This is a genomic window from Legionella drancourtii LLAP12 (genome assembly GCF_000162755.2).
Lineage (GTDB): Bacteria > Pseudomonadota > Gammaproteobacteria > Legionellales > Legionellaceae > Legionella > Legionella drancourtii.
Genome location: NZ_JH413798.1, coordinates 1 through 57,671, shown reverse-complemented (window position 1 = coordinate 57,671; position 57,671 = coordinate 1). Strand labels below are relative to the sequence as shown.

The following is a 57,671-nucleotide window of genomic DNA, read 5'->3' as shown; positions in this document are numbered from 1 at the left end:
GAGCAACCTGTTGTTTTATCCGTATTATTTGTTCTTCAATTTGTTCTGCGGTCATTTCAATCCCCAGTTATGCGCACCATCCATACTTAAAGTATAGAATATAATCATTGTTTGGTTGGTGTATTAGGGCTGGCTGATTAGAGCAAATAAATAGCCAGAATAATTCCTAGCTCATAAAGTAAGCAAAGTGGTACGGCCAGAGTGATTTGTGAAAAGACATCCGGGGGGGTGAGGAGCATGCCAAGGATAAATGCGCTGACGATGACATAAGGACGTATTTTTTTAAGGGTGGCAAGCTCAACAACCTTTAGACGAACGAGCATAAAACAGAGCAAGGGTACCTGAAAACACAAGCCAAATAACAACAGCATATGGGTGATAAAGTCTATGGCATAGGTTATATCCGGCATATAACGTACCCCTTTAGGCAGGGCATGAGCAAAAAATTGAAACATGAATGGCAGCACGAGATAGAAACAAAATGATATTCCAATAACAAATAAGATGAGGCTGAATATGAGCGCGCGACGGAGCACACTTTGTTCGTCTTGATAAAGTCCGGGGCTAATAAAACGCCAAAAGTGAAATAAAGCCACGGGGGCACTGAGCAACATTGCCGCATCAGCAGCAAGTTTAAGCGGCGTAAAAACAGGAGAGGTAATTTGGGTGGCAATTAATCCTTCTTGAGTGGGAAGGCTGTGGAGCAATGGGCTGACCAGGGCTTGAAATAGATTGTTGGCCAGGAAGAAAAATAATAAGAAGAGAGTGGCAAAGCAAAATAAGGTTTGTATGCTGCGTCGGCGTAGTTCAAGAAGGTGGATTAACATAATATTGGGAAACTCATTGGTTGGGCTGGGACAAGTTAAGTCCTATTCCTCTGTTCTGCGAAATCCGGCGATCTCAATTTTTGCGCAAGATCCCTGGCTTCCGTGGACACGTCGCGTGAAGTAGACAGAGGATTTTCCCCTGGCTTGACGCCTATGCCCATCAAAGGGGGCGCGGCGTTTTGACAGTAGTACTCTAATTCTCTGTACTAAATCAAGCCTCGGAAAATTCCTCACTCTTTATCCCAACACGTTCAGGGCGCGTTTCTTTGATGCGATTAAATTGATCAACAAAAACCACAGTTGGGTTTATATGGGCGCAATTTTCTTCTTGCACTTGGCTAAAGGTGGCAATAATTACTAAATCGCCAGGCGTTACCAAATGTGCGGCGGCGCCATTAACGCAGAGTTCAGTAGAACCTGGTTCGCCAGTAATGGCATAGGTTTCAAAACGAGTGCCGGCTGTCACATTCCATACATTGACGGCCTCATAAGGAAGTATATTTGCGGCTTTTAAAAGCTCTGGAGAAATGGTGATACTTCCCTCATAATTCAAATCTGCCTCAGTAACCCGGGCACGATGAATTTTTGATTTTAACATTCTTCTATAGGTCATTGTTCATTCCAACCTTGTTCATAGTGGGCGAATTTTACCCCATGTTAAGAAATTTATGCTAGCTAAATTTTGTTATGTTGCCGTACAGCGCTAAAGCAGGCTCTGGACCTGGTTGACGCACGAAGCTGTTTTGCGCCAGCGGCATTTATTTTTTTGAAATTAGTATTCAGTTCATAAGCAGGATATAATTCATTTTTATTTTTTCTGGATGACATCAAGTGAGGCACAGCCCACGTAAGCGTTTTGGTCAAAATTTTCTGCAGAGCCGTCATGTAATTGACGATATTCTGCGTTCTATTAATCCACAGCTCGAAGATAATCTCTTAGAAATTGGTCCGGGTTTAGGGGCATTAACAGAACCTTTACTCCGTCGCTTAAAGCGGATGACGGCAATTGAAATTGATACGGATTTACAAAAATATTTGTCTGAATTACCGATTGCGCAAGGAAAATTAAATCTAATTGCCGCCGATGCGTTAACGGTCGATTACAGTCAATTTGGTGCGAAATTAAGGGTTATTGGTAATTTGCCGTATAATATTTCCACGCCCTTATTGATCCATTTGCTACGCTTTGCGCCTTTTATAGAAGACATGCATTTTATGTTACAAAAAGAGGTTGTAGAGCGTATGGCCGCACAACCGGGTACTAAAGACTATGGGCGTTTAACCGTGATGTTGCAATATCACTGTGATGTGGATTATTTATTTGCGGTTCCACCAGAAGCATTCGAGCCGCGGCCTAAAGTTGATTCGGCCGTGGTGCGTTTGGTGCCTTATGAGAAATCTCCCTTTGAATCAGTTGCCGTGGAGCAGTTGGAGCGCTTGGTGGCAAGCGCCTTTGCTATGCGACGTAAGACCTTGAATAATAATTTAAAAGGGATCATATCTGCAGAGCAACTTCTTGATTTAGGGATTGATGGTGGTAGACGGCCTGAGCAAATTTCGGTCGCTGAATATGTTCAACTAGCGAAATTTGTTTCCAATTAGTGTAAAATTAAACAATCAGGGATTGATTGGTAATTATTCACCATATTTGATATTGCGCTAAGCTGAATAGTTACTTTAATTTTAGTTTGGAGTTATTAATCATTATGGAGATGGCTTTGTTTCATCGTGAGCGTAAAAATTCTTTGTCAACGCAAAGAAAATCGATAAAAGATTTAACCCGCATAATACCTGCGAGTCATTTCTTGATTGAGGACAGACGACAGGCATTACTCATAAAGATGCACGCGTTGACTCAGTTGGAACCATCGCGCTATGAGCGTTTATGTCTGGCTCTTATCGATAACCTGGTTCTTTATTGTCAAAATTTACCAGAGACTGCAAACAGTTATTATTCACAACCTGGCGGTCTTGTCGACCATGCCTTGAATCGTACGGAAGCTGCGTTAAGTTTATTTCAGGAATATATGGTGCATGAACCGGGCGATTCCTTATCCGAAGAACAATTATTGTGGCAATATACCTTGTATTCTGCGGCCCTTTTACAAGGGCTCGGCAAATTATTTGTCGATTATCAGGTGAGCCTATTTGATGTCAATCGCAAGCCATTAAAAGAATGGAATCCTTTGCTTGAAAGCTTGGGTAGTATTGGTCAGTATTATGCGTATGAGTTTCAAAAAGAACCTGAGGTTGAATTTCGCCGCCGCATCAATTTGTTGCTTGCTAAGGCATTAATTCCGGCTAGTGGGTTTGCCTGGATTGCGTCACATGGCGAGGTGCTTGCCGTTTGGCTGGCCTTACTCAATGAAGATGAGCGTTCAGCGGGTACTTTGGGTGCCATTTTAATTCGTGCAGATGCGATTGCCATTCAGCGTTACTTCACCGAGTTTATGCATCGCCATGGTAGCAATCATCCGGCGGGACGTTATGGTAGCATCGGGACCTTTGCTGGCGGTACACCAGAAACTTTATTAGAAAAAGAACAACATGCGGGTCTTGATTTCATTCAATGGATGATAAAATCTTTGGACGAAGGGCGAATTATGATTAATAAAGCACCTTTATTCATGGTTCCTGGTGGTATGTTGATGTGTCAAGAAATGTTTCAATTATTCGTGCGTGAACATCCAGAATATAAAAATTGGCAAGCGGTACAAAATGGCTTTTTGGCTTTAGGTTTACACAGTCGCGGAGCCGATGGTAGTGCGACGGTCCGTTTTGAACAAATGCAAAATCAGCAGATGCAAAGTGGCGTCGTATTTTCCAAGTATGCTATTGCACTGCCCGCGTCGGTTAAAGTACAACATCTATCGGGTAGAGTGGAGTTGATGTCCGCCATGGAGTTGACCAATAGAGCAAGTAGTCATACTCAATTGAGCCAATCCCATACAGCCGCCGTTTCTTCTTTGCAAAAATTAAATGCTGCCGGGCAATGGTTAGTTGTTGATAACAGTAGTAATGCCATACGGCCAGGAGCAAAAAACAGTGTCTGACTATGCGATTGGTGATGTGCAAGGATGTTATGAACCCTTACAAAGGCTGTTGGCATTAATTAAGTTTGATGATACTGTGGACCGCTTATGGTTTGTTGGTGATTTAGTGAATCGCGGCCCCGAGTCGCTTGCGGTGTTACGCTTGGTAAGTTCTTTAGCACTGACACCAAGAGTGACCTTAGGCAATCATGATTTGCATTTATTAGGTTCATTATTTGGTGATAAACCGTGGAAAGGCCATGATGATACCCTCAAAGACATCCTTAATGCACCGGATCGTGAGGTCTTAGGGCAATGGTTAAGAAAACAATCTATTTTGTATCATGCCCCTGAATTTAATGTGGTGATGTGCCATGCGGGTATTGCACCAGTCTGGGATTTAGCCCAGGCAAAGCAGTTTGCTAAAGAGCTTGAGGTGGTGCTTTCTGGGAAGTATTACCGCAATTTTCTTTCGCATATGTATGGTAATAAACCCGATCTGTGGGCAGATGAATTACAGGGCATGGACCGTTTACGGATTATCACTAATTATTTTACTCGTATGCGTCTTTGTGATGCCGAAGGCCGGCTGCATTTAAGTTATAAAGGGACACTTGCTGCCGCACCTGCTAATCTTTATCCGTGGTATGCCGTGCCCCAACGTAAACACATTGACGCCGAGATTGTTTTTGGGCATTGGGCGGCATTAAAGGGCGTATGTCCTAATCCTAAAATTCATGCCATTGATACCGGCTGTTTATGGGGCGGACAATTAACAGCGCTACGTTTGCAAGACAAACAACGCTTTGCGGTCTGGAACAAAGTTAAATGAATAGGTTTATGAAAAAAAGCTTCTGGTTTTTGTTGTTCAGTGTACTTAGTTGCCATGTTGGGGCTACGGCAAGCACGGAAGATTTACAAGTGCAGCGGGCTGAAGAGCGGCTCCAAAAAGCAATTGCTAATCCTGAATTTATGCTTAAAGGCTGGATAGAATTACCTACATCACCTGCGGCACGCAAGAAAAGTGTGCATCGCATGGGATTGCGCGAAGCGATTTTATTGGCTTTGCGGTATAACCCTAATATCCAAAATGCGGAATTAGACCGGGTGGTGCAACGTTATCAATTGCGTCTGGCGCATAACGAATTTGAAGTGCAATATGCTTTGGGCGCATCGGGAGTCATCCAAAAAAGTAGATTTAACGGCATTGGTTCGGATACGACGCATACCCTTTTGGCAAGTCCTGAATTTGATGTGCAGACGAAGCTCGGTACTAAAGCAAATCTGAGTATCGATAATAATGTATCTGGTGATAACAATTTTAATCCCGTATTAAATTTTTCGTTAACTCAGCCGTTATTACGCGGCTTTGGCAAAAATGTGAATGAAGCAGCCTTATTAGATGCGGTTGATAATGAATGGTTAAATAAATTAAGTTTACGGCAATCGGTTGCCGATCAAATTACGCAAGTGATCATGGCTTACCGTACTTTAATTTTAAGCGGTAATAATCTACAAAATCAGCGCTTGCAGTTAAAGGAAGCGCAAAAATCCTATGAAATTAACCAGAAAAAAATAGAAGCAGGGCAATTAGAACCTACAGGCAATATTCAGCAATCGTACCAAATTGAGTCGCTCAGTTTAATGGTGGAGCAGGGTGAAAATGAGTTTCAAACGGCAACCCAAGACTTATTGCAAACCATAGGTCTCGACCCGGATACCCATTTGTCTGTACCCAGTGATGTGACGGTGGAAGAAATTATCGTCCCTGATTTACAGCAAACAATTGAACAGGCCCTAAATCATAATACCCTTTATCTGGCACAAAAAATGGCCTTACGCGCGGATGAGCGTGCTTATAAAATTGCTAAAAACCAACAATTATGGCAAGTGGATTTAGGTGCCTCGGTACAAAGCGGTACCCAAAATGATGTAACTGGAGGCAATAATGGGGTCCGCGGTATTTATAATGGTAATAACTTGACCCAGGCGGCACGCTTGACCGTAACCGTACCCTTACATGATGTCAGTCGCCGTAGTCAATTAATTAACGCGAAGATCCGTTTAGAAAAAGATCGCTTAAATTTGATTGCTGCTAAAAGAGCATTGATTACCAGTATTACGAACACCATTAATAATATCCGTAGTTTGGCCAAACGCTATCAATTGGCACAAAAGCAGGTGAAGTTGGCCGAACAGTCTTATGCCTTGGAAAAGAAAAAGCAACAAGCCGGCATAGCCACTGCTTTGGACGTGAATAATACTCAAGATCGGTTGATTCAAGCGCAATCCGGATTAATCGGAGCAAAAATTGCGTATCTTAATCAGATCTCAGCGCTGCAAAGAACGTTAGGCAGCACGCTGGAGCATTGGAAAATTAAACTAAGGTATGGCGGATGACAAGGTATTTAAAAAAACTGCTCAGCATCTGGCTGCGGCGTATGGTTACGTTGTTTTTCACGAGTCTGCTCTTGTCGGCCTGTGGTGGACACGAATCGCAAAAAGCGCAGGATTTGCATCGTTTTGCAGTGGAAGCACAAGTGGCGCATAAAAATTTGCATTTTACCGGGACGATTCAACCTTTACATGAAAGTACTTTAACCAGCCCTATGGAAGCAGTGGTTGAGACGATGAATTTTCATTATGGGCAATTGGTTAAAGCCGGTGAGGTGATTTTAACGCTAAATTCGAATGAGTTACAAAAACAATTTAATGATACCTTAACAGAATATCTAAAGGCTAAAGACAGTTATACTGTTGCTAAAGCTAAATTTGCCGGGACCCAGGAATTATGGAATTCCGGCTTATTGGCGAAAAATAACTATTTAAGCGAAAAATCCAACATGGATACAGTACGGGTGACCTTGATGCAATCCACGCGTAAACTCAGTGAAATGTTGGAAAAAGTAGATGAAAAAAATGCAAAAAAAATGTCGACATTGAGTTTGGCTGATTTTGATAAAGTACGTACTATCTTAGCGGCAAAGCATAATTTAATTCAGTTAAAGGCACCACGCGCTGGCATCTTACTGTATCCGCCCAAAGCCGGTGAAGATAAAAGCGCACGCATTACGGTCGGTTCTTCGGTTAAATCAGGTCAGGTGATTGCATTAATTGGTGATTTATCTGGAATTAGTATTGAAATTGAAGTTCCAGAAATTGATATTTCCCAGATACATAGCGGTATGCAGGCAACGATTAGCGGTATTGCCTTTGGTAAACACCCCTTGCAAGGAAAATTGGTGGCTGTGAATGCGCAAGCATCTTCTACTAGTAATGGTCTGCCATTTTTTACCGCTGTAGTTGAAGTGAAGTCGTTAACCCCAGAACAACAACAGTGGATCAAAGTGGGGATGAGCGCGGCGATTGAATTAAGCGTGGACAGTGGTAAGCAGCTGGCAATTCCCATTGCCGCCATTAAGCGCGAAAAAGGACAAAGTGTGGTTCAGGTGCAAAATGCTGCGGGTACTATTGAAAAAAGGATTATTACTACCGGCGCCGCAAAAGCGGATTCAGTCGTGGTCGAGACTGGTTTGCAAGAAGGTGATGTGGTGGTTTATGAGTGAAACCTTGTTGTCTTGCAGCGCTGAAAACGCAAACCCTGGTAGGCATCCATTAATGAGCCTCACTAATATTGTAAAAACCTATCATCTTGAAGGTATTAGTTCTACGGTATTAAAAGAAGTCTCACTCAAGGTCTATGAAGGCGACTTATTGGCCATTGTTGGTGCTTCGGGTTCAGGTAAATCCACCTTAATGAATATTATTGGCTTATTGGATAAAGCCGATGCCGGAACCTACCTACTCAAAGAGCGTAATGTGGCCGCGTTAACGGATGATGAATCAGCACAATTACGTAATCAAAATATAGGCTTTGTCTTTCAGCAATTTAATTTATTGCCGCGCTTTACCGCCCTGCAAAATGTGGCCTTACCTTTAGTCTACCGTGGCACCCCTGCTGCTGAAATGCATGAGCGGGTGCATGCGGCTTTAGAGCACGTCGGCATGCAGCGCTATGCCCAGCATCGCCCTACCCAATTGTCCGGCGGCCAGCAGCAACGTGTTGCCATTGCGCGAGCCCTTGTCAGCGAACCACAGGTACTATTAGCCGATGAACCTACGGGCGCCTTGGATTCACGTACTGGCAATGAAGTGATGAATTTATTTTTGACCTTACATGCCCAAGGACGCACTATTATTATGATCACTCATGATGATCATATTGCCTCTTTATGTAAGCGTCGCATTACCTTGGCGGATGGCGCGGTCATTGCGGAGGCCTCGTAATGAGTTTTTCCCTGCTATGCCAACAAGCCTTGGTGAATTTAACCGCTGCAAAGTTGCGTTCTTTTCTCGCTGTTTTAGGTATTTTGGTGGGAACCGCCGCGGTGGTGGCATTAATTAGTTGTGGCCAATTGGCTACGGAAAAGGCTTTGGAACAATTTAAAGCTCTGGGAACCGATTTATTGGCCATTGCGGTTTATCAGAAAAATCCCAGTAAATCACCAAGCAATAGTGATTCTGTTTCTATCGAACAATGGCGGCAAATACCGGAACGTATTTCCTATGTTGTCAATCTTGCTCCCTACAGTACAGCGTACCAACCACTAAGCTTTCAAGGAAAATTAATGCAAGGGGTAATTATTGGTGCAGACGAACATTTGGCCGAAATTGTGAAAATTAAATTAGTGCGAGGTCATTTTGTCTCCTTTGTTGAATCCTTTGAGCATTATTGTGTGATTGGTGATGGTTTGGCGCAGCAAATCAAACAAATTAGTTTTGATGACCCGATTGGCAAGCAATTACGCATAGGCCAATCTTTATATACCATTATCGGCGTTGCTGAACATTGGAAGGAAAATGGCTTTTTTAATGAAGATGTTAATCAGGCGGCCATTATTCCTTTGGCAGGTATCAGCTTGGTCAGTAAAGATGCCAAAATAAATAATGCTGTTTTAGAATTAAAACCGGATAGTCCCATCGATAACATCATTGATGAAATTAAACAATTTATTAGTTCCATCTCGCCGAAACTCAGTGTTTTTCCTCGTAGTGCGAAGCAAATTATCGCCAGCATGGAGAGTCAGGGGCATATTTTTACCTTATTGCTGGGGGTGATTGGCGGTATTTCCCTGCTGGTTGGTGGTATTGGGGTGATGAATGTCATGCTGGTTTCAGTGAGTGAGCGTAAAAAAGAAATTGGTATTCGTAAAGCAGTAGGGGCAAAAAATAGTGACATTCAAGCCTTATTTTTGGTTGAGTCGGTCATGTTGTCTTTAGTTGGCGGCATACTGGGTGTCATTTTAGGCTTAATTTTTACCTGGATTGTCGCCTACTTTAGCGCCTGGACTTTTACTATTTACATGCTTCCACCGCTGGCTGGATTTTTGGTCTCTGCGGCGACCGGCATCTTCTTTGGTTTTTATCCTGCTCGGCGCGCTGCGAAATTAACGCCTGTAGTTTCCTTGCGTAGTGAGTAATCCCCCTAACGCTTGGTTGCCATCAGTGTTTATCTAGTGCAAGTAGTGGTTTTTGCAAAGAGTATTTATTACATTTGAATTTATAAACTAAGTACTCTATGATAAAAAACTCTTTTTAAAATGGAATTTAATATGTTAAAGAAATCTCTGGGATTGGCGGTTTTAACATGCAGTATGGTTTCTTTCACCGCGTGCGCGGATGGGGCGGCGGCGACTCAATCAGTCCCTTCAAGTTATATGCCGGTGGATATTCATGAATCCTTCCAAAGTATTTTGCAACGCATGAGTGCGGCAAAAGAAGGTATTAATCAAAAGCAACAAGACCTGCTAAAACAGCGTTATGATTTAAGTAATAATCCATCTAAAGATGCCAAGATGAGTAATGGCAAGCCGGTGCAAGAAGGCGTGCGAGTGAAGCTACCTGATGGGATGACTTGGGAAAAGTTAAGTCAAATGACACCCGAAGAGATTAAACAACAAGGCCTTTTCCCACTGGGCTTTTTGCCTTTGTCGCATCCGAATCACCCAGAGGGGGGAATGGTATTTCCTAAATTTGCCATTGATGAAATTAACAAACAAGAAAATCGTGATTTAACTCGTTTTGATTTGGATTATGATATTCCTGACCATTTTTTACCGCCGTACCCCGCGCCTATTTATTTAACTACGCGACCTGATTTAGGTGATGTATCCAAAGGAAAGTTAGTAACCATTGATAACTATTATGAATTATTTAATGGCATATTAAACCCCAAGCAATTGGAAGGGCTGCGCCTATTAGTGACCCCCTTTCCACAACAACAGTTTAACCAAACGGAAGACCGCCGGACTATAAAAGCAAGTCGTGGTGTCGCCTGTCTTGATTGTCATGCTAATGGCCATACGAATAAAGCAACGCATTTGACTGGAGAGGCTCGGCCGCAAGAGTTTCGCCATCGCGTGGACACGCCAACATTGCGTGGCATGAATATCCAACGTTTATTTGGCTCGCAACGCGCCTTAAAAACAGTAGAAGATTTTACTGAATTTGAACAACGGGCCGCTTATTTTGATGGGGATCCGGTGATTGCGACTAAGAAAGGTGTGAATATCTTAGAACGTGGTAGCCAAGTACATTTTATGGCGGAATTCCAGGAAATTCTTGATTTCCCTCCCGCACCCAAGTTGAATTGGGAAGGTAAATTAGATCCGGCGAAGGCAACGCCTGCAGAGATGCGTGGTCAGGAACTCTTCTTTGGCAAGGCTAAATGTTCTGCTTGCCATGCTGCGCCTTATTATACAGACAATACCATGCACAATTTACAGACGGAGAAATTCTATCCACCACAAATGGTTAATGGGATGAAGGTTGTTGGTGATGGACCAATCAAAACCTTCCCCTTAAGAGGTATTAAAGATTCTCCTCCTTATTTGCATGATGGTCGTTTGTTGACATTGGCGGATACCGTCGAGTTTTTTAACCTGGTATTAGAGCTGAAATTAACTAAAGATGAAAAAGCAGATTTAACAGAATTTATGAAAGCACTGTAACACCTTAAAAACGTGCAGGGAATTCTCTTCCCAGCACGTTGCCCTATTTACGGAGCAAGTACTAACAGGACGTCATCTTCTTCCTCATGACTTGTGTCTTGGCTAACTGAGCTGGTCTTGCAGTGATTAAAAAAATGATATTTATCGTGTTTAAAATACTGTTGTAATTCTCTTAGTGTTTGCTCTTGGTTTTTATACTGCCCATCTGCTTCAAAGAAGGCTGCATGAATGTATCGCTGTGCAAATAAATTTGCTTCAGTAATCGTGATAAAGCATTGTGCAGGAAAGAGTGACTGCGTGACTGTTGTTCTAAGCTCGGGATTCGCATCATTGCAGGCAACATTCATTTCGGAATAAGAGCCACTTTTAAAATTCCAAAAAATAATCTTACCGTGGATGAATAAAATTTCACCACCATAAGCAGGTATTTGCCCATTAAATTTTTTCATCCGTTCTTGACGCTCAGGTATAAAAAATGAACTGTGCTTATTTTTAGCGTATTAAACGACAAGGCGATTCCTGCATGATAGCTTTTAAAATGACTAAAACGACTTAAAACAAAAATTCGATCATCTCTTGTTTCGTACATGATGTAAGCGTATAGCCCGTGGATTTCAGCAGGACATACCATTTTTGAGAAATCACCATAATAATAGGTGTGAGGTGCATCGGCGGCAATAAGAATTTTGGTTTTCCTAGTCATTGTTTTACTCCAGTACAGAATGAGTATCTTAGCCAAGAGAGTAAAGCTTATTTATAACGAATTAAATGTATTAGGGAGGCATTCTTTACAATTTGCCAACATAATTGAGGAAAATTATTCCTCGGTTTTCCACAAATGGTCTATCTTATAGAATACATTTCAGTTATAAATTTAAAATAGTAAAAAAATCAAGGGGAAAGGTTATGAGAAAATGGGGGCTAGCAATAATGGCATGTGTTTTAATACATCACGTTGCCTTTGCACAGCAAAACTGGAATCAATGGGTTGCTGATGTACGTACAGAAGCTCTGCGTCAGGGGATCTCGCCAGAGATTTTTGATAGTGCCTTTGCCGGTATTCATGAGCCTAGCCATCAAATTAAGGGACTTTTACGCTCGCAACCGGAACATCGCTTAACCTTTAGTAAATACCGTAGTACGCGGGTAGATAATTACCGCATTGCCATCGGCCGTAAGGAATTTAAAAAGAATCGGGCGGTATTGGAAGATGTTGCTAAAAAATATGGGGTTAACCCCTGTTTTATCGTTTCTTTCTGGGGAATGGAAACCAGTTATGGTACGTACATGGGGAATTTCCCGGTCATTAAGGCATTGGCTACCTTAGCTTATGACTCCAACCGTAAAGATTTTTTCCGTAAAGAGTTATTTATTGCCTTGCGCATTCTTAATGAAGGTCATGTCAGTTTGGCTGATTTCAAAGGCGAATGGGCTGGTGCTTCAGGACAGCCACAATTTTTACCTTCCAGCTGGGTGAAATACGCTGTTGATTATGATGGTGACGGGCATCGTGATATTTGGAGAAGCAAGCCTGATGTCTTTGCTTCCATTGCGAATTACATGAAGCAAAATGGTTGGCAAACGGGTGAACCTTGGGCCATTCAGGTCAAGTTACCGAAGAACTTTGATATGGCGATGGAAGGCAAAACCATTGTCAAGCCAGTTAGTGAATGGGGTTCCTTAGGCGTGCGCACCGAAGATGGTCAAGCACTTCCTTATCAAAATTTGCAGGCAAGTATTGTCCAACCTTTGGGGGGGCCAACCTTCATGACGTTTCCCAATTATAAGATGATCTTGCATTACAATAATTCCATTTATTATGCAGGTGCTGTAGGTTATTTAGCGGATAAAATTTGCCAGGGACAACAATGGTAATGCCTATGATTGCATATCTTGATAAGACAGCCAGCTTGACCCCGGTGGCAAAAAGGATAATCTGTGATAAGGCCACTGAATATCCGCATACGGGAGCTTACAATCAGGTTATGACACAAGGGACGTATTTATGTCGACGTTGTGGTTTGGCTCTGTTTCGCGGCTCTAGTCAATTTAATTCGGGCTGTGGCTGGCCAAGTTTTGATGAGGATATTGTGCAGGCGGTGAGGCAGCTATCAGATAGTGATGGCCAGCGCATGGAAATTTTATGTGCGCGCTGCGATGCACACTTGGGGCATGTCTTTACAGGTGAATATTTTACCCAGAGAAATTTACGCCATTGCGTGAATTCAGCCTCTATTGATTTTGTGGAAGATGGCCAAGTTATGGATACTGAAGAAGCCATTATGGCCGGAGGTTGTTTTTGGGGAGTGGATCATTTCTTAAAGCTAATTCCTGGGGTACTGCGCGTTGAGGTTGGCTACACTGGTGGTCGCATATCAGAACCCAGCTATGAGCAGGTTTGCCAGGGCGATACTGGTCACTATGAAGCCGTGCGGGTGCTTTATGATAAAGATAAAACGGATTATCATCAGATTTTAAAACGTTTTTTCGAAATCCATGATCCGACACAAAAAAATGGCCAAGGCCCTGATCTGGGGCAACAATACCAAAGCGCTGTGTTTTATTATAATCAGGAGCAATTAGCAGAGGCAGAAACCTTGGTGCAAATGTTGCGTAAGCGTGGTTATCAAGTGGCGACGAATTTGCTACCAGTACAGGCCTTTTGGCCTGCGGAAGATTGTCACCAGGATTATTATGGCAAACACCGCAAAGCGCCTTATTGCCATCAGCCAGTTAATCGCTTTGGTTAATATATATTTATTCTAATTGCTCGGGCAGTTGGAATCTTGCTTTGCTGCCCGAAAATACTCTGGTTCCAATTTACAATTCTTTATATTGTTGGTCTGCTTCTTCTGCTTTGCGCTTATTTTCTTGCAATTGATATTCATTAAGTTGTTGTTGCCAAAAGGTATTCGCCTGAGTTTTTAGTTGCTGGAGTTTGCGCACTAAGAGCCCCAGATGCGCGGCCAACATTGGTAATTTCGTCGGGCCAAATACCACTAAGGCAACAGTGAAGATCAGCAACAGTTCCATACTCATAACGATTTATTATCCTCTTTGGAACGGTCCTTTGCGGGCTCATCATGCAACGCCTTACGGAAATTTTTAATTGCCTCGCCCAGATCAGTACCTATAGTTTTTAATTTAGAGGTACCGAAAAGAGCGATAATAATGATCAGGATTAATAATAAAGAAAGGGGGCTAATACCACTGAGTCCCATGTTAATTCCTCGTGTTTCGGTTAAATAGAGCCAACAGTCCAGCAACTACGAAGCCACTTAAAGCCAGAACTGAAAGTTGTTTATGATTGATTAGATGCAGGTAATCAAGAGCAGCTACGAGCAGAAAAGACAGGCTGGCACCAATGGCAATACCGTTCCAGCTAATGCCTGATGTTTCCGGCTCTTGTTTGGTGGTCGCTAATTCTTTTGCGGTTATGAGTTGTTCCTTTTTCAGCTCGAGAAGATCAAAAATCAGTCGTGGCATATGCGGTAATTGCTCGGCAAAGAAGGGCATATTTTGTTTTAGCTGATTGAGAAATGCTTTTGGGCCTATTTGCTCTTTTACCCATTTCTCTAAGAAGGGCTTTGCGGTTGCCCACAGATCCAGTTCAGGATAAAGCTGGCGTCCTAAACCCTCTATTGCCAATAAAGTTTTTTGCAATAAAACCAGTTGTGGCTGAACTTCCATATGAAAACGGCGCGCTACTTGGAAGAGGCGTAATACGACCTGGGCAAAAGAAATGTCTTTTAAGGGCTTTTCAAAAATTGGTTCACAAACCGTACGAATCGCACTTTCAAACTCTTCAACTCGGGTATCACGGGCTACCCAGCCTGATTCAACGTGTAATTGCGCTACCCGCCGATAATCACGATTAAAAAAGGCCAGTAGGTTGTCTGCCAAATAACGTTTGTCATTGTCATTTAACGTACCCATAATGCCAAAATCGATGCAAATATATTGTGGATCGTTAGGATGCTGATAGGAAACAAAGATATTGCCTGGATGCATGTCGGCATGAAAAAAGCAATCACGAAAAACCTGGGTGAAAAAGATTTCTACCCCTCGTTCAGCCAATTTTTTTACATTCACACCCTGGGCTTGTAAGGTGCTTAAATCAGAAACGGGAATCCCATGGATGCGTTCCATGACCATTACATTATAACGGGTATAATCCCAATAAATTTCAGGGATATACAAGATGGGTGAACGGTCGAAATTACGCCGCAATTGTGCGGCATTCGCCGCTTCTCGTTGTAAATCAAGCTCATCAAGCAAGGTATATTCAAATTCTTTGACAATTTCCCTTGGTTTTAAGCGGCGGCTTTCCGGCCAATAGCGATCAGCCCATTTGGCGAGGGTATGCATGATGCTGAGATCACTCTCGATTACCCGGCGCATATTCGGCCGTAGCACTTTAATAATAACATCTTCACCCGTTTTTAAGGTCGCGGCATGTACTTGAGCCATGGAGGCTGAGGCCAAAGCCACGGGGTCAAATTCGGCAAAGACTTCATAAGGCGACGCGTCATAGGCTTGGGCGATAATTGCGGTGGCCTGGGCACTGGAAAACGGCGGCACTTTGTCTTGGAGTTTACTCAATTCTTGCGCAATTTCGGGCGGTAAAATATCCGGGCGGGTAGAAAGGGCTTGACCAAATTTAATGAAAATAGGTCCTAGCTCTTCCAGTGATTTACGCAAGGCTTCACCATGGCTTAAATGTTCTTTACGGAACCAATTCCACGGATTTAAATAGACAATAAACCTCAGCGGCGCAAAAAGTCTGAGGGAGACCACCACATTATCCAGTCCATTTTTAGCCAGAATGTAATTGATGTGGAGGATACGAAAGAGTTGTTTAATCGATTTCATGGCGACTTAGTAAATGATTTACATGGGCTTGTAAGCGTTCAACACTTAATGAGAGTTCGTCGACCCCGACCAAAAAATCCTCTAATTCATTTTTTGATGGGACGACACGTAGCTCTTCCTGGAGGTATTCAGACAAATTTTGCCGCATGGAGTCGTCAAAATGTTGCTTTAAGTTCATTCCTTTGCGGATAAACGAACCAATCTGATGGGCAATGACATCGCCGGTAAAGTGGGCCAGATGCCCTTCCCAGTCAATATCCATTTCATCAAATAGTTTTTTAACTTGTTGCCCTAATTCGATGTCACCGGACATCCGGATTTTATCATTGAATAAAGAACGGGCTTGTGATGCCGGCAACAAGCTTAAACGGATTAAGCCAAGGGGATTGCTGTGAATGATGGTGTCCGCACGTGTATCATAGTGATCAAGCAACTGGATTTCACCGTTTTTAAAATGGATAAAGAAATTGACATTTAGCGGCGTAATAATCATTTCCAGCGTTTTGTTTTCAAGTGCCTGTAGCTTGGCTGGCATATGCTCATCTAAGAGCATGGCCTTATTAATGGCTTTTTGTAGTGCTTTTAGGGAATATTTTTTAACATAATTGACTCAATATTTATAAGCAATGTGCAAGGCAACTATGCCACCACTTAGATTATGATAATGGCAATCTTCAAATCCGGCATCCTCAATCATTTTTTTCAGCATCTCTTGATTAGGATGCATGCGAATGGATTCAGCAAGGTATTGGTAACTGGCTTCATCTTGTGCAAAGAACTTGCCTATTTTTGGTAAAATAGTAAATGAATACCAGTCATAAACCGGTTTTAAGCCCGGGAGCGCCGGGGTTGAGAATTCCAGAATCATTAACTTTCCACCCGGTTTACAGACACGGTACATTGAACGTAGCGCTTCATCTTTATCGGTTACATTTCGTAGACCAAAACCCATGGTGATGCAATGAAAGCTATTATTGGCAAAAGGCAGGCATTGTGCGTTGCCTTGGACAAAATCAATGTTTTTATAAATGCCTTCATCCAGTAAACGATCACGTCCGACATTAAGCATGGCTGAATTTATATCCGCCAGGACGACTAGCCCTGTATCGCCAACCTTTTTTGCCAATAAGCGGGTGAGATCGCCACTCCCGCCGGCTAAATCAAGAACCACTTGTCCTGGTCGTACTTGGCTTAAATCGACCGTATAGCGTTTCCATAAGTGATGAATGCCCAGCGACATGAGATCGTTCATGATGTCATAGTTTTTTGCTACGGAATGAAAAACTTCAGCAACTTTTTTTTCTTTCTCATCCCAGGCTACCGAAGAATAGCCAAAATGAGTGGTTTTCTTTTGATCGGTCATAAATCACATGGCTTTTGTTATTAAATGCTACATGTTAACCGATCTTTGATGAGATACCCAGTTAAATTCTGTGTCTTAGTCGATAAATTAATCCAAGGTGGAGTCTGGATTGGACGTGGTCGTAATCTAGGTATTTTTGTCACTTACAGATTATCTAAGGCAGTTAAATAATGTTGCTCATCGGGCGGCAAGTTATTCTTTTGCGATAGCCATAAGCATTCTGCTAATTGCTCCATCATTAAATGCTCTACCGCCAAGGGGTTAGCATATTTTTCCAGCAGTTTTTTATAAGCCATACTAATTCCCTGAGGGCGGTCAGTAGCTACCTGTTCTCTAATTGCCAAATGCAACCCCATGTGCAAAAAGGGATTGGTTTCGCCCAACTCGGGATAATAAGTTTGTTGCTGAAACTTGTTATGATTTTCCACAGTGTTGTGGTACTCGGGATGCGCCAGTATGACCTGCACAATCTCGCTTTCTAAGGGTAGCAAGGGCTTTTGTTGTCGGTACTTTTCCCAACTGCTAAAGAACATTTGTCGGGTTTCTTGAATAGTATCGCCGTAAAACATGAGGACTCAATCGTTTAAAAAGCTTGAGTGTAACGGAATAGAATAAGAACAACAATGATTGGTGTGGTAGGTGATGTGCTAATTTATGAATGCTCCTTATGGTAAATAAGTTGACACTAAGGGGATAATTGTGAGATATTCATTCTGCGAGGTTGGACTTGCTATGTGTCATTCCACTGGGTTAATTGGCGACACACCGATTGGCCCTTTCTATCTTGAAAAATTCCCAATTTATATTACTATCATTTAGTTGTTAAGTGCGGTTTATTGCTGTTCAAGCGTAACTAAAACTAATCGTAAACAATCAGAACCTAATTTAATGCCGATAATCGTCATTAACAGCCCACTAATCAGTTCTATGCCTTTCCATGCTGATTAAAATAAACAAACATAGTTAAATAACATAAAATTAAAGGTTAAGATTGTGATTATAACATTGCAACTTAGTCGTTGTAGAGTATAAAATGCGGCGGTTATTCTGTCTCCTCAAGAGAATCGTGCAAAATAAGAACAAATAGGAGGGAGCGTGGGCTCTTTGTTAGTAAGAAAGCTGATTGTTGCTGCAACTATGGCAGTACTAGGCGTGATGGGTCAATTATTACAAGCTGAAACGGTTCCTGCACAACAGAAATTACAGCTGATTGATGGATATTATCCGGCTTATCCACCTACTGCCCCAGCTGAGGGTGCGCAACAGGAATTAATTCAACGCGGGGAATATCTGGCCAAAATGGGCGATTGTATTTCCTGTCATACCGACGTACATGCGGGAACACCTGCTTATGCAGGAGGTTTGCCAATAGAAACGCCTTTTGGCACATTCTATAGTCCTAATGTGACTCCCGACAAAGAAACCGGTATTGGTAACTGGAGCGAGCAGGATTTTATCCGTGCGCTAAAAGAAGGCCGTGATCCGCAGGGAAGAAACTATTTCCCAGTGTTCCCATACTACTATTTTGCTAAAGTTACTGAGGATGATGCACGCGCTTTGTATGCTTATTTCATGAGCTTACCCCCTGTGCGTCAAGAAAATAAACCGCTACCCTTTCCCTTTGGTGTGCCAGGGGCTCGCCTTAGTTTATGGGGATGGAATTTATTGTTCTTTTATCCAGAAGTACATGATTTTCAATACGATAAAAAACAATCTCCAGAATGGAACCAAGGTAAGTATATTGTTGACGGTTTAGGCCATTGCAGTATGTGTCATACCCCATTAAATCCATTTGGCGCGCCCAAAAACAAGTATTATTTAACCGGTTCTTTTATTGACGGTTATTGGGCACCAAACATTACTAAATATGGCTTGGAATCAGCAACGCATGAAGAAGTTACTGATGTATTCAAAAAAAATCAGTTGATTAATAATGCCGGACCAGTAGCCGGCGGTATGGCAGAAGTCAACCATAACAGCATGATGTATTTGACTGATGCCGATCGCATGGCGGTTGCTATATATCTAAAAACGGTAGAGAGTGAAGAGCCATTGGGATTAGCTCCTTCTAACGCGCCACCATCACGGTCACGAGGCAAACAGGTTTATTACACTGCCTGTGTGATTTGCCACCAAGATGGGCAAATGGGGGCACCGCGTATTGGTGATGCAGTGAACTGGTATTCGCGTTTGAAAACCAGTGGCTTAACTGGCTTGTACCGCCGTGCCATTCATGGCTATAACTCAATGCCGGTTAAAGGCGCTTGTGTAACATGCTCTGACAACGACATTGTTTCTGCAGTGGATTATCTGCTTAATGAGTCATTGACCCGTACTGAAGTGGTGGATCTTAAGTCGGGTGGTGCAGCTAAATTCCCAACTAATGGCACTGATGTGTATAATGAAAACTGTGCGGTTTGCCATAATGAAGGCAAATCAGGCGCGCCAAAAATCGGTGATAAAGAAGTATGGAAGCCGTTAATTGCCAAAAATATGGATGTATTGATTGAAAATACTGTTAATGGGAAAAACCATCCTAAAAATGGTGGCTGTGCACAATGTACTGGCAACGAAGTAATCGAAGCGATTAAGTACATGGTCAGTAAATCTAAAACTGAAGGTAATTATTCATTGTGGTAAACATGAATGCTTTGGGTTGTTTGCACAACGTAGATTGCGGTAGATTATTTAAGTAAATATAAAAAATTAAATCGACTGCCAGGCATTGCCTGGCTTCTTGACGAGATGAGGAATTGGGATGTTAAACAGGTTAACTATCTGTAGATTAATGACAATGCTTGGTGCATTGATTGCTGGCCAGCCAGTATTTGCTGCTGCGGATAACTGGCAGTTAAATATGTACGAGGGGGTAACGCCCATCAGTAAAGATATCTATCATCTACATATGGTCTGTATGGTAGTTTGTGCCATTATTGGTGTTGTAGTGTTTGGGGTAATGATTTATTCCTTGATTCACCATCGCAAATCCAAAGGCTATAAGCCAGCATCATTCCATGATAATCCACGTCTTGAAGTGATCTGGTCGCTTATACCTTTCTTGATTCTGATTGGTCTTGCGGTACCCGCTACGCGCGTTTTAATTCGTATGGATGATACGAAACAGTCTGAAGTTACCGTTAAAATAGTAGGGTATCAATGGCGCTGGCAGTATGAGTACCTTGATCAAGGCATTACTTATTTTAGTACCTTATCTACGCCGTCATCGCAAATTCAAAATAAACAAGAAAAAAATGAGTGGTATTTATTAGAGGTTGATAAACCACTGGTTTTACCAATTAATAAAAAAGTTCGCTTGCTGGTTACCTCCAACGATGTAATTCACTCTTGGTGGGTGCCTGAATTAGGCATTAAACGTGATGCGATCCCAGGATTTATGTATGAAGCTTGGGCGACGATTGAAAAACCGGGCACTTATCGCGGTCAATGCGCGGAGCTTTGTGGTATTAATCATGGCTTTATGCCGATTGTTGTGGAAGCTGTAAGTCAGGCAGATTTTGATAAATGGGTTGCTGCACAAACCTTAAAACATGATCAATATGCCGGTGAAGAAGCCCAACCTGCTGCGCAAAAAATAATGCAACGTGATGAGTTGATGACGCTGGGTAAGCATAAATATGAACAATTATGTGCCGCCTGCCATCGCGCCGATGGCAAAGGTTTACCCCCCCTGTATCCTGCACTTAAAGGCAGTTCGGTGGCCGTCGGGCATCCTATTTCTCGCCATATAGATATCATCCTCAACGGTATACCTGGTTCGGCAATGCAGCCCTATAAAGACCAGCTTAGTGATGACGAGATTGCTGCGATTACTACCTATGAACGTAATGCTTGGGGTAATAATACCAATGATACGATCCAACCTGCAGCTGTTGCTGCAGAGCGGCAAAATGCTAATAAACAACCAACCATGGTTAATAAAGTTAAAGCTGGAGGTTTACAATGAGTCATACATTAGTACATGACGATGAGCATCATGCTCATGGGCCTGAGCAAGGCAAAGGTATTCTAGGATTTGTGAAGCGCTGGCTGTTTACTACTAACCATAAAGATATTGGTACCCTTTATCTGTGGTTGGCGATGATTAGCTTCTTTGTTGCTGGAGGCATGGCCTTGGTGATTCGCGCTGAATTATTTCAACCCGGACATCGTTTTGTTGACCCGAATTTCTTTAATCAAATGACGACCTTGCATGGTTTAATCATGTTATTCGGAGTGGTAATGCCGGCATTTACCGGAATGGCAAACTGGCAGATTCCGATGATGATTGGCGCGCCAGATATGGCCTTACCCCGTCTTAATAACTGGAGTTTCTGGATTCTCCCGTTTGCATTTATCTTATTGTTTTCAACCATGTTTCATGCGGGTGGTGGCCCTAACTTTGGTTGGACTATGTATGCTCCTTTATCTACGCAATACGCCCCGCCCAGTACTGATTTTATGATTTTCTCAATCCATATGATGGGTCTTTCATCTATTATGGGTTCGATTAATATTATTGCGACCATTTTGAACTTGCGTGCTCCCGGCATGACTATGATGAAAATGCCTATGTTCGTGTGGACCTGGTTAATTACGGCCTTCCTGCTTCTTGTGATTATGCCTGTATTAGCTGGTGCGGTAACCATGATGTTGGCTGACCGTCATTTTGGCACCAGCTTCTTTAATGCCGCTGGTGGCGGTGATCCAATTTTGTTCCAACACATATTTTGGTTCTTCGGACATCCTGAAGTCTATGTCTTGATATTGCCGGCTTTCGGGGTTATTTCCGAAATTATTCCTACCTTCAGTCGCAAGCCTTTGTTCGGTTATCACTTTATGGTTTATGCGACGGTGAGCATTGCGGTATTGTCCTTTATTGTGTGGGTGCATCACATGTTTACCACAGGAGTGCCGTTAGGTGCGGAACTGTTCTTCATGTACACCACCATGCTTATTGCGGTACCAACCGGCATTAAAGTTTTTAACTGGGTGAGTACCATGTTTAAGGGCTCAATGACTTTTGAAACCCCCATGTTATTTGCTTTGGCTTTTCTCTTTTTGTTTACCATTGGTGGTTTTACTGGATTGATGTTGGCCTTGGTCCCAGCAGACTTCCAATACCAGGACAGTTATTTCGTGGTGGCGCATTTCCATTATGTGCTTGTTCCTGGCGCTATTTTTTCCTTGATTGCGGCAACCTACTATTGGCTGCCTAAGTGGACTGGTCATATGTATAGCGAGCGCTTGGGTAAATGGCATTTTTGGTTATCGGTGTTTTCTGTGAATCTGACTTTCTTTCCCATGCATTTTTTGGGATTAGCCGGTATGCCTCGCAGAATTCCTGACTATGCCTTACAATTTACCAACTTTAATATGATGGCGACTGTAGGTGCCTTTATCTTTGGCTTCTCGCAATTATTGTTCTTATATAATGTGATTGCCACGGTAAGAAAGAGAGGCACTAATAAAGATGTGACTACCTCCAGAGTTTGGGAAGGCGCTCAAGGTTTGGAGTGGACCTTGCCTTCTCCTCCTCCGTACCACACATTTACAACACCGCCTGAATTAAATTTGTAAAAATATAGGTGACGTTGTATGAACAAAGAAAGTAATCACCAGCGGCTACTGGTAATTTTAGTCGCTGTAGTATTAGGAATGTTCGCTTTTGGTTTTGCTTTAGTTCCTATTTACAACAGTCTATGCAAGACCTTAGGGATTAATGGCAAAACCAACACGGAAGCAGTAGCTTATGATGCCGCAACGGCTAAAATTGCCAAAGATAGAGAGGTTCTAGTCGAATTTGTAGCGACAAATAATAGCGGCGTACCCTGGGCTTTTTATCCCAAAGTACATAAGCTTAAGGTTCATCCTGGAGAAATAGTGAAATTGGAGTTTTACGCTGAAAACAAAACGGATCATCCGATGACGGTGCAAGCAATACCAAGTGTCACGCCCGGTATTGCTGCTAAGTATCTGAAAAAAACGGAATGTTTTTGTTTTACTCAGCAAACGTTGAATGGCCGTGAGGCAATGAATATGCCCCTGCTATTCCATTTAGATACAGATTTACCAGAAAAAGTAAACACGGTTACTTTGTCTTATACCTTGTTTGATGTGACGGGTAGAAGTTAACGAATTATTGATACAGGAGACTTAAATACAATGGGAGCACATGGTACTTATTACGTCCCCGAGCCCAGTCACTGGCCTTTGGTTGGCTCATGCGGATTGATCACTTTTTTAGTGGGAGCAGCATCCTGGCTTCATCATGATTGGTATGGACCTTACATATTTATTCTAGGTCTTGCAATCCTAATTAGTATGATGTTTGGCTGGTTTGGTCAGGTTATCTATGAAAATGGCAAAGGCGTCTATGATCTTCAGGTAGATCGTTCATTTCGTTGGGGCATGTGTTGGTTTATTTTCTCTGAAGTGTGCTTCTTCGGCGCATTTTTTGGCGCCTTGTTTTATTCGCGTCTGTGGTCAATTCCTCTGTTGGGTGGTGAAGTGCACCCTATGACCCACTTTACTTTATGGTCTGACTTTAAAGCGACTTGGCCGGTATTAGTTAATCCAGACAACCAAATATTTGCTGGTGCGCATGAGGCGATGGGGGCTTGGGGCTTAGCCGCGATTAACACCCTAATCCTGTTGACTTCAGGGGTGACAATTACTTGGGCGCATTGGGCGTTAAAATTAAATAAGCGTAATCAATTATTGATTGGTATGGGCTTAACCATTGCTTTAGGTATCCTGTTTTTAACATGCCAGGCCTATGAGTATTATGATGCGTATACCGAAATGAATTTAACCTTGTCTTCTGGTATCTATGGAACCACCTTTTTCATGCTCACCGGTTTTCACGGCTTACACGTTACCTTAGGTACGATCATGCTGATTGTGATTCTAGTGCGTTGTAAACGCGGCCATTTTACACCGGAGCGTCATTTTGCTTTTGAGGGTGTGGCTTGGTATTGGCACTTTGTTGATGTGGTGTGGTTATTCCTATTTATTTTTGTTTATTGGTTGTAACTTCTGTAGGTTGGGTCGTTTGACCCAACCGATGTTAGTCCTAATACTTCCCTACTACTATGCTGTTTTTTTAATTAATCGGATCATCCCTTATGACCAGAATAACCTATTCTCGCGAGACTTTATTACGCTATAACACGCCTGCCTGCCAGATTGCTCCGGCAGTTATTCCTAAAGAGCTGCGTATTACGCAATACCCTAATATTGCAACCTTATTTAACAATCGCCATGGTTCTGCTTGTCGGCCGGATGTTCGCAAGCGATTTAATCATGATTTGGATCCAAGCTGTGGTGCGGCTGTAGTTGTATGAGCCGGTTTTACTTAGGTTACACTATGGCGCTGTCAAAACAGCACCATGCGGTAAACCAGACATAAAACGTGCGCACAGAAGAAGTAAACAATTAGGCGCAATAGAAAATAAGCGATTAAAAAGAGCAAATAATATCATCAGCAAGCTATTTTATATTACAAGAACTTCTTGCCGGGTTTATTTCTTCGTTTAAACTATTTGCCTGCTCTAATAATGCCAATTTATATTTTATTGAGATTAATTCAGCCATCATTTTTTGGGGGATATTTTCAGATGCATTACTTTTTGCGGTAATAAAAGTAACAAGGTCATCAAATAGTTTATCCATTGCATGGGTATCCATATTGGTAATCTCTTGAATTTGAGCAATATTATTTTTTATGGCCCGAGCAACGATGGATGAGGAATTTTGCCTTCTGTTTTCAGCTTTGGTAGACGCTTCATGGAATGAGGCAGACATTGATGAACTCGTTCCTAAGGGCACTGATGAATTAGATAGAGCATAGAAATCGCCAATTAGGGATAATAAATTAACGAAAAGATTACTATCATTATATCTTTCCGTTATTTCGGTTATAACCTTCTCGAACACTTCATGATGAGCCCTTTGCAAGGATGCAGTGCTGGTTGAGATGGGGTGTGAAGAGGTGAAAAACGTAAACGGTTTCTGTGGTGGCAGTACACTATTTGTTTGAGTAGGTTGTTATGATGAAGAGCAATTGTTCGGAGATACCTCGGCAGAATTCTTTTTAATTTTTGCTGGTGTCTGTTGCTTTTCAATAGAGTTAGGGTTTCTCAGACGTTTGGTTAGAACACTGAGCCCAGGGTCATTATCGGATGATATTTGCGAAAATTTACTTAAAGTTTCAGCAATCATAATCTCTGAATTCGCAGTAATAGTCGATTCATTTGGACGTGCTTTCACCACTTTTTTAGCTTTCCTTGATTTTCTAGTTGCTGAACTACCCTGGGGTTCGTTATCTGTGTCAGAGAAGGAGTCGTTTGCAATTCTCTTCGCCTTGGCTGCTTTTTTACTCTTAGTGCATGGCTGTTGATTTCCTAACTCGCTTAGTTCTTCTTCATTTGAATCTGCTCTGCTAATCCGAGCTTCTGGATTTGCCAAATCTCCAGTAGTAAGAGGTTCTTCAGGCACCATACTGGCAGTTAACTGATTAAATTTTAGGACAAAAGGATGTTTCTTCCTTAATTCTCGTGATAGTTCAAGGAGTGTCTTATATTCACGCTCTAAATCATGAGTGTTTTTATCTTCATTTTTTATCAGGGTTAGAAATTGGTAATATAAGATTTTAAATTTTTCCTCACTCGATAGAGCCGTTAATTGCGGTAATGAGTATGCATCGAGGTATGATTTTATTTTTTTTATAAATTGATGATCTTGAGTGTGGTCCAATCCGTTCTCCAAACACTCTAAATAATCAAAATGCAGCGCAAGGTCTATTGAGTCATTTGTTATTTTATTTAGATATTTTTCTGCTTGAGAAAACCAATCTATGGCGTGCGTAATTTTACCTGGAGATTGAGCAGGGTTTTCTATGGCGTTAATGAGGTCATTACTTATCTTTTTGCACGTATAAGCAAGTGCCTTATAGACCGTGTTTATTCTCTCGCTATCGGTATTAAGATTTGGCTTGTGATTAATTTGATTGTAAAGAGCGTCCATGTCGCTACATAAGGTTGGTATTTGTGTCCATGTTTCAGTTATTTTTTTATTATTTAATGTTTTTTCTGAACAATCTAAAGCTATTTCAGCAGTAGTAATAATAATTTCACCCAGAACATAGGCTAATGCATCTTGATACGGAGTATCTTTTTTAAAGTGTCTTTGGGAGCCCATTTTAATTAGCTTTCTTTTGGCTTCATTATATTGGGTTAAGGCTGCGCTGTAGTTTCTATTGGTATATTCCTTATTACCTTTAGTTTCTTCGGCAGTTCCAAAGTAGTGGTTTGTCATGGATGTTATCCTCTTTTTTGTGCTTTAAATTTGCACATCATATCACAACTTCGCTTTGTTTATCAGCACCGTGTTCTTTTATGGTGCGATTTTTGTTGTAAGCACATGCCTGACGCAATTGATGTATGACCATAAAGATAGTTTTGTTTTTGGGCGAAATGGAATTTTTATATCCATTGCGTATAATGTATATATGTAAATCTATATTGATAGCCTATTTATGACTAAAAAGAAAAGCTCCAGGTATTTTGCTTCAGCCAAAATGACTAGTCCCTATTCATTTTTTAAACAGGGTAAAGCTGCTCTACGTTCCGAGAACCAAATTAAACGAACTATGCGTGAGTTAGGCATCGATAATATGAAGCCGGATGATTATATTCCTTCTGAGCATGATAATCCCAGTCTAGTTTCGGTTAAGATGGTTGATTTATTAAGAAAGTTTAATGGCCGCGGGGTATTTGCCGAAAAGAATATTAACGAGGGAGAAACGATTGGAACCTATACAGGCACAGTATATAGCAGCGAGACGGCATATGAAGCCTATTTAAAAGAATCTGATAGTGATAACAGTTATGCAATGAAAATAAAAAAAATATTATTGATGCCAAACTTAAAGGGAATTTTACACGATTTATTAATCATTCCGACATGCAGGATAATGTGGCGTTTTTTGAAAAGAGGATCGGTAAAAATAATGTGGTAGATGTTATTGCAACAAGGAACATTCAGGCCGGTGAGCAACTGTTAATTGATTACAATACCCATGATGATCGTTTTATTTCAGAGTTCTTTTTTCTTAATCCTAATGATAGTTGGTTATCTGTACGAGAAGTTTACGATGCGTATGTGAAAGAATATCAATTGGTTAAAATGAATATTGATTTGCCGTTATTTAAGTTTAAAAAGGGTGACTTATTTTATGTGACGCAACTTGGGGTTGAAATTCTCAAAAATTATGGTGGTGAAACTATAAATAACGATGAAGATGATGATGTGATTGTTCAAGGCAGTAATTTGATTATTATTGAGGACGAAGAGGATGACATGGATGAAGATGACGAATTGAATTACCATGAATCGTTATCTTCTGTATTTTGTTTGCAAGGAAGTCAAACTGCAGGTACTGATCATAATAAGAAAGCGGTTACTCAAAAAGTAATTGATTTGCCTTTCATTAAATTGCATGAAGATGGTAAGACCATCCTCGATTTTAACCAGACAGATTCGTTTACAGCGCTTATGTATGCTTGCTATTGGGGGCAGATTGAAAATGTTAAATGGTTAATTAATGCGGGGGCTAATGTAAATCAACAGCAAAATCACTCAGGAATGAATGCTTTATTTTTTGCTTTGCAAGGCTATTGTGAAGGGCTGGTTGCTACTGATAGGTATTTAAAAATTATTCGTCTTTTAGTTGCATCTGGTGTGAATACAGCAAGCTATGATAGAACAGAACAATCTTTTTTACATAAAGCAATTGAACTACTGGGCAAAGATTCTTTTCAAACATTGATTAATCATCTTAAGGAAAAGACCGATTTTGATAAAATTTTAGACTTTCTTGATGCGAATAATATGGATCCTATCTTATCTTGTTTTCAGCAGAAGAATTTTGAAAAAGCAGAGATTTTATTAAATTGCTATCCTGGCTATTTTGAAGAGACCTTTATGCAGGAAAATGAAGATACAGAAGTGGAAAATGAAGATATAGTTGTTTTTTCAAAGATTATTAAGACGTACACGCTAGAGGATAAAAAACGTCTTTTGCAGCTGTTAAAACAATTTGAGGCGGATACATCTACCAACATTATCGATATTTTAGGTTTGCAAGAAGATTCTTCTAGTAACCTGGTATTAAAGTAATAATGGCCAACTTCGTTCAGAGCCATAAATTTTAACCCCATTTTGGGGGGATATAATTTCAAGGCTAAGTGTATTTTATCGTTTAGATTTATTAGATATGCGCTGTAATTTGGGGTAAAACTAAGTCTCTTGTTCTCAAAGATGGTGCTACTATAGGCGGGTGTTAATCAATAAACCAGGTTGGAACTGGATTTCTTCAATATTCATTTGATAAATAAAATGCACTTTAGAAAAGGTAATCTCTTGAATTATGGCTCGTCCACGAAAATATTTGCCAAGGAAGGAGACTTGACTTTCTTTTTCAAAATAGTCATGGCATTTTAATTCTAAGTGATTATCGGTAAGGCTGACCATTTGACACATATGATCATCATCCCCAATTTTCACAACTACAAACACGGGTTGCACAGGTTGAATCAACACGTCTATCTCCATTATTCAGTGTCGAGTAAAAAGACAGGGCCTTTATTTACATTTTAGTTCAAATAAAGATAAAGGTGATTTTTTTTGCGAAACGAAGGTGGTATTTGAAGGTTGGGTCGTGTGACCCAACCTTCATGATATAAGGTTGCAGATAAAGCATTGATGTTGTTGATTCAACCTATGGTTGCAATATGGGGATTAAAAAAGGTTTTAATCTATTAATTGTTCAATAATTTTTTGCAGGCTCTGGCTACTATCATAATGAATAACCAGCGAGCCTTTACCTGCTTTACCTGGCTTTAACTTAATTGCGGTTTGCAGTAGTCGTGCTAAATTATTCACTTGTTCTTGGTAGTAAAAATCAGGCATTGCAACGGGGATGGCCTCTTCTGCTGCTTTACCTGCTTTAACGCGTTCCACCAATTTTTCCGTTTCACGCACTGATAAATTTTTAGCAACAATCAATTGGGCTACCTGGTTTTGTTGTTCTTCCTCAAGCATCAGTAAGGCACGCGCATGCCCCATATCGATGTCGCCGTGTTCCAGCAACTTTTTTACCGCGGTTGATAAGGCTAGCAAACGCAAGTAATTACTTACGGCCGTGCGTGATTTGCACAGGAGATCGGCTACTTGTTGATGCGTTAAGGAAAATTCATCGGTCAATCGGTGCATGGCTCGCGCTTGGTCCATGGCATTTAAATCTTCGCGTTGTAAATTTTCCACTAAGGCCATAGCCATAGCTGTTTCATCATCAACCTGTTTTAAAATAACTGGAACTTCGCTGAGCCCTGCGAGTTGGCTGGCACGCCAGCGGCGTTCACCCGCAATAATTTCATAACGGCCGTCACTTAATTCGCGCACGATTAGGGGTTGTAGAAGTCCTTGTTTTTTAATGGATTCAGCTAATTCAATTAATGGTGCTTCTTCCATTTCACCACGTGGTTGGTATTTACCTGGTTGTAAGCATTCAACTGCAAGTTTTAGACTTTCAGCGGCAGGCTTTTCATTTAAAAGAATAGTGGCGGGTTGGCTTAATAAGGCGGATAAATTACGTCCTAAACCACTGCGTTTTACTGTCATAAATTACCCCATTTAACCTACTACAGCTTGTTTATTAATCACCTCAGAAGCCAGTACCATATAGGCTGCGGCACCAGGGGATGATTTGTCGTATTGTAGTGCTGGCATGCCATGACTGGGTGCTTCTGCCAGACGGACATTGCGTGGTACTACGGTTCTATAGACTTTTGCCGGAAAGTGTTCAATTAATTGTTTTGATACGTCAGAACATAGACGATTGCGTGCATCGTACATGGTGCGCAGAACGCCCTCAAGGTGCAAGCGTGGATTTACCGAAGCTTTCACTTGCTCAATGGTGGATAAGAGTGCGGCTAAACCTTCCAATGCATAATATTCACATTGCATGGGAATGAGTACAGAATCAGCGGCCACAAATGCATTAATGGTTAATGTGTTCAATGCTGGTGGGCAGTCAATCAGAATGTAATCATAGCTGCTTTGCAAGGGTTGTAATGCTTTATATAAAAAGGTTTCACGATGGTTGCGTTCCATAAGGCTAACTTCTGCAACCGTTAGGTCGTCATTACCAGGAAGCAAATCATAACCGCAGGTTGTCGTCAGACAGGCTTGTTCTGCCAGACAGTCGTGTAATAACACATCATTCGTGGTATGCACCAATTGGTTTTTATCAACACCACTACCCATGGTTGCATTGCCCTGGGGATCCAAATCAATCAATAAGACTTGTTGGCGATTTGCCGCCAGGGAGGCAGATAAATTAATAGCGGTAGTAGTTTTACCTACGCCACCTTTTTGATTGGCAATGGCTATGACTTTCGCCATGATTAATTCCTTGGTTGTGTGTTCTCTATAAGGACGCAACAGCGTTCACCCTCAACACCTTCAACAGTATAGTGTTCTACTTTGTAGCTTTGTTTTATTTCGAGCAGCTCGGCATCAGGATGACGCCCCTTCATTGCCAGCCATATTCCATCATTGGCAATCAGATGTTCTGTCCATTGAACCATTTGTGCAAGACTACTAAATGCTCGACTTACTACTGTATCAAAACCTTGCGTCGGGTGGTAGTTTTCGACCCTAAAATGTACAACTTCAAGATTTTTTAAGTGCAATTGGCGTTTTACTTCATTAAGGAAGCGTGTTTTTTTGCCATTAGAGTCCAATAAAACAAAATTTTGTTCCGGTTTGGCGATCGCCAGTGGAATGCCGGGCAGTCCGGGGCCGGTGCCAACATCAATGATGTGCCTCCCATTTACCCACGGCAAAATAGCCAGACTATCGAGTAGATGTTTGCTGATCATCGATTCCAGATCGCGAACGGCGGTTAGATTATAAGCGGCATTCCATTTTTTAAGTAAGAATAAATAATTGGAGAGCTGGGGCTCAAGAGCGCCTAGGCCAAATTGTTCTAATCCCTGCTCCAGCAGTAATTTGCTTTGTGCGTCGTTGTTCATGCGTTGAGCCGTTGTTTTTTGAGGTGGACTAAAAGCAACGATAGAGCCGCCGGCGTAACGCCGGAAATACGTCCTGCTTGTGCCAGCGAGGTTGGTTTTATCTTTGTTAGTTTTTGAATGACTTCATTGGATAAACCCGTAACCTCATTGTAATCAAGCGATTCAGGCAAGGCGGTATGCTCTTGCTTACGCATCTTTTCAATATCTTGCTGTTGCCTGTCGATATAACCGGCGTATTTGTTTTGAATTTCTATTTGCTCACTGACTGCGGGTGGCAATTCGGGCAAACCTAGATCCGTCAACATTAATAAATGTTGGTAATTAATTTCTGGGCGTTTGATGAATTCAGAGGCGCGATTATCGTGTTGCATGGGATTGAGCAAAATTTCTTTAAGGGCGTCATTATGACCGACGCGAACCCAGGTATTATGCAGTAAGGCTTGGGTTGCTTCTATGGCTTCACGTTTAGCAGAAAACTGGTACCAACGCTCGTCACCCACTAGGCCAAGCTCACGGCCTTTGGCGGTTAAACGCAGATCGGCATTGTCTTCACGTAATAATAAACGGTATTCCGCGCGCGAAGTAAACATCCGGTATGGTTCTTGAGTACCGCAGGTGATTAAATCATCAATTAATACGCCGATATAGGCTTCATCACGCCGTGGGCACCATAGTTCTTTTTCTTGTACTTGTAAGGCTGCATTCATCCCGGCAATGATTCCCTGAGCCGCTGCTTCTTCATAGCCTGTAGTACCATTTATTTGACCGGCAAAGAAGAGATTGGGAATCGGCTTGGTTTGTAAGAACGAAGTTAAGCCGCGTGGATCAAAGTAATCATATTCTATGGCATAACCGGGGCGGGTAATATGGGCATTTTCAAAGCCTTTGAGCGTACGCACAAATTGTACTTGGACATCAAAAGGCAGGCTGGTAGAAATGCCATTGGGATAAATTTCTTCTGTTGTTAAACCTTCAGGCTCGACAAAGATTTGATGGGATAATTTATCTGCAAAGCGGACGATTTTATCTTCGATTGATGGACAATAACGTGGGCCTATGCCTTCAATTACGCCGGCATACATTGGCGATTGATGTAGATTATTACGAATAATTTCATGCGTTGCTTCAGTGGTATGCGTGATATGACACGATACTTGTTGGGGATGATCACTACGCGTACCGATGTAAGAAAATACTGGCAGCGGGGTATCCCCTGGTTGTTCGACCATTTGGCTGTAATCAAGTGAACGGCGGTCAATACGTGGTGGTGTTCCAGTTTTTAAGCGGCCAACCGGTAAATCAAGAGCACGTAAGCTATGGGCCAAGGCAATCGCCGGCGGATCGCCCGCGCGCCCTCCCGCATATTGGCTCATGCCGACATGAATTTTACCGCCTAAGAAGGTGCCTACCGTCAGGACAACTGCGCGGGCGCGCAAGGTGTAGCCCAATTGCGTAATTACGCCGCTTACTCGTCCGCCTTCGATAATTAAATCATCGACTGCTTGCTGGAATAAAGTCAGGTTGGGTTGTGATTGCAATTGTTCGCGAATTGCTTGTCGGTAGAGCACACGGTCGGCCTGGGCTCGCGTCGCACGCACCGCCGGTCCTTTGGATGCATTTAAGGTGCGAAACTGGATGCCGGCTTTATCTGCGGCTTTTGCCATTGCGCCATCTAAGGCATCAATTTCTTTAACTAAATGGCCCTTGCCAATCCCACCGATGGCGGGATTACATGACATTTGTCCCAATAAATCCATATTGTGTGTCAGCAATAAAGTTTGCACACCCATGCGCGCTGCAGCTAAGGCTGCTTCTGTACCCGCATGGCCACCACCTACTACAATAACATCATATAATTTTTCAAGATTCATAATCTGATCATTAATTGTGTAACAAAAAGAGCAATTATACACTTTTTTTACAATTGACCCAAGGGCTAATGCGAGGAATTAATTTGGGCGCGCTGTAGTTATGGTTTGCTTGCCTCTCGTGCTAAAGATGTAGGTGTGTTCTGAGATGCAAGTGCATTAAACTCCCGCTGTGGTTCGTTTATTTGTTTTAACGGGTTTTTGTCCAAAAAGCGTAGGCTCATTCTTTTGCTTAAACTGTGTTTATGAGCCCGCTTTATTTTATCAGTGTTTTGCTTAGGCATGGTTTCTAGTTCCCTAACCTGTTGTTTTAATTGTTTAAAGTGCTCTGCAAAGAATAAGGGATTTAGTTCTGTAGTGCGATAGAATGTATTATTTATGCTAATTATTTTCTCAATAAGGGTTTTAAATTTTGCAAAGGATTTTATCACTACTTGTGCCTCCTTGAGCGAAGCACGGTTTGTCTCCTGCATGTCTTTTCCTGCTTTGTTGGTTGTCGGTAGTTTTTTAGCAAACCATGCCATTAATTTATTTGCGAGCTGGCTGGGTGGGTAGGGTGTTTTTTTAACAAGAACACCAGGCAAGATATCTTTGCTAAGGTAGTTCTGCTCCAGATTATCGAACAGTGATTCTAAATCAGGTGTGGTATTATCCAGATCAATCACATCTATTTCTCTGCTTTGATGTCTTAATGAATCTGTATAAATAGTTTCTTCATCAGGGGCTTCATAGTGGGTGATAAATGCTGGTAAATTAGTTTGACTGTCACTGCGGGTAAAATTAGCTGCTAACTTAACTGCCATTAAGGTCTTTAACAGGCTGCCTACTACTTCTAGACGTACTAAATCAACTTTATTTCCATCATTAGCAAAGGTAATGTCACTGAGCAAATGCCCTATAAACGGTAAGGATTTGGCGTAAGCACTATACATTTGCCGCATGTATTTGCAATTGTTTTCTTTACTGACCATGCGGTTAATTTCGGCAACACGTTCTTGATCCTGGCTGGGCAGTTTGGCAAAAATGGTGGTTAATCTAGCGATAGCATGGTTATTAAAGATACTGCCAAGCAGCATTACACTGTGCATATCATGGTTTTTTTCGCGCTGAAAAGAGCAGAGAATCGGAAATAATTCAAGCACAAATTGCAACGCATTTTGGATCTTATTTGTGGGTTGAGCCAGTATTTTTTTATAAAATAAGCACTTAGTTTATTGAAACAATGAGTAAAGGCAACAATTTGTGGTGAACGCTCATCGCGATTTTGTTCAAGCCAATTGTTCTTATTAAATTCATGAATGGATACGTGTTGATAAAAAGAGAGGGTTAGCATGTGCAATTCATGCGCAATTAGTAAAACGTGTTGTGTTCTATTGGTTCGTGAAAGACTTAGTGCTTGCTCGACCAATGCGTCAAATGAAGAGTTATGTTTAGTATGGTCAATCTTGCTAATCTCTTGATTTAATAGATAAAAATTTCTTAATAGTGGTTGCTTATTTAATAAAGAGGCGAATTCTAACGCCTGTTGCAAGAGCTCGTTAATTTGTTCGCCCAAGGTGCCTAATTTATCTGCATTTAATTTGTATATAAAGCGCAAGTGAGTATTTATAACCGGACTTAGCTTAATTCTATCGTTTGCATGTTGAAATAATAAGTGCACGATAATCAAATTAGCGATGGTTTTCTGATCGTGATCCAACGCAGGATATAACATTCGCAAGCAAATGAGGATTTCTACAAATTGATGGGCGCAAAGGAGACTTAACACCCTGTTTTTTAGGCGACTCTCATCAAATTCGCGTTTAGAATTAATGCATTCTTGACATGCGGTTAATAACCAAAGTATCTCATCCAGGGGCATCTCTTTTAATGGATCGGCTTTAGGCCGTGGTTTAGTTGGAAGAGCGCCGCGCGGTTCTGCATCAGCCATTAAATTATTATGAGCCAGCAAGTAAGTAAACATTTGCAATAAACTTTGCATCTTATGTTGAATTTGTTTGTGGGATTCAGTAACCAAGGGATGTAAGACATCCAGGGTTTGGGAAATTACTGCTTGGGCGGCGGCAATATCAGAGGTTATTTCCTTGAGTTCAAAATCATCACTTAATGCATATAGTTCACAGCTGCTATTAAATTGTGCTTGTAATAAACTATAGGTTGGGGAATGGCCCTCTACTTTATATGATGTAATAAGTTCCTGTAATTGCCGGCTCATCTTAGCTAAATAGATGCTGTCTTCCTGCTCATTTTCTTCTTCAGCTTCGCTTGCTATATAGCTTCCTGAAGAGCTTGTCGCATAGGTGGTAAATGAATGAGATGAACCAAGAGTACTTAGCGCAGAAATGGCATCATTTGATTCACTTCCAGACGAGAGAAAGGGGAATACTTTGCGTAAACTAGCGTCAGGGCTTTGGCTGTATGGTTGGAGCCTAAGATCAGGGGATTGCTTTGCAGGTAATTCAAGATGTAATAATGCTTGCTTTAGCGCGTTATTCATTCCTGCTAAAGACATTGCTGTTTTACCTTCTAAGTTCTTGAGTGAGCGATCAATACTTTTATTTTTCACTAAAGCTTTAACGGCCCACAATTGGTTCGCTAAAACGGCTGCATGCAAGGGGGTATTCCCTTTCTTATTGGGGATGTTTAATAGCGTTGGGACGTATTGCAGTAGAATCTCCAGAAGCATAGCCAAGTCTTCAGGATGCCTTGCGGCATAATGCAAAATAGTGCATCCTGATTTATCACCCACAAGTGCTTTTGCACACCAGACTGGATGTTGTAGTAATTTATTAAGGACTTGGGGTTTATTTGCTGAGACTAAAAGATGAAGTATACTTTTATCACGAACAAAGGTTAGATTCAGTAAGGAAGGGTCTTTTTCAATCCATTTGGCAAGTTTTATCGCCATTGTGTTTTGATCCGCCGTAGGAGAGGAAATTAACTTGACTATTTTTTCTTTACTCATGATATGGTTTCCTTTTTAAATCTTAACTTTAATCGTTAATTAGGCGACGTATGGTGTTTTTGCAATTTATTAGGTGTACAGTATTCGCTGATTTTGTGGAAAAATTGCCTACGGAGTGCAATAATAGCACAAAAAGGCATCATTGAATATTTCTTGTCTATTTTCTGGGGTAGATGCAATAGCGTCAAGCTCAGCACGGTTCCTTTGTTTTGCTGCTTGTCTACGGAATCCTACTTGTTTTACACGAGATCCTCTGCCTACTTCGCGTGATGCCTATGGAAGTGTATGCTGCGGGTAATTGATTGAAGATTATCTTTACTGGGTGCGCAATTAAGCATGAACACGTTTTAATAGTGACTAGAAAATTATTGTGCTTCAAGGCGTTGCTCTTCGCATAGGCGAAGAGCAAATTCGCGAGACAAGTGTACTTAAGCAGGATTAATTGGTGGCAAAATTGTAGTTTTATTTTTAGCGCTGTACGTTGTTTGTTTGAGATTTTGGACGCTACGCCATAATTCATCACCACGCCATAAGTTTTTTCCTGCATCCTGATATAATGCTTGGGAGAGGATTTGTACTTGTTTTTTTAATGAGGCATCGGTTATCAGACGAGTTACATCCATCAGATTCAACATGGGGGCATCAGGCCAATGCAAACGCGCCCATGTTAATAATGCATCGCGTGCATGTTGAGGATTACCGTGGATGCAGGCGGTATGGAGTTCATGCATGGCTTTTTTATAGGCCCCTTTACCAGTATTGCGGTTACGTTTTTGCCATCCCCATAAACCTAAAGTGAGTAGCCAGGCTAGGGCGAAAAATCCGGCAATGAGCCATGCCCAATTGTTTGTTGTGGACGCTGATGCGGATATTGTTTGTGCTGTCGGGAGCGTGTCTGGTGTTGCTGGTACCGCTGGTTGCTTGTTATTTGGCGTCGTAGGAACAGTGCTTGATGGGCTGACGTCGATACTTCTTGGCGCTAAAGCGCTATTTCTTCTTTACCGGTTTCGGTGTTAAACCATGGTAATCTTAATTCTGGGATGGTGATTTTACCGCTCTTATTGAGTAAGTAGGTGACTTTAATTTTTGTAGTACTGATCAGCTCACCTTGGATAATTTGATTTTTTTCTTGTCCCTTTTCTGGATAGACGTTAAAGGCATCGGTTTCAGCAAAATTAAGCATTGGCAATAGTTGCGCGGGGATACCGACTCCTTCTAGTGTTACGGTGCGCACCAATGTGCTACCCTCACTTAATGTTTGGCTAATATTTTCATATTTTTCAGTTAATTTAACTTGTTTTGCGGGTAGCCATTTCTTGTCTGCATACTGTTTGGGTATGGGCTGTACGTTTAAGGTAATGGTTTTATCTTCGACTTTGACGCGTTGCGGTTCAAAGTTGTAAACCAGAGCGTTAAAGACGGGGGAGGTAATCTTTAAGGGGCCGCTTTTTTGCGGGAAAATAGCATAACTTTGCTCTTCAACAAGATATTGCACGTTATTTTTTTGAGTTTGATAACGCTTTTCGCTGCCAAGAGGCACTAATAACGCATTGTCTACCTTAGGACCTTGATAATTAGCATCGAGCAATTGCTTTGAATTATATAAGGTGACTTTATAAGTAATTTGTTGATTTACGTAAGGATTCTTCTCGTTAACTTCTGTAGTTAACATAATATCTTGCTGCTTAGTGGGCTGTTTAACTGCTGCGTCATTAGCGTTCGCATCAGTATCAGTATTAGCTACGCTAATGGTTAAGGGCGCAGTTTGTTCGTTGCCTATTTTTATGGGTGGAATGGTTAGCGTCCCTACTTTTTGGGCTTTTAAAGTAATCGTCCAGGTACTGGAGGATTGAGTTTGACCATTGATAATGGCGTAATTAACGCTGCGTTCCGTACCTAAAATAAAAAAATCTTTTCGTAGAGGGGTAAGATCGGGAATGCCGCTACCAGTTTGCAGATTATCCTGGGTTAGCATTAAGCGGAATGGTTCCTCTAAACTGACTTGTGAAGAATCCAGTTGCAGTTGCACCTCAGCTTGGGCCAGTACACTGAATAAACAAAAAAATCCACTTATTATTAACTTGTTCATTGATACCATCCACGTTGTCTTCTTAAATGATCACGTAAAAATTTCTCACGCATTAATCCACCTGGATCATCTGGAATCAGCCGTAACCATTGTTCTTTTGCCTGTTGTTTTTCACGATCAGCTTCCGTTTGCTGTTCCTTGTTTTGCTGTTCCTTGTTTTGCTGTTCCTTGTTTTGCTGTTCCTTGTTTTGCTGTTCCTTGTTTTGCTGTTCCTTGTTTTGTTGTTCCTTGTTTTGTTGTTCCTTGTTTTGTTGTTCCTTTTCAATAAATTGGCAACTAATTTACGATTGTAAATTGCATCCTTATTGGCAGGATTAAGCGTTAGGGCTTTATCGTACGCTTTGATTGCTTCCTCATATTGTCCCAAATGAGCCAAGGCATTCCCGCTATTATAATAGCCTTGTTCATTCTTTAATTCTTGATACAACGCAGTGGCTTTTTGATAATCGCCCGCGCGGTATGCGGCGGTAGCGGCCCAGTCATTGCGGGTAAACGTTTGTTGTGCTTCATTAAATTTCTTTTTAGCCAACAAGTCTTGCCCTTGTTGATCGGGGGTGGACCATAAGTCTTGCCATTGCCAGGCATGAGTTGATAAAGACACACATAAGGCAAGTAAAATAACTAAATAACGGCTCATACGACAATCCTCTGCAGCCAACCGCGGCGAAATACGGGCAAAAGTAAAAGTAGGGCAGGTATTAAAAACCAGCGTCCTTCATCACGCCATAGTGGAATATCTTCGTCTTTATTCAGAGTGAATTGTTTATTCGCACTGGCAGTAATCCACTGGGTTAAATCACTGGAGTCAGAGCGGTATTTTAATACTTGTCCTTCACCTGCCTCGGCAAAACGTTGATACAAAGGATTTAATTTTTTATCTGCTGTAATCGGCATAATCGATGAATAAATACCGCTTTGCGCTAGTTTTTTTGCCAAAGCAATGGCTTCTGACGAAGGTGAATCGGCTGTTAATACTAAAATTTGTCCATAAGCGTAGCCTGCTTGTTTGATTAATTGGTTTGCTGCATCCAAAGCTGTGGTGAGATTTTGTCCGGTGACGGGCATAATGTCTGGGGTTAATGAGGACAACAAGGAGGCAATAGTTTGGCCATCGTCAGTAAGTGGGGAAACGATGAAGGGTTCTCCGGTAAAGGCAACCAGACCAAACTGGCCAATATCTTTATGCGCCAATAAATCGCGTAATTTAAATTTGGCGCGGCTCAGACGATTAGGACTTAAATCCCCTGCCATCATATTCTCAGACATATCCAATACTAAAATTCGAGGTTGCACCGGTTTGTAAGTTGCTACTGGCAGCTTATACCAGACTGGTCCGGCGCTACTGATAATCATAAACAGCATGCTGATGAGTATACAAGACAGAGATCCCATGCGTTGTCCCGTGCCTTTTTTTTGCAGTAAATGATCCAGCAAATGGGGATCACAAATTGCAGACCAGGCACGAAGTTGGGGTTTCTGTTGCCACAGGGTGAAGGCTAGTCCTAATAAGGGCAGGCTCATTAGTAGCCACCAAGGTCGTAAAAAATGAAAATTGGCGATCACGATGTTAAGGCCTCCTGCTTGTGCAGCAATGCATTTGCTCTTAAGCGCAAATTTGCTTTGCTAGTAAGCCAGTACAGGCTGAGCAATAAGGCTAAGCCAACAAACCACGGATAATATTCAATTTGTGGACGTACGCTCGCTTGTTCTTGGCTTACTCTTTCTAATTGATTAATTGTTTTATAAATTGAATTTAAGGTTGCGGTATCAGTAGCCCGGAAATAACGTCCTCCAGTCATGGCGGACATTTCTTTTAGGGTTTCTTCATCAAGATCTGCAGCGGCCGCTTGCATGAGAAAGCCATTCGTTAGCGCTCTGGGGTCTGTCGCTGCACCTAAGCCAATGGTATAGATTTTGATGCCCTCATCTTTCGCTAATTCAGCGGCTTTTAATGGTTCGAGGATGCCTGAGTTATTGGCACCATCGGTCAGTAAAATAATCACGCGACCTTTTTGCGGCACCGCATCTAAACGCTTCACGGCCAAGCCAACAGCGTCACCAATAGACGTTGTTTTTCCTGCGAGTCCTACGGTTGCATCTTCAATGCGTAAAAGCACTGTTTGGCGGTCATAGGTTAGTGGCGTCTGCAGATAGGCACGGCTGCCAAAGAGAATTAACCCGATTTTATCACCTAAACGGTCACGGACAAATTGCTCGGCGGCATTTTTAACTACAGTTAAGCGACTTGCGGGGCGGTCATGTAATATCATGTCTGGGATTTCCATACTGCCTGATAAATCCAGAGCCATCATGATATTGTATCCTTCACGCTCTATGGGTTTGGGTTCACCAAGCCAACGTGGGCCGGCCATCGCAAAAACCAGTAATAACCAAACCAATGCCGGAATTAACAACGAAGATTGGGCGACAAAGGATTGCTTTTCTTGATTGGCAATGCCAACCATGGCCGCAAAAAATGGTACGTTCAATGCTGTCGGTAGTTTTATTTTTGCCTTGGGTATGAAGAACCAAACGAGCAAAGGTAAGGGGAGCAGTAATAAAACCCAGGGATTGGCTAATGTGAACACGGTATTCTCCTTTGCTTAATCCATAGCCTGGCTTGGTTAAATAGTGGCTCGAGGTTCATAGTGTCCTGTGTTTTAAACGGGGCGTCTAACAGCATATGGCGTACGGAGAGAAAATCAATGCCGTTGCCAGTTTGATTTAAAAACTGCAACCAGGCTTCGCCGTGCAGGCTTGCAACATGCTCTCTGGGAAAATAAACTAAAGCCACGCGCCGGAGTAATTCGGAAATATGGGCGCTGGTTAACGGAACATTACGCTCTTTTTCATAGTGTGCTTGATAGGTTGCTAATAAAAGCAAGGCTTGTTTTTTAGCCAAAGCATAACGATAACGCTTATAAACACGGTAAGCAAGGTATAGCACCAGCAGTAAAACAAGTGCAATAAGCAGATACCAACCTGGGGCAAGTGGCCACCAACTCACGGGCTCTGGAAGATGAATGTCTTTTAATTGTGCCAAGGGATCGGTTTTAGCCACGAGACCTCCTGGGAAAAGTGCGACGGACTAACTGGGGTAAATCGCTGTCGGCAGTGGTTTGTACGTATTGAATCTGCATGCGTTTAAATTGTTCTTGCAACTGCATTATTCTTTGCTGGCAGTAATGCTCATACGCCGTATTGATCGAGCGTAAACTCGTATCCAATATGATTTCCTGTTCGCCATTAGTGATGGCATATTGCTGAGGCTTGGGGGGGGCTAATTCAATGCGGTCGCAAATATGATAGGCAAGGAGGTCATTGTGGTCGCATAATCGGTTTAAGTGCTGTTTGCAGTCTGCGTCCATAGAATAAAAATCACTGATTAATACGATGATACTTCCTGGTTTGACAACTCGGCGTAAGCGAATTAACGCATCACTAAGTAATCTGGGTTGCATTTCCCGTTGTGCCTCAGTTTGCTTTGTATAGTGGCTTAGCGCGGCCAGCAGTGGCAGAACACCTAAATCACGCCCGCGAGGCGTAAATTCACTATGTTCTTTTGCTGAAAATAATAGCCCACCTACGCGATCCCCTTGTTTGATTACCGTCCACGCCAAAAGCGCCGCTAAACGTGCGGCAACGACGGATTTGAAGGCGATACGGGTGCCAAAAATCATTGAGGGGTTAAAATCGGCGAGAATGACTACCGGGCGTTCGCGCTCTTCTTGATAAAGTTTAACATGTGGTCTGCCAGTACGCGCTGTCACGCGCCATTCCATGTGTCGGACTTCGTCACCGGCCTGGTAATTTCTGACTTCAGCAAAATCCATCCCGCGCCCGCGAATCTTGGAAAGATGGGTGCCCGCACGTACGGATTTTCCTTCCGGTTGATAATGAGCTGATTGTGCATAACGCCTTAAATCAATCAGCTCATTTAATTCTGCTATAACGCCATCAGCCATAAAAACCTCGCGTTAAGGAACCGCAACCAAGCGTAATAAGGAATCAATGAAATCATCACTGGTGATTCCTTCAGCCTCTGCTTCAAAGCTTAATAAAATTCGGTGCCGCAAGACATCATGGGCAATGACATGAATATCATCTGGTGTCACATAATCACGACCAGCAAGCCAAGCATGCGCTTTGGAGCAACGGTCCAGAGCGATGGTTGCGCGTGGACTGGCACCAAAACGTAGCCAACGTCCTAATTCCTCGCTGTATACACCTGGATTACGGGTAGCGACAATTAATTGCACCAGATAGTTTTCCAAGGCATCACTGGTATGAACTTTTAATACTTGTTTTCGCGCTGCAAATAAGGTTCTTTGCGGTAATTTGGCAAAGACTGCTGTAGGTGTTACCAAGGCGGCTCCTAAGGCTTCTTTGCGCGATAAAGCCAAGATGTCGTGTTCTATTTTGGCATCCGGGTAGCCAATTTTTACATACATTAAAAAGCGGTCTAACTGGGCTTCTGGCAAAGGATAAGTTCCTTCCTGTTCGATTGGGTTTTGGGTCGCCATGACTAAAAACAGTTCTGGTAAAGGATAGGTTTTGCCACCGATGGTGACTTGCCGTTCTGCCATGGCTTCAAGTAAGGCTGATTGTACTTTTGCTGGCGCGCGGTTAATTTCATCTGCCAGAAGCAGGTGATGGAATATTGGGCCTGGTTGAAATACAAAAGAACCATCTTGCGGATGATAAATATCCGTTCCGGTTAAATCGCCAGGTAATAAATCAGGGGTAAATTGGATGCGATGAAAATCACCTTCAACGCCCGCAGAAAGTTCTTTAACCGCGCGTGTTTTTGCTAAGCCAGGGGCACCTTCTACTAGCAAGTGACCATCGGCAAGCAAGGCGATTAATAAGCGTGAGATCAAGTCTTTTTGCCCTAAAATTTGCGAATTTAGGTGCTGACTTAGTTGTTGTATTTGTTGTTGTACCGAATCGATAGTGTTTTTGTCTTCTACTTGCTCCATAACACATGCCCATTGAGGTTTATAAAAAAAACTTATCCTAACGTGAATTGAGTCAGATGCCAAGAGTCAGGTGCAATTGATTTTGCTCATGTTCAAGATTGATAATCAGGATGCAATTCCAGTGGCATCATCGTTTGTAATTTCTGGTATAAGGAAATAATCTGCTCACAAAAAACATGTAATTGTTGTTGGTTTTCCCATAAATTATAATCAGCGCCTTTATGAAACGCTTGTTGGCGTGACAGTGTTTTTAGTAAGCTAATTTCCTGGCGTGAAAGCCCCAGGCTGCTGTTTATCTCAACCAGTTCCATTAGTTTTTTGTATTCTTTAATTGGGCGATGGTCATGCAAAGCATAGGCTTTTAAGGTGAGTTGAAACGCGTGATACATTAGTGAAGTAATTGGCGCTAATACGGAGAGGGTATCGCCTTGTCCTAAGGTATTATCCGTTAATTGCTGTAACAGATTATCCGCTGCATAGGCATGTTGTGTGGCAATCATGAGCAATTCCAATGGCGATAAATAATGTTTGTCCATAAAGGAGTATTCCTGTTTGATTCGATTTTTTTTTAGATATGTTAAAATTCGCTATATATTATATCCTTGAATTAATTCGATGCACGCTTTTCTTAACAGTCCTTTGCAAATAGGCTCCCTCACTATTCCGCACCGCTTGATTCAAGGACCATTGGCGGGTTATAGCTGTGCACCATTCCGAATATTATTTAATCAATATAAGGCGCCGGCATATTGTGTTAGTGAAATGAGTTCTGCTGCAGATATTCTGCACAAACATACGGTAAATTCACGTTATATTTATCGTGCAGCGCAAGAGCAAATACTTGCTTATCAAATCTCCGGTACGGAGCCCCAAGTTTTAGCACAAGCAGCACGGCAATTACAAATGCAGGGCGCGGATTTAATTGATATTAATTGTGGTTGTCCCAAGCCCAAAATACGTAAAAAAGGTGCTGGAAGTGCATTATTGGAACGGCCTGAACAACTCGTTAGCCTGGTTCACGCCGTACGTGCGGCAATTACCATCCCGCTCACGATTAAAATCCGGATTCAAGGGAATGACCATGATTTGCTGCTGGCGCAAAAAATTGCTGCTGCTGGGGCGGATGCGCTGATCGTGCATGGGCGTCGCTGGTTTGATGGTTATGATGTTGCTGCCAATTGGCAGCAAATCGCGCAAATTAAAAATGTCCTTACGATTCCGGTTATTGCTAATGGTGATATTGCTGATGGGACAAGTTTACAGCAAGCAGTTGCATACAGCGGCTGTGATGCTTATATGATTTCGCGTGCCGGGAGCGGTCATCCTTGGTTATACCAGGAGTTGCTAGGGCAAGGCTTCGGCACGGTTAGTTTGACTGAAAAAATCAATCTTTTTTTGACGCATGTGCATGGTTTGGCCGCCCTAGAAGATGAATATAAAGCGGTTTTACAAAGTAAGTCTTTAGTTCGCTATTATTTTGCTACGCTATTTGACGCTGCGACACTAACCCGTTTTTATCAGCTGACCTCGCTAATTGCAATTGAGCATTTTATCCAGCATAACACTTAGAGTTCATTGCGGTTCTGTTCTCTTTCTGTTCTTGCTGTTAATCGGGTTGTTGCCAATACTTTCACCGTCCTCGCAGTAGGAGAAAAGAAGCTAAACCAATTACTGCTAACGGCTATAATTTCATTGGCGGCCCCCGACGCAACGTCCGATGGTTCGGCAGGCTCTACGGCGCTTTCCACTAATCCCTGTTCACACATTTTCTGTACTAGAGAAACTTGTTGTTTGCTTATGAGTATGCTGATGATATTGTCGCTAAGTGTTGTTTGTAGTGCCTCGGGTGTAACCAGCTTATGCTCTATTAATTTCTCCAGGAGCGAAAATTGTTCATTCGCCATTAATACGGCAATGAGATTTTTATCTTTATCTGGGCCTATTTTCGGTGCTGCAGCAACAATTTCTTTATTTAGCAAGCCTTTATTTAATAGGGTCTCGAGTAACGGAAAATGCTGGTGGAGACCTAACTCATAAACCGCATTGGTACCTTCTTCATCTTTTGGCACTGCGGCCAGTAGCTCTGTGGTTAAGATGTTTTGCCGGCATAATTCGTTTATGAGTTCAATTTCGTTCATTTTAGCCAATAGCCAAAATGTAGTTACTCCGGCATTATCACCTTGGTAGGGGGCGGCGGCAAGTATTGAGGTTGTTAACAATTGTTTAGCTAATAATTGCTTTAATAAGCGAAACCTCTGATGAATTGTCAACAACCAAACATTGTTTGCTCCTGCCGCAACAGAATTTTCTGGTAGTGTTGTTGCGAGGAATGCGGGAGTAAATAAACCTTGTATGAATAATTTTTCGAGTAAGCGATCTTGGTTGTAATTAATTAAGAACCAAAAAAAACTGCGATCAGCAAGGTCTCCTGTTTCTGGGGCGGTAGCAAGCATCTCGGTGGTTATCAGTTTTTGGGCGCCGAGTTTTTTTATAAATTTAAAGCATTGCCGATATACCAACAACCAAATGGCACTGATTCCGGCTTCCTTCGAGGTTGGTTTGGCTTTTGCTGCTAGTAATTCTTTGGTTAATAGATTTTGCGCCAATAATTGTTCCAGTAATTGTTCCAATAGGGGGGATTGTGCATAGTACGCGAGTAACCAAAAGATATTTTTACCGGCGTAAATCCCATTTTTAGGGGCCGCAGCAAGTATTTCTGGAGAGAGTAGCTTTTCCTGTATTAATTGTTCTATGAGCCAAAAATGTTCATGGGCAATTAATAGCCAAATAATATTGCTTCCCAAGAGTTCCTGCTCTTTTGTTTCTATTTGCGCACATAATTTACGTGTTAAGCGTTTTTGCGCCAATAACAGTTCAATGAACGCAATTTGTCGTTTACCCTCTGTCGCTAAAATACTGGGCCATCCTTGCTGCAGTACTTCTGGGCTTAATAAGTTGTGCTCACCTAATTTTTCCAGTAATTGCATCTGTTGCGTGCGGGATAAATGATCGCTCATTAGTTGCGCAAACTGCGGTGATTGGATTCGTTTTTTTTGGGATTTAGAGAGTCGGTGATAATCAATCAGAGCCATAAGTAGCGTCAGATAGCGCCTTTCAAGCAATTGGAGGGGGCTGTATTCCGCGGTAGCTGTATCAGTATGGATTAAAAAGTGAGCATGTTCGGGGAATGTTTCAATTAATTCGTTGTAATCATAAAAATCAGTTAACGAATCAAGTTGATTTCTTTCAATGCCGGCAAGTTCTTCTGACTTAAACTCAAGTACCTCGAGATCATTTTCTTTCCAGTATAATCCCTGTTCTATGATTAGATTGCTACCGCTGTTCAATTTTAGCGATACGCGCTTGCTGCTCTTAGTTAGAAATAACGCATTAAACTTTTGCGCCATTGTTTTTCGTAGCGGAGCCTCATCATAAGGGGAGGGAATAACTGCGGTGCCATCATCGCTTAATTGAAATAAACTATTTGTATTCAGAGGGAGGAGCATATCATATTTTTTATTCCAAGCAGCCATTAACTTAAGGCCTTCATTGCATAATCTACTGCTTTCTTTTAAGGGAATGGCATGGTGTTCTTTAAAAAAACACGCATGAAATTGTTCTCGTAATGAGGCAATGTAACCTGTAATAGAGTGCATTAACGACTTTAACACGACTTTAGGGGTGATTAACTCATCTAACAACAGTGCAAATTGCTGTAGTCGCCAATTAGGGACATGCAATGCAGAGACAAAGGCATCTTTTTTTAGCGCAATACCGTACGTCGTCGCAACGTAATTACTGTAGGCATTTCCATAATGCATTGTATTCGTTGCTAACTCTTTTTCACTGTATGTTGCTCGGGCGTGCTCAATTGCATGTTGCTGGATAAGGGTGCGTAGGGTATTGGTTATCAGAAAGGTAATCCCTTCATGTGCTTCTTTTAAATCATCCCTGGCATCAACAATATTCGTTAAAGTGCCATCGGCACAAACCCCGATACTCTGTTGTAGGTTTAATAAAGTTTTTTCTTTAATGGGACGCATAATGCTTTCGTCATTAAGCAGTAGTAAGAGTTCTTCGAGCGACCTTTTCCCGTCATTGAACAGTATTGCTTTGCGGATGCTGTAATAATTACGTTCGTCGAACAGGCGTTCCAGAAACAGAGAAAAGGCTGGTTTTAGGAGGTCATCTTCAGGGGAGAGATCTTCTTGGGTTTTGATGAGTATTTGGTGGTGTTCACACCAGTAATTTAGTTTTTGTACTAGAGTTGCATATTGTTGTTTAAACTGAGCATAAATCGGGCTGGCGTTAAAAATATTTAACTGTTCATTGGTATCGGATTCTGACTCATTCGCAGTAAAGTAAAGTGGTTCATCCTCATAAATTGATGATAAATTTAAGCTATTGATTTTTAATTCAGGATGCGATCTCAAAAGGTACTCATTAAAATTTGAATGTGGCATGTAATCTATTTAAGAAGATATATTTTGCAGGAGTATATATTTTGTTCTAAATTTGGTCAAATTTAATCTTCTAGCATTTTAGTATCATGCTCAAAAAATAAGAATATAGAAAATAGATTGTATACAATAGTGAAAAGAAACTATCTCTTTGTTTGCAAAGAGGCTACATTGAGCATTTAAGGCTCTTTTTGGGCGTGTTAGGGTTGGGTAAATGTCAAAAGAACTGTCTGAAAAAATAAAACAAGCATTAGATGTTGCCGCAGCATTTGATAATTGTTTTTTTCATAGTTATGCAATGTATCTTATTGCCAATAAGCTGTCTTTACCGAAAGAGCTGTTTACTTTTGTCTCTATTCTTGGGGATGAAAGTCCGGCATCGCAATTGCAAAAAAAGATTTCCCAATCAGGATTCGCTGTCTTTATTTGCCGAATATTCGCAACGTCATCATCCTCATGACAAATCATGCGCAGCAAGTTTTATTTTCGAAAAAACATTGGTGCTTGGTTTTTTCTTCCGCGAATGGTTTGCTACACAAATGGCAGGAAACCTTAAAATTCGTGATGCGATGCATGCTGAAGTGCTGCATAAATTTATAATTTATACAGAATTTAGAAATGTTATGCCTAAAGCCGAATTATTAATGGGCGAAGAAGGTGTTTTATTTACTGCTAATGAGGCGTTTCTGGAATATTTTTATCTGCGCTCTCTGGGCGGTATACAAGGCACAACATTATCGCAGCAAGAACAATTTGAGCATTATTTTACGACCAATGGCGAAGATAAAAATCAAGCGCTCATTGCTTATTGGAATGAGCAGGGGTATCAGAAGTATTGTCAATTATTGGCCACTCCTGGCGTTAAGTTGGCGCAAAACGATGTGGCCCCGGTAATTAATCTTTTGGGGCAGCGGCTTACTATCTATAATCCAAACGCGATGATATTGCGCGAGATTGAGGGTAATATGGTAACGCCAAAAATGGAGATTGTACTTTATGCGGCTGATGGACATTATTGCCTGTTAAACACGAATACGACAACGACTGTATTCGCAGAGTATGCACAAAGTTATGCACAATACAAAAAGGATAGAACAGAAACACTAGCGTCTATAGACAATAAATTGACCGTAGCCAATACCAAGCCTTCGTTATTGATTGGCGCTATTTGTCCGACTGGCTTGCTTGAGAAAGATCCATTTGCTTTATTACTGGATAAAGTTGATGTGATGAGTAATTTTGTCATTGAGTTTGATAAGACTAAAGAACAAGAAGAGGCGCAACGCCGTAAAGAACAAGAAGAGGCGCAACGCCGTAAAGAACAAGAAGAGGCGCAACGCCGTAAAGAACAAGAAGAGGCACAACGCCGTAAAGAACAAGAAGACAGCCTGCAGCGCCGGAAGGTGCAGGAAGAAGACGCGCGGCGTGCTCAGATTGGGTTGATGTTTGCTAAAATTGATGTCGCCTTAAGGGGGCTTAACAATAAAATTGGCCTGGTGGAGCAACATCGTTTTCAAGTGGCTACAAGCAAAGCACAAGAATCCTTAGCGCAATTAAAAAAAGCGCGTGATGAATATTATATTGCGTTCGAACACCCTGATGCGGATCGCATAGTCGCCAGTGAGAACTTTAAAAAAGAATGTGCGGCGATAATAAATAAGGCTAAGCCAATATTGACCCGCGATTTAGGTTGGGGTGATTATCTTGGTAACCTCCTGAAATCATTACTTAATATAGTAATTTACGGAATTACATTAGGAACGGTTCATTCCTTCTTCACGTCAGTTAAGTCAGTTTCCCTGGAAGCCTTAGAACAGGCTGAGTCGGTATTGGTTTGCTGAAGGAGTATTCAGCTTGCCAAACCCCTTCCGCCATCCACTTTTAATATTTGTCCAGTAATAAAGGGATTTTCTGCCAAAGCCCAAACCGCCTGCGCGATAAATTCGGGGTTACCATGTTGCTTTAATGGGGTTTTCGCAATGATTTGTTGTTGTATTTCTGGGCTTAGGCTATTTGCATGCTCAGGCCAGGCTATCGCACCAGGAGCTACGGCATTTACCCTAATTTCTGGTGCAAACTCACGTGCTAAACTTTTGGTTTGCATTTCGAGCGCGGCTTTGCTTTGGCAGTAAATGGCATATCCTGAAAGTGGTTTTTCGGCATGGGTGTCGGTCAGGTTGATAATGGCTCCTGATTGCTTTGCCAATAAAGGACGGGCGGCAAGACTCAATAAAAATGGGACTTTAACGTTTGTATCAAAAAGAATGTTCCAATCAGCTATACCCATGTCCGCGCCATCGCTGCGGAGAAACACTGAGGCATTATTCACTAATAAATCCAAACGGCCGGCCCAATTGGTGATTGCGGTTATTAGTTTTTGCGCTGCTTCATGCTCAGTTAATTCTCTTTGTAAAACAAGGGCGCTATCCACGCGCTGTTTATTTAAGGCAGTGGCAAGCATCTGGGCTTCAGCTACAGCATGGCGGCAATGAATAACGACTTTATATTCTGCTGCATGCAATTTTTTGACAATTGCCGCTCCAATTCGCCGGGCACCACCGGTAACTAAAGCTACTTTTGCTTCTTGTTTGTTTGTTGGATTCAAGGTATGTTTCCCATTTCCGAGTAGTCTGCAGCAGGCTACGGTTCAATTTTTTTAAGTTATTTTAGCTATGAGTATAATACACACATTACAAGCGCAGCTGCGCCAGCAGGATCTGTCTTTTGTCGAATTCATGCAACTCGCATTGTACGCTCCTGGGGAAGGTTATTACAGTTCTGGTCTGCAAAAATTAGGCAAACAGGGTGATTTTATCACTGCACCTGAATTAACGCCTTTATTTGGTAAAACGTTGGCTAATCAATGTCAACAAATCATGATGACGCTTGATGCTCCGGTCTTACTTGAGTTTGGTGCGGGCACCGGCGCGCTTTGTGTGGCAATATTAGAACATCTTGCGCTGCTTAATTGTTTGCCAGAAGCGTATTACATTATGGAGGTCAGTGCGAATTTGCGCCATCGCCAGGCCGAATTTATCCGCCAAAAAATTCCGCATTTGGCGGACAAAGTGATTTGGCTTGAGCGCTGGCCAGAAACGCCTTTTAATGGCGTCATTTTAGCAAATGAAGTGTTAGATGCGATGCCTGTGCATCGTTTCATGCGCACCGAACATGGCGTTATGGAAAGTTATATTACCTTAGACGAACAACAGCAATTAAAAGAGGTCTTCAAACCTTGTCAGAATTTACGTTTACTCGATTATATTAATCAGCGGCTGCATTTAGAAACGGTCCCTTACTTGTCTGAGGCCAATCTTTTTATCGATGATTGGATTCTGAATATTTATCGCATCTTAAACCAAGGCGTGGTGTTACTAATTGACTATGGTTTTCCTCGGCATGAATATTATCATCCCGATCGCCAACAAGGAACTCTGATGTGTCACTACCAACATCACAGCCATCCTGAACCACTGTTGCATCCAGGAGAGCAAGATATTACCGCCCATGTTGATTTTACCCATGTGGCGGAGGCCGGACAGCAGGCAGGATTTCATGTCGCAGGTTATACGAACCAAGCCTCTTTTTTGCTGGCCAATGGTTTGTTAAGCTTTGTGAATAGCCTCGAGAATGAGGTCGAACAATTAAAAGCGAAACAAGCAATAAAGCAACTGACTCAACCAAGTGAGATGGGGGAGTTATTTAAAGTCATTGCCCTAAATAAGAATATGGAAATTGATTTAAATGGGTTTCAATTACTGGATAAACGAGTGAGTTTATGAAGATAAAAAAATACCTAACTACTGTAGAATTGCAGAAAGAAGCAATGAAATTTTCTGCCGGTCATACGACTATTTTCTCTGCGACCGAACGCGAGCCCTTGCATGGTCATCTGTATGGTGTCTATTTGGCTTTAACTACTTGGGTTGAAGAAAATGGCATGACGTTTGATTATCGCTATTATAAAGAACGGATCCATAAATTATGCCGTCATTTAAATCAAACTTTTTTAATGCCGGAGTTTTCCCCGTTTTTAGAATACGCCGAAGATGAAACCTATTATTATTTTACGTTTAACCATAAAAAGATTCCTTTTCTTAAAGAGGATGTCACGATATTGCCCGTAACCAACATTACGGTTGAGGAATTGTCACGTTGGTTTGTTAATGAGCTGATTAAAGACACGGCTGAATTGGACCGGCATCGTATTGATAAAGTCGTTGTGAAAGTTTTCTCTGCTCCTGGACAATCCGCCAGTCATGATTGGCAACGCCCGGCATGAACATGGTTTATCAGGTGTGTATTCCTCATACGCACCGTGATTTTTTTGATTATGAAGCCGAAGCAGGGCTCAATCCTTGCGTGGGCGCACGTGTTTGGGTGCCTTTTCGCAAGCAAACTCGTTTAGGGATTATCCTGGCTAAAAACGAGTTTCAAGAAGTAACTTCATCTTTAAAGTGCATTAGTGCCGTTATTGATGAAGAGCCGTTAATTCAGCGTGACATATTGGCTTTATGTGCCTGGATAAGCAGTTATTATCAATCACCCTTGTCTGAAGTATTGCCCTTGGCTTTACCTAAAAAATACCGTTTAGGTCAGGACTGCCAATTACCTATGGGGGATTTTTATCAATTGGCGCTGCCGGTTACAAACGCCAAACAGTTAGTGCCAGTGCGTGCGCGTAAGCAGCTCGAATTAATTGATTTTTTAGCGACACAAACCGAACCGGTGAGTAAGCACTGTTTGACGCAAAGAGGTTTTACTTCCAGCCAATTACAGAAGTTATTGGCCGCACAGATTATTTTTTTATCACAACAAAGCATGGTACCCGAATGTGCCGATACCCCTATGTCGCCGGCTTTAAGCTTAAATCCAGAACAGGCGGAGGCGGTAACGGCAATTAGTGAGCAATTACAGCAATATCAATGTTTTTTACTGCAAGGAGTGACCGGTAGTGGTAAAACCGAAGTCTATTTGCAAGTAATTGCCAATGTCTTGCAGCAGGGTAAACAAGTATTGGTGCTGGTACCGGAAATTGGTTTGACACCGCAATTATTAGCGCGTTTTACCGCTCGCTTTAATCAGGCTATTGCCGTGATTCACTCCAGTCTAAATGAATCAGAACGGCAAATTGCCTGGCAATTGGCCAAGGAAAACAAGGTTAAAATGGTGATTGGTACGCGCGCGGCAATTTTCACGCCGATGCCTGATTTGGGTTTAATTGTGATTGATGAAGAACATGATACTTCATTAAAACAAATGGAAGGCGTACGTTACTCGGCGCGCGATACAGCATTAATGCGCGCTCATTTAGCCAATATCCCTATTATTTTAGGCTCAGCTACACCCAGTTTGGAAAGCGTGCATAACAGTAAACAAGGTAAATACAAATTGTTGCGTTTGACGCATAAGGCCTTATCCACCACGCCCTTACATTATCAATTAATCGATTTACGCGCGCAAACCCTGCAACATGGTTTAGCCATACCGACCTTACATTTAATTAAAGAACATTTGCAAAAAAAAAATCAGGTTTTAGTTTTTATTAACCGGCGTGGTTTTGCCCCCGTTTTATTGTGCCACCAATGTGGTTGGATGGCCGATTGTCGCGCCTGTGATAGTCATTTAACCTTGCATAAACAAGCCGGGCAAATGATTTGTCATCATTGCGGTTTAACCCAAAGAACGCCAACGTATTGTCGTAGTTGTCAGAGCAATGAATTAATTCCGGTGGGGGCGGGCACTCAACGGGTGCACGAGTTTTTAAGTTCTTATTTTCCTGAGACGCACGTCGTTCGTATTGACCGTGATGCCGTGCGCAAAAAAAATGCTTTGGATGAGCATTTGGAGATGATTCACCGTGGTGAGGCACAATTAATTGTGGGGACGCAAATGTTAGCCAAAGGGCATCATTTTCCGCGTCTTTCTTTAGTAGTCGTTCTCGATGCTGATGCAGGGCTTTACAATCAGGATTTTCGTGCTTTGGAACAATTAGGGCAATTATTAACCCAGGTTGCTGGACGAGCAGGGCGGGCTGAGCACGCTGGGCAGGTTTTAATTCAAACGCACTTGCCAGATCATCCCTTACTTAATGTACTCATCCAGCAAGGTTATGATGATTTTGCCGAAGCTTTACTTACAACCCGTCAACAGGCCCAATTACCGCCTTTTCATTATTTAGCGGTTATTCGTGCTCAGGGGAAAATTGCTGGCAGCGTATTAAAATTTTTACAGGCAGCGAAAGAGCACATGCAAAGTCATCCACTTACGGTAATGGGGCCTGCGCCTGCACCATTACCGCGGAAGGCTAATCAATACCGGATGCAATTATTAATTAAATCATCATCACGAAAAGTTCTTAAAACTTCTTTGACACAATTGCGGACGTGGTTAACAATTAATAAATTAAGTAATGGTGTTCGCTGGAATGTGGACGTTGATCCTATGGACTTATCATGACAGAACAAAAAATTACAGTACACGAAAAGATCTTTCCTATTGCCTGGGGGGATATGGATGCTTTGGGGCATGTTAATAATGCACGCTATTTTGATTATTTTCAGGAAGCACGTATTGATTGGTTGCGCGAGCTTAATATTAGTATGACGGAAAAAATAGGGCCGGTGGTTATCCATGTCGCCTGCACTTATTTAAAACCGGTGATTTATCCGGCGACGGTAACCTTACGCTCGAAGATCCACAGTATTGGTAATTCCAGCATGCTGATGGATCATGATTTATATCAAGATGAAGTGCTGATGGCACAGGGGGTAAGTAAAATTGTTTGGGTAGATTACACCCAGGGTAAATCGGTGCCCTTGCCCGATGTGATGCGTGCGCTTTATAATGCGCATTCCAAACAGGAATAGCCTCTGGTGCAGAAAATCAGGTAGTGAAATTCTTATGTAGCAACGGTCGTGAATTTTAATTTAAGGCCGCTGCTACCTTTGCTCTAATTTGGCCTTAATTAAAATTGCCTAAATAATCCAATTTGCCAATATTCATCCCATTATGGCGTAAAATATCGTGCACCGTGGTCATATGAAAGAAAATATTGGGTAGTACCATCGATAACAGATAGGCTTTGCCGCTTAACGTCGTACTAAAACCACGTAATTTTAGTTCAATGAGGTGATTTTCACTGCCTTCAAGTTGTTCTGGTTTGATGGTTTTTAAAAAAGCAGCCGTTTTTGCCAGGCGCTCTTTTAATTCTACGAATGTTGTTTCATTATCAGGATGGCTTGGGGCTTCAATTGCAGCTAAATGGGCGATGCTGCCTTTGCAATTATCACTAAAACGCTGGATTTGCCCTGATAAGGGCAGCATATCTGGTGCCAGTCGAGCAGTAATTAAGACTTCAGGAGCAATCCCTTTTTCCTTGGCATAGTGTTCTGCCTTGTCCATATAAATAATTAAAATATCAATGCCACGTAACATTATGGGTACGGTCAGGTCATACATTGATAACGACATGATTCACTCCTTGAATTGATGTGCTAGTTTAATTTTAGGTCATTTCTTTAAGATTGCCGCAGCAAACTAAAAGGAGATCGAATTGAACTTCATGGTGGAACTTGCTGCTTCAGTAAGAGTATGTTTTGGTCGTATGTCCTTTTTTAGTTCTTTTAAAGCATCCGCTAGCGTACTTGTGGTGATTCCTACATACCCCAAATACCCTTGTTGATGATCTTGTTCCACTTGGGAGATGGTTTTGGTAAGCAAGGTCATAATTTGTTGCGGCAGTAAGTGAATTGCTTTGCTTTCTTGAAATAATTGTTTCAGATTTTTAAATAAATTATCAATTGTTACTTGACGCTGCGGGCTAGGGGGGAATATGGACGTGAGCAATCCAGGAGTATGCTTATTTTTAATATAGGGTTGTAAATCTGCACGCCATTTTTGCATAATTTGTTCCTGGTAGTGGTGATACATTTCATTAAAAACTGCTTGGAACGATTGCTCCGGAGTCAATAATACATTAAGCTGCTTGTTTGCCTTAGGACAGATTTGGGCATAAAAAACATGAAGCGCCGCCAGATTTCTGGCATCATTAAATTCACACTCAAACTGTATTGTTTTGGTGATTTGTGTATCTAGAGCTCGTTGACACAGATCTTCAAAACGGTTTTTGACTTGATGAGGCAAGTGGGCAAAAAATAAAACTTTTTCTAAATGTTGGTGGATGCGGCGTTTAAGTAAGGGTTCCCTTTCTAATAAAGGCTCATTGTTCTTGGGATCTAAATAAGAATTATACAATAAATCAAAGCTCTTAATGTCGATGAATTTTAAATCTTGAAACAATGCCGATAAGCGGTTAATGACTTGCCAATCAGCAACCATGGCGAGTAACATCCTACTGTTTGGCAATACCGGTGCAACGCACGCTCGACATAAACATGACCACTGCTCTTGCAAGCCTCTAGGGGTATCTGCAGGTAGTGTTGTTGTGGTGATGGCGCTAAGCTGGGTTGCGCGATATTCAATCCAAATTGCAGCGAGTGACCGTCCTGCATTTAATTCTTGATTATTTAATTTCTGGGTCTGATTAATTAAAAAATCAGCCGCGATGAATTCCTGATCTAGCCAAGAACGTGCTGTTTCATCGAGATCGGCATAAGTGCGTAGTTGGGTTTGCAGGGCAAAGATGCGTGCTTGCAAGTAAGGATGTATGGTATGCAAACGGTTATAGGCGGTTAATAATTGGCTTTTATAAGCATTAATTACTTCCTGTTTGCTGTAGCGTTTTTCTCTAGAAAAACGGGTGCATTGTTGCAGAATGTTGCTAATGGCAATTTGCTGTTCTAGCGAACAATGGTTCATGCCCAAGAATAAGCCAGTAAACTGGATGTTCTTATTTTTATTTTCTAGCTCACTCATTGTTTGAATCTGCGCTCGTTGGCGGTCACCCCAGATTTCCGCGCAAATGATGGCCAAGGAAAATAAATCATCTGTTTCTTGGACTTTAGAGGGATGAATGAGCTGATGGGGTTCCATATATAAGGGGGTGCCTGCACCATTGCTCAACATATCTCCCTTATAAGTACTCAAGCCATAATCGATAATGTTACAGGTTAAACTAAGGCGTTCATGGTTAACGATAATATTGGCTGGTTTTATATCGCGATGAATAAGTTGTGCTTGTTGGCCTGTATTTAATTCAATCTTTAGTCTATGTACTTGTGTTTCTAAAGTTTCATATAAATTAATACATAATAATAAACGTTGAATCAGAGTTAAACCTTGAGGATATTGTTGCAGCCAGCTTATCCATGTTTCTAGTGTTAAGCCAGGTTGTTTACGTATTAACAGATGCACCCCATCATCGGTCTCAATAATTGGGTATTTAGCACTCATATGTGGTGCCATGCCGGTGATTTTTTGCTCGCGCTTTAGGTTCATTATTATTTTTCGTTTTTCTTCTTCTTTTACCAATTGCACCATGAGTGGGGTCATTGCATAGTGCTGCCTGGCATTTTCTACGGCTTTTTCCAGTGGTTTTTTAAAAAAGATTGATTTTAATAAACGTTGCTTTTTTTCTTCCGCTTTTATTTTATAAATGGCTTGCCCATGACCAATTTTCCATACCCCCAGGACCTGATGAATGAGTCCCGAAGAGCCTTCGCCAAAATCTGCGGTAGCAACTACTGCAAAATAACGATAATTACCGTCCCTTTTCTCTGGTTTCATTGTTTCTGGTGGCTTTTGAAAAGGGATTAAGGTTTGTTTTAATCTGGCGCTCAAATCATGGTTAATCGCATAGTGCTCAGTAAGCAAAAATTCCTTAATCTTTGGGGTTTGATTGATTAAATTTTGAATGTGTTCAGCATTCTCTTGTTGCGTAAGATCTAAATAAATTACCTCTGGCATGTCTCTAACTCCAGGATTTTTATAAGGATTAACGAAATTGATAACACTCATTATAGAGTATGGTCAATCTTATTGATTGCATCTAGATCTCGTGCCCGCATACATAGTGTTTAAACAGTTACTGACATGTATCTGGCGGGCATCGTCAACTAAACTTTTGCACTAGACTGTAATTTATTATCAGGAAGATCGTGATGCTGGAAAGAAAGTCGAAAAGATACCGTTATCCAGTTGAGCTTATAA

General features: G+C 41.8%; 55 protein-coding genes and 2 pseudogenes (1 of these 57 running past the window's edge). 25 read left to right on the top strand and 32 right to left on the bottom strand.

What is annotated here, in order from left to right:
* The 3 genes from LDG_RS01855 to panD all read right to left on the bottom strand — a co-directional run.
* On the bottom strand, positions 1 to 55 hold the 5' portion of the coding sequence (locus LDG_RS01855; RefSeq protein WP_006869402.1) for a hypothetical protein. The gene continues 572 nt to the left of window position 1, outside the view; 55 of the gene's 627 nt are visible here — the first part of the coding sequence; the start codon lies at positions 53 to 55; the stop codon falls past the left edge of the window.
* Positions 56 to 137: 82 nt separating this feature from the next.
* Positions 138 to 827 carry a twin-arginine translocase subunit TatC gene (gene tatC / locus LDG_RS01850; RefSeq protein WP_006869401.1) on the bottom strand — a complete coding sequence of 230 codons (690 nt, stop codon included), beginning with the start codon at positions 825 to 827 and terminating at the stop codon, positions 138 to 140.
* Between the two features lie 211 nt (positions 828 to 1,038).
* Positions 1,039 to 1,440 (bottom strand): aspartate 1-decarboxylase, encoded by a 402-nt coding sequence (gene panD / locus LDG_RS01845; RefSeq protein WP_040534150.1) that lies wholly within the window; start codon positions 1,438 to 1,440, stop codon positions 1,039 to 1,041.
* Positions 1,441 to 1,658: 218 nt separating this feature from the next.
* Here panD and rsmA point away from each other — a divergent pair, with 218 nt between their 5' ends.
* The 8 genes from rsmA to LDG_RS01805 all read left to right on the top strand — a co-directional run bounded on the left by rsmA (position 1,659) and on the right by LDG_RS01805 (position 10,869).
* On the top strand, positions 1,659 to 2,429 hold the full coding sequence (gene rsmA, locus LDG_RS01840) for a 16S rRNA (adenine(1518)-N(6)/adenine(1519)-N(6))-dimethyltransferase RsmA (protein WP_006869397.1): 771 nt from the start codon (positions 1,659 to 1,661) through the stop codon (positions 2,427 to 2,429).
* Positions 2,430 to 2,545: 116 nt separating this feature from the next.
* A complete protein-coding gene (locus LDG_RS01835) occupies positions 2,546 to 3,880 on the top strand; it encodes a conjugal transfer nickase/helicase domain-containing protein (RefSeq protein ID WP_006869396.1) in 1,335 nt (444 codons plus the stop codon).
* Entirely contained in the window at positions 3,873 to 4,691 is an 819-nt protein-coding gene (locus LDG_RS01830) for a symmetrical bis(5'-nucleosyl)-tetraphosphatase (RefSeq protein ID WP_006869395.1), read from the top strand. The genes LDG_RS01835 and LDG_RS01830 overlap by 8 nt, the downstream gene beginning before the upstream one ends.
* Positions 4,692 to 4,699: 8 nt before the next feature.
* Complete coding sequence (locus LDG_RS01825; RefSeq protein ID WP_006869394.1) at positions 4,700 to 6,259, top strand: TolC family protein; 1,560 nt, start codon at positions 4,700 to 4,702, stop codon at positions 6,257 to 6,259.
* Positions 6,260 to 6,300: 41 nt separating this feature from the next.
* A complete protein-coding gene (locus LDG_RS01820) occupies positions 6,301 to 7,425 on the top strand; it encodes an efflux RND transporter periplasmic adaptor subunit (protein WP_407635259.1) in 1,125 nt (374 codons plus the stop codon).
* Positions 7,426 to 7,477: 52 nt separating this feature from the next.
* Complete coding sequence (locus LDG_RS01815) at positions 7,478 to 8,146, top strand: ABC transporter ATP-binding protein (protein WP_040534182.1); 669 nt, start codon at positions 7,478 to 7,480, stop codon at positions 8,144 to 8,146.
* Positions 8,146 to 9,339: an ABC transporter permease gene (locus LDG_RS01810; RefSeq protein WP_006869391.1), complete on the top strand. Its 1,194-nt coding sequence runs from the start codon at positions 8,146 to 8,148 to the stop codon at positions 9,337 to 9,339. The genes LDG_RS01815 and LDG_RS01810 overlap by 1 nt, the downstream gene beginning before the upstream one ends.
* A 132-nt stretch (positions 9,340 to 9,471) precedes the next feature.
* Complete coding sequence (locus tag LDG_RS01805) at positions 9,472 to 10,869, top strand: hypothetical protein (protein ID WP_006869390.1); 1,398 nt, start codon at positions 9,472 to 9,474, stop codon at positions 10,867 to 10,869.
* A gap of 47 nt (positions 10,870 to 10,916) precedes the next feature.
* Here the strand turns inward: LDG_RS01805 and LDG_RS01800 are convergent, their stop codons facing one another.
* Together LDG_RS01800 and LDG_RS01795 are read right to left on the bottom strand one after the other, a co-directional pair.
* Positions 10,917 to 11,318, bottom strand: coding sequence for a hypothetical protein (locus tag LDG_RS01800; protein ID WP_006869389.1), 402 nt, complete (start codon positions 11,316 to 11,318; stop codon positions 10,917 to 10,919).
* Positions 11,315 to 11,572: a hypothetical protein gene (locus tag LDG_RS01795; RefSeq protein WP_006869388.1), complete on the bottom strand. Its 258-nt coding sequence runs from the start codon at positions 11,570 to 11,572 to the stop codon at positions 11,315 to 11,317. The genes LDG_RS01800 and LDG_RS01795 overlap by 4 nt, the downstream gene beginning before the upstream one ends.
* Before the next feature lie 203 nt (positions 11,573 to 11,775).
* On the opposite strand from LDG_RS01795, the gene LDG_RS01790 reads away from it, so the two are divergent.
* Positions 11,776 to 12,744: a lytic murein transglycosylase gene (locus tag LDG_RS01790; RefSeq protein WP_040534146.1), complete on the top strand. Its 969-nt coding sequence runs from the start codon at positions 11,776 to 11,778 to the stop codon at positions 12,742 to 12,744.
* A gap of 5 nt (positions 12,745 to 12,749) precedes the next feature.
* Positions 12,750 to 13,619, top strand: coding sequence for a bifunctional methionine sulfoxide reductase B/A protein (locus tag LDG_RS01785; protein ID WP_006869386.1), 870 nt, complete (start codon positions 12,750 to 12,752; stop codon positions 13,617 to 13,619).
* A 70-nt stretch (positions 13,620 to 13,689) separates the two neighbouring features.
* Here the strand turns inward: LDG_RS01785 and LDG_RS01780 are convergent, their stop codons facing one another.
* The 6 genes from LDG_RS01780 to LDG_RS01755 form a co-directional block, all read right to left on the bottom strand.
* Complete coding sequence (locus tag LDG_RS01780; RefSeq protein ID WP_006869385.1) at positions 13,690 to 13,908, bottom strand: Sec-independent protein translocase subunit TatA/TatB; 219 nt, start codon at positions 13,906 to 13,908, stop codon at positions 13,690 to 13,692.
* On the bottom strand, positions 13,905 to 14,090 hold the full coding sequence (gene tatA, locus LDG_RS01775) for a twin-arginine translocase TatA/TatE family subunit (RefSeq protein ID WP_006869384.1): 186 nt from the start codon (positions 14,088 to 14,090) through the stop codon (positions 13,905 to 13,907). The genes LDG_RS01780 and tatA overlap by 4 nt, the downstream gene beginning before the upstream one ends.
* 1 nt (position 14,091) lies before the next feature.
* Positions 14,092 to 15,741 carry a ubiquinone biosynthesis regulatory protein kinase UbiB gene (gene ubiB / locus LDG_RS01770; protein WP_040534144.1) on the bottom strand — a complete coding sequence of 550 codons (1,650 nt, stop codon included), beginning with the start codon at positions 15,739 to 15,741 and terminating at the stop codon, positions 14,092 to 14,094.
* Positions 15,728 to 16,294, bottom strand: a complete 567-nt coding sequence (locus LDG_RS01765; protein WP_006869382.1) for a ubiquinone biosynthesis accessory factor UbiJ — start codon at positions 16,292 to 16,294, stop codon at positions 15,728 to 15,730. Before LDG_RS01765 ends, ubiB begins: the two co-directional genes overlap by 14 nt.
* A 57-nt stretch (positions 16,295 to 16,351) precedes the next feature.
* Positions 16,352 to 17,104 (bottom strand): bifunctional demethylmenaquinone methyltransferase/2-methoxy-6-polyprenyl-1,4-benzoquinol methylase UbiE, encoded by a 753-nt coding sequence (gene ubiE / locus LDG_RS01760; protein ID WP_006869381.1) that lies wholly within the window; start codon positions 17,102 to 17,104, stop codon positions 16,352 to 16,354.
* A gap of 143 nt (positions 17,105 to 17,247) precedes the next feature.
* Positions 17,248 to 17,673 (bottom strand): DUF1841 family protein, encoded by a 426-nt coding sequence (locus LDG_RS01755; protein WP_040534140.1) that lies wholly within the window; start codon positions 17,671 to 17,673, stop codon positions 17,248 to 17,250.
* A 526-nt stretch (positions 17,674 to 18,199) separates the two neighbouring features.
* On the opposite strand from LDG_RS01755, the gene LDG_RS01750 reads away from it, so the two are divergent.
* The 6 genes from LDG_RS01750 to LDG_RS01725 all read left to right on the top strand — a co-directional run bounded on the left by LDG_RS01750 (position 18,200) and on the right by LDG_RS01725 (position 24,447).
* A complete protein-coding gene (locus LDG_RS01750) occupies positions 18,200 to 19,744 on the top strand; it encodes a c-type cytochrome (RefSeq protein ID WP_040534139.1) in 1,545 nt (514 codons plus the stop codon).
* 118 nt (positions 19,745 to 19,862) lie between these two features.
* Positions 19,863 to 21,068 (top strand): cytochrome c oxidase subunit II, encoded by a 1,206-nt coding sequence (coxB, locus tag LDG_RS01745; protein ID WP_040534137.1) that lies wholly within the window; start codon positions 19,863 to 19,865, stop codon positions 21,066 to 21,068.
* A complete protein-coding gene (gene ctaD, locus LDG_RS01740; RefSeq protein ID WP_006869377.1) occupies positions 21,065 to 22,681 on the top strand; it encodes a cytochrome c oxidase subunit I in 1,617 nt (538 codons plus the stop codon). Before coxB ends, ctaD begins: the two co-directional genes overlap by 4 nt.
* 18 nt (positions 22,682 to 22,699) lie before the next feature.
* The gene (locus tag LDG_RS01735; protein WP_006869376.1) at positions 22,700 to 23,236 is read left to right on the top strand and encodes a cytochrome c oxidase assembly protein; all 537 of its coding nucleotides are present in this window, start codon (positions 22,700 to 22,702) and stop codon (positions 23,234 to 23,236) included.
* Positions 23,237 to 23,266: 30 nt separating this feature from the next.
* A complete protein-coding gene (locus LDG_RS01730) occupies positions 23,267 to 24,136 on the top strand; it encodes a cytochrome c oxidase subunit 3 (protein WP_006869375.1) in 870 nt (289 codons plus the stop codon).
* A 92-nt stretch (positions 24,137 to 24,228) separates the two neighbouring features.
* Entirely contained in the window at positions 24,229 to 24,447 is a 219-nt protein-coding gene (locus tag LDG_RS01725; RefSeq protein ID WP_006869374.1) for a hypothetical protein, read from the top strand.
* A gap of 145 nt (positions 24,448 to 24,592) precedes the next feature.
* Here LDG_RS01725 and LDG_RS01720 read toward each other — a convergent pair whose 3' ends face one another.
* Together LDG_RS01720 and LDG_RS01715 are read right to left on the bottom strand one after the other, a co-directional pair.
* Positions 24,593 to 24,907, bottom strand: coding sequence for a hypothetical protein (locus tag LDG_RS01720; RefSeq protein ID WP_040534135.1), 315 nt, complete (start codon positions 24,905 to 24,907; stop codon positions 24,593 to 24,595).
* Positions 24,908 to 25,150: 243 nt separating this feature from the next.
* The gene (locus LDG_RS01715; RefSeq protein ID WP_006869370.1) at positions 25,151 to 26,419 is read right to left on the bottom strand and encodes a hypothetical protein; all 1,269 of its coding nucleotides are present in this window, start codon (positions 26,417 to 26,419) and stop codon (positions 25,151 to 25,153) included.
* A 220-nt stretch (positions 26,420 to 26,639) separates the two neighbouring features.
* Between LDG_RS01715 and LDG_RS18295 the strand changes: the two genes are divergently transcribed.
* Both LDG_RS18295 and LDG_RS01710 read left to right on the top strand, forming a co-directional pair.
* On the top strand, positions 26,640 to 27,122 hold the full coding sequence (locus LDG_RS18295; RefSeq protein ID WP_050805500.1) for an SET domain-containing protein: 483 nt from the start codon (positions 26,640 to 26,642) through the stop codon (positions 27,120 to 27,122).
* On the top strand, positions 27,014 to 28,282 hold the full coding sequence (locus LDG_RS01710; RefSeq protein ID WP_324602955.1) for an ankyrin repeat domain-containing protein: 1,269 nt from the start codon (positions 27,014 to 27,016) through the stop codon (positions 28,280 to 28,282). Before LDG_RS18295 ends, LDG_RS01710 begins: the two co-directional genes overlap by 109 nt.
* 150 nt (positions 28,283 to 28,432) lie before the next feature.
* Here LDG_RS01710 and LDG_RS01705 read toward each other — a convergent pair whose 3' ends face one another.
* The 15 genes and pseudogenes from LDG_RS01705 to LDG_RS01635 all read right to left on the bottom strand — a co-directional run bounded on the left by LDG_RS01705 (position 28,433) and on the right by LDG_RS01635 (position 43,637).
* Positions 28,433 to 28,705, bottom strand: a complete 273-nt coding sequence (locus LDG_RS01705; RefSeq protein WP_040534133.1) for a hypothetical protein — start codon at positions 28,703 to 28,705, stop codon at positions 28,433 to 28,435.
* 210 nt (positions 28,706 to 28,915) lie between these two features.
* Positions 28,916 to 29,785: a ParB/RepB/Spo0J family partition protein gene (locus LDG_RS01700; RefSeq protein WP_006869366.1), complete on the bottom strand. Its 870-nt coding sequence runs from the start codon at positions 29,783 to 29,785 to the stop codon at positions 28,916 to 28,918.
* 12 nt (positions 29,786 to 29,797) lie between these two features.
* Positions 29,798 to 30,568: a ParA family protein gene (locus tag LDG_RS01695; RefSeq protein WP_006869365.1), complete on the bottom strand. Its 771-nt coding sequence runs from the start codon at positions 30,566 to 30,568 to the stop codon at positions 29,798 to 29,800.
* Between the two features lie 2 nt (positions 30,569 to 30,570).
* Positions 30,571 to 31,200 (bottom strand): 16S rRNA (guanine(527)-N(7))-methyltransferase RsmG, encoded by a 630-nt coding sequence (gene rsmG, locus LDG_RS01690; RefSeq protein WP_006869364.1) that lies wholly within the window; start codon positions 31,198 to 31,200, stop codon positions 30,571 to 30,573.
* A complete protein-coding gene (mnmG, locus tag LDG_RS01685) occupies positions 31,197 to 33,071 on the bottom strand; it encodes a tRNA uridine-5-carboxymethylaminomethyl(34) synthesis enzyme MnmG (protein WP_006869363.1) in 1,875 nt (624 codons plus the stop codon). Before mnmG ends, rsmG begins: the two co-directional genes overlap by 4 nt.
* 98 nt (positions 33,072 to 33,169) lie before the next feature.
* Positions 33,170 to 34,156: a RasGEF domain-containing protein gene (locus tag LDG_RS01680; RefSeq protein ID WP_083821356.1), complete on the bottom strand. Its 987-nt coding sequence runs from the start codon at positions 34,154 to 34,156 to the stop codon at positions 33,170 to 33,172.
* A complete protein-coding gene (locus LDG_RS01675) occupies positions 34,144 to 36,033 on the bottom strand; it encodes an ankyrin repeat domain-containing protein (protein WP_006869361.1) in 1,890 nt (629 codons plus the stop codon). Before LDG_RS01675 ends, LDG_RS01680 begins: the two co-directional genes overlap by 13 nt.
* A 428-nt stretch (positions 36,034 to 36,461) precedes the next feature.
* A pseudogene (locus tag LDG_RS01670) lies at positions 36,462 to 38,122 on the bottom strand (BatD family protein).
* Positions 38,119 to 38,759 (bottom strand): annotated as a pseudogene (locus LDG_RS01665) (tetratricopeptide repeat protein). The pseudogenes LDG_RS01670 and LDG_RS01665 overlap by 4 nt, the downstream one beginning before the upstream one ends.
* Positions 38,756 to 39,685 (bottom strand): VWA domain-containing protein, encoded by a 930-nt coding sequence (locus LDG_RS01660; protein ID WP_006869356.1) that lies wholly within the window; start codon positions 39,683 to 39,685, stop codon positions 38,756 to 38,758. The pseudogene LDG_RS01665 and the gene LDG_RS01660 overlap by 4 nt, the downstream one beginning before the upstream one ends.
* Positions 39,682 to 40,710, bottom strand: coding sequence for a VWA domain-containing protein (locus tag LDG_RS01655; protein ID WP_006869355.1), 1,029 nt, complete (start codon positions 40,708 to 40,710; stop codon positions 39,682 to 39,684). Before LDG_RS01655 ends, LDG_RS01660 begins: the two co-directional genes overlap by 4 nt.
* The gene (locus LDG_RS01650) at positions 40,698 to 41,183 is read right to left on the bottom strand and encodes a DUF4381 domain-containing protein (RefSeq protein ID WP_006869354.1); all 486 of its coding nucleotides are present in this window, start codon (positions 41,181 to 41,183) and stop codon (positions 40,698 to 40,700) included. Before LDG_RS01650 ends, LDG_RS01655 begins: the two co-directional genes overlap by 13 nt.
* Complete coding sequence (locus LDG_RS01645) at positions 41,176 to 42,087, bottom strand: DUF58 domain-containing protein (RefSeq protein ID WP_006869353.1); 912 nt, start codon at positions 42,085 to 42,087, stop codon at positions 41,176 to 41,178. Before LDG_RS01645 ends, LDG_RS01650 begins: the two co-directional genes overlap by 8 nt.
* Positions 42,088 to 42,099: 12 nt before the next feature.
* Complete coding sequence (locus tag LDG_RS01640; RefSeq protein WP_006869352.1) at positions 42,100 to 43,101, bottom strand: AAA family ATPase; 1,002 nt, start codon at positions 43,099 to 43,101, stop codon at positions 42,100 to 42,102.
* Between the two features lie 92 nt (positions 43,102 to 43,193).
* Complete coding sequence (locus LDG_RS01635; protein ID WP_006869351.1) at positions 43,194 to 43,637, bottom strand: hypothetical protein; 444 nt, start codon at positions 43,635 to 43,637, stop codon at positions 43,194 to 43,196.
* Positions 43,638 to 43,716: 79 nt separating this feature from the next.
* Here LDG_RS01635 and LDG_RS01630 point away from each other — a divergent pair, with 79 nt between their 5' ends.
* A complete protein-coding gene (locus LDG_RS01630; protein ID WP_040534130.1) occupies positions 43,717 to 44,670 on the top strand; it encodes a tRNA dihydrouridine synthase in 954 nt (317 codons plus the stop codon).
* Here the strand turns inward: LDG_RS01630 and LDG_RS01625 are convergent.
* A complete protein-coding gene (locus tag LDG_RS01625) occupies positions 44,667 to 47,534 on the bottom strand; it encodes a hypothetical protein (protein ID WP_006869349.1) in 2,868 nt (955 codons plus the stop codon). The genes LDG_RS01630 and LDG_RS01625 overlap by 4 nt on opposite strands.
* A 241-nt stretch (positions 47,535 to 47,775) precedes the next feature.
* Here LDG_RS01625 and LDG_RS19200 point away from each other — a divergent pair, with 241 nt between their 5' ends.
* Positions 47,776 to 48,021, top strand: coding sequence for a hypothetical protein (locus LDG_RS19200; RefSeq protein WP_006869348.1), 246 nt, complete (start codon positions 47,776 to 47,778; stop codon positions 48,019 to 48,021).
* A gap of 79 nt (positions 48,022 to 48,100) precedes the next feature.
* Positions 48,101 to 49,402 (top strand): flotillin family protein, encoded by a 1,302-nt coding sequence (locus tag LDG_RS18290; RefSeq protein ID WP_006869347.1) that lies wholly within the window; start codon positions 48,101 to 48,103, stop codon positions 49,400 to 49,402.
* Between the two features lie 8 nt (positions 49,403 to 49,410).
* Here the strand turns inward: LDG_RS18290 and LDG_RS01615 are convergent, their stop codons facing one another.
* Positions 49,411 to 50,166, bottom strand: coding sequence for a pteridine reductase (locus tag LDG_RS01615; RefSeq protein ID WP_006869346.1), 756 nt, complete (start codon positions 50,164 to 50,166; stop codon positions 49,411 to 49,413).
* Positions 50,167 to 50,233: 67 nt separating this feature from the next.
* Here LDG_RS01615 and LDG_RS01610 point away from each other — a divergent pair, with 67 nt between their 5' ends.
* The 4 genes from LDG_RS01610 to LDG_RS01595 are packed head-to-tail and all read left to right on the top strand — an operon-like array spanning position 50,234 to position 54,430.
* Positions 50,234 to 51,343, top strand: a complete 1,110-nt coding sequence (locus LDG_RS01610; protein WP_040534125.1) for a class I SAM-dependent methyltransferase — start codon at positions 50,234 to 50,236, stop codon at positions 51,341 to 51,343.
* Positions 51,340 to 51,843, top strand: coding sequence for a 6-pyruvoyl trahydropterin synthase family protein (locus tag LDG_RS01605; RefSeq protein WP_006869344.1), 504 nt, complete (start codon positions 51,340 to 51,342; stop codon positions 51,841 to 51,843). Before LDG_RS01610 ends, LDG_RS01605 begins: the two co-directional genes overlap by 4 nt.
* Positions 51,840 to 54,020 (top strand): primosomal protein N', encoded by a 2,181-nt coding sequence (locus tag LDG_RS01600; protein WP_040534124.1) that lies wholly within the window; start codon positions 51,840 to 51,842, stop codon positions 54,018 to 54,020. Before LDG_RS01605 ends, LDG_RS01600 begins: the two co-directional genes overlap by 4 nt.
* Positions 54,017 to 54,430, top strand: a complete 414-nt coding sequence (locus tag LDG_RS01595) for an acyl-CoA thioesterase (RefSeq protein ID WP_006869342.1) — start codon at positions 54,017 to 54,019, stop codon at positions 54,428 to 54,430. Before LDG_RS01600 ends, LDG_RS01595 begins: the two co-directional genes overlap by 4 nt.
* A 94-nt stretch (positions 54,431 to 54,524) precedes the next feature.
* On the opposite strand, the gene LDG_RS01590 is transcribed toward LDG_RS01595, so the two are convergent.
* A complete protein-coding gene (locus tag LDG_RS01590) occupies positions 54,525 to 55,034 on the bottom strand; it encodes a DUF1993 domain-containing protein (RefSeq protein ID WP_006869341.1) in 510 nt (169 codons plus the stop codon).
* Between the two features lie 66 nt (positions 55,035 to 55,100).
* Entirely contained in the window at positions 55,101 to 57,428 is a 2,328-nt protein-coding gene (locus LDG_RS01585) for a protein kinase domain-containing protein (protein WP_006869340.1), read from the bottom strand.
* Positions 57,429 to 57,671: the final 243 nt, after the last annotated feature.

Bases quoted from the DNA above. Each gene is read 5' to 3' on its own strand.
- LDG_RS19200 (WP_006869348.1), top strand. From the start codon at position 47,776: ATGTCAAAAGAACTGTCTGAAAAAATAAAACAAGCATTAGATGTTGCC.
- LDG_RS01640 (WP_006869352.1), bottom strand. From the start codon at position 43,101: ATGGAGCAAGTAGAAGACAAAAACACTATCGATTCGGTACAACAACAA.
- coxB (WP_040534137.1), top strand. From the start codon at position 19,863: ATGTTAAACAGGTTAACTATCTGTAGATTAATGACAATGCTTGGTGCA.
- LDG_RS01695 (WP_006869365.1), bottom strand. From the start codon at position 30,568: ATGGCGAAAGTCATAGCCATTGCCAATCAAAAAGGTGGCGTAGGTAAA.
- LDG_RS01635 (WP_006869351.1), bottom strand. From the start codon at position 43,637: ATGGACAAACATTATTTATCGCCATTGGAATTGCTCATGATTGCCACA.
- rsmG (WP_006869364.1), bottom strand. From the start codon at position 31,200: ATGAACAACGACGCACAAAGCAAATTACTGCTGGAGCAGGGATTAGAA.
- LDG_RS01715 (WP_006869370.1), bottom strand. From the start codon at position 26,419: ATGACAAACCACTACTTTGGAACTGCCGAAGAAACTAAAGGTAATAAG.
- LDG_RS01595 (WP_006869342.1), top strand. From the start codon at position 54,017: ATGACAGAACAAAAAATTACAGTACACGAAAAGATCTTTCCTATTGCC.
- LDG_RS01780 (WP_006869385.1), bottom strand. From the start codon at position 13,908: ATGAGTATGGAACTGTTGCTGATCTTCACTGTTGCCTTAGTGGTATTT.
- tatA (WP_006869384.1), bottom strand. From the start codon at position 14,090: ATGGGACTCAGTGGTATTAGCCCCCTTTCTTTATTATTAATCCTGATC.
- LDG_RS01735 (WP_006869376.1), top strand. From the start codon at position 22,700: ATGAACAAAGAAAGTAATCACCAGCGGCTACTGGTAATTTTAGTCGCT.
- LDG_RS01800 (WP_006869389.1), bottom strand. From the start codon at position 11,318: ATGAAAAAATTTAATGGGCAAATACCTGCTTATGGTGGTGAAATTTTA.
- LDG_RS01810 (WP_006869391.1), top strand. From the start codon at position 8,146: ATGAGTTTTTCCCTGCTATGCCAACAAGCCTTGGTGAATTTAACCGCT.
- ubiE (WP_006869381.1), bottom strand. From the start codon at position 17,104: ATGACCGATCAAAAGAAAACCACTCATTTTGGCTATTCTTCGGTAGCC.
- LDG_RS01765 (WP_006869382.1), bottom strand. From the start codon at position 16,294: ATGCTCTTAGATGAGCATATGCCAGCCAAGCTACAGGCACTTGAAAAC.
- LDG_RS01785 (WP_006869386.1), top strand. From the start codon at position 12,750: ATGATTGCATATCTTGATAAGACAGCCAGCTTGACCCCGGTGGCAAAA.
- LDG_RS01725 (WP_006869374.1), top strand. From the start codon at position 24,229: ATGACCAGAATAACCTATTCTCGCGAGACTTTATTACGCTATAACACG.
- LDG_RS01815 (WP_040534182.1), top strand. From the start codon at position 7,478: ATGAGCCTCACTAATATTGTAAAAACCTATCATCTTGAAGGTATTAGT.
- LDG_RS01805 (WP_006869390.1), top strand. From the start codon at position 9,472: ATGTTAAAGAAATCTCTGGGATTGGCGGTTTTAACATGCAGTATGGTT.
- LDG_RS01730 (WP_006869375.1), top strand. From the start codon at position 23,267: ATGGGAGCACATGGTACTTATTACGTCCCCGAGCCCAGTCACTGGCCT.
- LDG_RS18295 (WP_050805500.1), top strand. From the start codon at position 26,640: ATGACTAAAAAGAAAAGCTCCAGGTATTTTGCTTCAGCCAAAATGACT.
- LDG_RS01605 (WP_006869344.1), top strand. From the start codon at position 51,340: ATGAAGATAAAAAAATACCTAACTACTGTAGAATTGCAGAAAGAAGCA.
- LDG_RS01610 (WP_040534125.1), top strand. From the start codon at position 50,234: ATGAGTATAATACACACATTACAAGCGCAGCTGCGCCAGCAGGATCTG.
- ubiB (WP_040534144.1), bottom strand. From the start codon at position 15,741: ATGAAATCGATTAAACAACTCTTTCGTATCCTCCACATCAATTACATT.
- LDG_RS01680 (WP_083821356.1), bottom strand. From the start codon at position 34,156: ATGCACAGTGTAATGCTGCTTGGCAGTATCTTTAATAACCATGCTATC.
- LDG_RS01795 (WP_006869388.1), bottom strand. From the start codon at position 11,572: ATGACTAGGAAAACCAAAATTCTTATTGCCGCCGATGCACCTCACACC.
- LDG_RS18290 (WP_006869347.1), top strand. From the start codon at position 48,101: ATGGCAGGAAACCTTAAAATTCGTGATGCGATGCATGCTGAAGTGCTG.
- LDG_RS01630 (WP_040534130.1), top strand. From the start codon at position 43,717: ATGCACGCTTTTCTTAACAGTCCTTTGCAAATAGGCTCCCTCACTATT.
- LDG_RS01720 (WP_040534135.1), bottom strand. From the start codon at position 24,907: ATGTCTGCCTCATTCCATGAAGCGTCTACCAAAGCTGAAAACAGAAGG.
- ctaD (WP_006869377.1), top strand. From the start codon at position 21,065: ATGAGTCATACATTAGTACATGACGATGAGCATCATGCTCATGGGCCT.
- mnmG (WP_006869363.1), bottom strand. From the start codon at position 33,071: ATGAATCTTGAAAAATTATATGATGTTATTGTAGTAGGTGGTGGCCAT.
- LDG_RS01590 (WP_006869341.1), bottom strand. From the start codon at position 55,034: ATGTCGTTATCAATGTATGACCTGACCGTACCCATAATGTTACGTGGC.
- LDG_RS01600 (WP_040534124.1), top strand. From the start codon at position 51,840: ATGAACATGGTTTATCAGGTGTGTATTCCTCATACGCACCGTGATTTT.
- LDG_RS01790 (WP_040534146.1), top strand. From the start codon at position 11,776: ATGAGAAAATGGGGGCTAGCAATAATGGCATGTGTTTTAATACATCAC.
- LDG_RS01820 (WP_407635259.1), top strand. From the start codon at position 6,301: ATGGTTACGTTGTTTTTCACGAGTCTGCTCTTGTCGGCCTGTGGTGGA.
- LDG_RS01700 (WP_006869366.1), bottom strand. From the start codon at position 29,785: ATGACAGTAAAACGCAGTGGTTTAGGACGTAATTTATCCGCCTTATTA.
- LDG_RS01825 (WP_006869394.1), top strand. From the start codon at position 4,700: ATGAAAAAAAGCTTCTGGTTTTTGTTGTTCAGTGTACTTAGTTGCCAT.
- LDG_RS01645 (WP_006869353.1), bottom strand. From the start codon at position 42,087: ATGGCTGATGGCGTTATAGCAGAATTAAATGAGCTGATTGATTTAAGG.
- panD (WP_040534150.1), bottom strand. From the start codon at position 1,440: ATGACCTATAGAAGAATGTTAAAATCAAAAATTCATCGTGCCCGGGTT.
- tatC (WP_006869401.1), bottom strand. From the start codon at position 827: ATGTTAATCCACCTTCTTGAACTACGCCGACGCAGCATACAAACCTTA.
- LDG_RS01675 (WP_006869361.1), bottom strand. From the start codon at position 36,033: ATGAGTAAAGAAAAAATAGTCAAGTTAATTTCCTCTCCTACGGCGGAT.
- LDG_RS01585 (WP_006869340.1), bottom strand. From the start codon at position 57,428: ATGCCAGAGGTAATTTATTTAGATCTTACGCAACAAGAGAATGCTGAA.
- LDG_RS01755 (WP_040534140.1), bottom strand. From the start codon at position 17,673: ATGTTTTACGGCGATACTATTCAAGAAACCCGACAAATGTTCTTTAGC.